This window comes from Peribacillus sp. AS_2 (assembly GCF_026891895.1).
GTDB lineage: Bacteria > Bacillota > Bacilli > Bacillales > DSM-1321 > Peribacillus > Peribacillus frigoritolerans.
The window spans coordinates 57,672-115,342 of the sequence record NZ_JAPTGA010000009.1; the positions used below are offsets into that span (position 1 = coordinate 57,672).

The following is a 57,671-nucleotide window of genomic DNA, read 5'->3' on the forward strand; positions in this document are numbered from 1 at the left end:
CAGACGGCTGGATGGGCATCATCATTGGTTGGATATTAAGCGTTGCTGCCAGTATTATTATGGTGAAAACGGCTGAGAAGTACCCAAATGACACGCTTTACGATCTTCTTATCCGATTTTTTGGAAAAACACTGGGTAAAGTGGCTATTTTTATTATTCTTGGATACACTTTAAGCTTTTCTTTGATTATATTTATTAACACTTTTCTTTATATAAAGGCATGGTTTCTTCCCAATACACCTGATTACTTAATTGTATTGTTATTTTCAATCCCGGTATTATTTATAGTCAGGAATGGTCTCCGTGTTATTGGAAGATATAATGAATTGATTTTCTATATGACGATGTGGCTCCCGGTAGTTCTTTTGTTTCCATTAAAAGATGGAAGTTTCTTGAATTTGCTTCCATTGTTTAAAGTTGGTTGGAAGTCAATTTCAGATACCCTGCCGCCGGTCATTTATTCGTTCCTAGGGTTTGAGCTTGTCTTTTTCTTTTATCCTTTCTTAAAGAAAAAGCAATATGCCATTCATGGAATTATTATTGCCAACACCTTATCGATGTTCTTTTATCTCTTTGTAACCATTAGCTGTTTTGTGTTCTTTAGTCCCGATAGCATTACCGATTTTAATCAGCCTGTCCTAAGTATGCTCAAAGTGATTGAATTCCCGTTTATTGAGCGTCTTGACGTGGTTATATTGAATATTTTGATTCTTTTTTCCTCAAGAGCCTGGATCTTGTACATGTACTGTACGGTCTTTAGTTTCAGTCAATTAATGAATAAGCAGGATCATAGTTTATATGTGCCCGTTTTGTTAGGTTTACTCGTCGTGGGCACATTTTTTGTTCAACCAACATGGATGCAAGTTACAATCTGGCAAAAATGGGCTTCGAATGGCGGGATTGCGGTAGCATATGTGTTTCCCGTTTTTTTATGGATTTACAGTTGGGGATATGAGAGATTTTCAGGGAGGAGATTTTCATGAGCCGAAAAATAGGATTGTGTCTTTTAATCCTTGTAATGATACTCTCTGGGTGTATGGATGCTACACCAATAGAGGAAGTTAGCGTCTCACTTATTTTAGGCCTCGATTTAGATGAAGAGGATAATTTATTAGTGTATATGTCAAGCCCGATATTTAGTAAAGAGGCAAAAGATAAGGAAGAAGTGTATGAAGTTAAATCATACACCCTCCGACATTCAAGAGAAAAATTTGATGCGAGGGTAATAGGATTAACATCAGGAAGTAAAACGCAAGTGTTTTTGGTGGGAAAACGACTGCTTAAAAAGAAGGATTGGTTTGACTATCTCGATCCTTTCTTTAGGGACCCTAAAAATACAGTAACCGCGCGTGTTGTCGCTGTAGATGGAACTGTTGCAGATGTTATTTTCAATAAACCAGCAGATAAACCGCGACTATCTCTATATTTAACAAGTTTAATTGATGCTGCCGCCAAGAGGAATATTGTGAAAGAAACGACCCTCCAGGATTTTCACAGACAAATGAAGGACAAAGGGAGAACGGCGTGGATCACCCAAATCAAAAAGGAAAAAAGAATCGAGCTAACAGGCTCCGCACTGCTAGCTCAGTCCGGCCAGTATAAAATAACAATATCACCTGAAGAAAATCAATTATTAAATGTTTTAGAAGGTAAACAAAAAGGTGATTATTCCATAACTATTCCGGTTTCTATGGAATCCGCCAGTAAGGGCAAACCGTACATCAGCTTCTCCATTTCAGATTTGAAAGTAAAGAAGAAAGTAAAGTTCAATGGACGCTTTGTATTTGATATAAATGTAGATTTACAAATCTCGCTATCCGAACAACTCTTTCCATTCGATGTCCGAAAAGATTATGCAAAGCTTGAAAAAAGCATTGCAAATGAGCTTGAGAATGAAACCAATCAATTAATTCAAAAAATACAAAAGTCTCAAATTGATCCATTAGGGCTTGGTCTGTATGCAAGAGCCTACTCTTATCAAGAGTGGAAAAAAGTACAAGAAGACTGGGGGAACACTCTGGCAAAATCAAAAATAAACATACATGTAAAAACAATAATTAAGGGCATGGGTTCAACGAATTATCAATAGGACAAAAGCTTTCATAATGGGGGTGCTGAGAACCGATCCCGGTTTCTACCCTTTTAGGGATTAAATTTGCAAGCTTTTTTTTGACAAAGGCCATGCTTGATTTAGAATGAGGTAGCAAAGACTGTAATAAGCCATTAAGTTTTGCAAGTCAAACGTTATTGATTGCACCTAAAGGGCAAAGAGGCTTACAAACGATTTCTTGTTTCGGAAGCTACAAAAACTTGCTTAATGAAGAAGATTATTTATATATAAAAAGATCAAAGAAGCTTAGGCTCTTCGATTTTTATTAATGTTTAAATACTTCATCGTAATACCAGACCAGACCCTTTAATTTGTCCTCGGCTTTTCCTCGTGTAATTTTAAAAAGATTATTGGTGATGAATTTTTAGAAAGTGTTTATATGATAAGATTTTTTAGCCCTGTTTTCTTCGATTATGATGTAATCATCGCCTAGAACCCTTGGTATGACTGGGTTTTGGAGTAAGATGAGAGTGGATTGCTAACATTTTGCTAACTTTCAGTTTCTGAAAAAACTTACTTTCACTATTTAGAAAAGACCTTCCATAAGTTCACTGAACTTATGGAAGGTCTTTTCTTCAATATTTTTTGTCATATGAGCGTAGATGTTAATTGTTGTATTTACGTCTGAATGTCCTAATCTCTCTTATATCTATTTTATCCCTGCACCAGCTTCAATGAGAGGAGATGTGTGGGTATGTCTAAAACTGTGTGGAGTGATGTGTTTTTTCAATCTTATATGCTTTAAGTGTCATTAAACCATTGGATTACTATTATCCTCCAAAAGAACTTTTAGAACAAATGATTGAAGATCAAGAAAAAGGTACAGTACAATCGGTTAAGTATACCCTTGCCTTACGGGATAAATATTGCCGGTAAATAATATGTAGAAGCAGGGGGGTTGTAAAAATTATTACTGCAGTACTTGCTATTGGGTTGATAGAGAGTCTCTTTTGATTGCCAACATTACTGTCACTTTGCTTTACGAATTCCGACACACGGTTATTTAATAAGTGTCGCCTGTCTTGTTATAGTAACGGATACGTAGTTCATTATGACATTAAAAAGCCCCTCTCAATTAAGAGAGGAGCTTTTTCTTATTCTGATTTTTGACTACTTCTGCACTTTTTCACTGATTCTTTATATACTTACGATGTTTCATCCTGCCGTGCGTTTTTTTGTAAAAGATCACGGATTTCCTTTAAGTATTGCTCGGATGCCGGTACCGCTTCCAATACCTCTTCCTCGGTCGCTTGTTTTTTTCTAATAAGAGAATTCGCTACCTTCATAAACATGAAAATCGCAAATGTAATGATCAAGAAATCAATCACAGCTTGGATAAATTGACCGTATTGAACATCTGCTTTTCCAACTGTGATAGATAATGAAGAAAAATTGACCCCACCTAATAAAATTCCTATTAGCGGTGTGATAATATTATCTACTAATGATGAAACGATCTTCCCAAAAGCAGCACCCATTACTACAGCTATCGCAAGATCGAGAACGTTTCCTTTGGTAATAAACTCCCTGAATTCCTTTATCATCGTAACTACACCTTTCTTTTGTCAATTGATAAAAGCATATCAGAAACATGGTGAAAATTAAATAGTGTAAGAGGCATCCTTAATACCAAAGATAGGACCATCCACATTTGAATCCGTTAATATAATGCCAATCACGACATTCCGATCAAAGGAGATAAAACGTTGGAAGGAAAGCGGGAACGACTATGGCGTCATTTTTCATTGTCACGCAAGGCCGTTTTCACCAACTTGAGGAAGGGGGTGAATATAAATGTATTCGTTTGGAGATAATTATATTATTGTACTACCCCCTAAGTGGTACTCCTCCATTGTTAAAAGCCCTTCTCTTAATAGAGAAGGGTTTTTTGTTTTGGGATTTGTTAAATGGTTTTTGTTAATAGGAGGTATTTGGACAGAACTTAGATCGAATTGGATTTTTTATACTTCTTTCCAACCAACAAAATCAGAGGGGAACCTATAATGCTTGGAAGAAACCAAAAAATTAATGGGTTCCATTCATTCAAGATAGTTATATTGGATACATTTACTACAAGAATTGCTGTACAAATAGCGATATAGGAACCGAGCATCCCGCTAATATGAGAGGCAATCCAGTTTTTCCATTTCTTCTTACCAGCTACATAGCCTATAAATGCGAAAGAATATGAAAATATTCCAATGAAAAATAAATATGCGCTGCTTTCCCAATTCAATATTGCCATAGTCAGGGATGTGACAAAGACTACAACATATGCACTGTGATAAATTTCACCACAAATTGTATGCATACCTCTTTTTTTCTTTGAAGACATAGCACCTATTCCACTAATAAGACATATTGCTCCAGCGCAAATGTGAATGAACAGAATGGTCTTAAAGATAAGCAACCTTCCCTTCGTTAAATAATCTTTATCAAAATGTAACAGATTAAATATTTATTTTATTATAATACAAATATTTACCAAAAATATGAATGTTAATTTTCAAAGAAAAAATCAATTCGGTTAGGGCGGATGAGTTTCCATACAATGAAGCATCCTTTGCAAAACGGTCAGGCGCTGTATTTGTTGCGGAAAATCGTCAGTGAATCTGGTTTTTATGTGTTAATTTCTATATTTGGAATAAAGGGTCAGTGCGGTACACAAAAGGGAATTGTGTATCTTCCTTTTTAGGGAAAAAGGAGGATTTTACGTTTCATTTGGAGAATGTTTTGACAAATGGGGGTGGAATGATTGCGACAGCATATTGAACAGGATTTATCTAAAGAGGATATTTTTAGGATGATTGTTAAGCACCTTGATGTATTTCCGTTGACTAGTATAGAGGCTATCAGAGAAGTGATCAGAAGTTCTTTAAATCAAAGAGGCTTGATAGGGGGGATAACCAAACAAACAGGAGCCGCTGCATATAACCGAAAAATATCAGACCAGGATATCCAATTAATAAATGAGTGTATTTGTGACCTTTTAAATAGCCGCGTTATCCAACCTGGTATTAATGAAGTCAATCAGGATTTACCATGGATTTCTGTTTCTGATAAAGAGAAACTTGAAACATTGGTGAACTCCCAATCTTAACTTTTTACATATCAAAGCCCTTCTCTATATCAAGAAGGGCCAATTTTATTTGAATATATTAATCCATAATAGCAATAATATAAAAACCTCTAATTAATTGTATGTTTCACCTGTAAGGTGGGATTCAAACATATCGATAATTTCAAGGAATCGTTCGGCCTCACGGAAAACGTGATCAGCCAAAAGTGGATGGATAATGCTCTTGATTTTGCATTCTTCGATTAAATCCCTGGCCGTTTTCTTAAAGTCTCGAAGTGATACGACGGAAACACGGTTCTGATCTAGAAATTGATCCAAAAGAGGGGCGGTTTGTGATTGCGGTTTCATGGACTCTAAGTCAACAGCTTGAAAGACTAATTGATCAAAATCATTACTGAAGTTTCGCGCCATATCCACCAGCTTTCTTTCTGATGGATCAAGGAGATGTCCGATGAATTTTGCATGATCCGCCATGATTCTTAAAAAGAAAACATTTTCTTTGATGATCGCATCTGCAAGAGGTTTCAATTTACCCTCATTTAATTCTTTTAATCGTTTTCTAAAATAATTGGCTTCCCTGCTTGTATGGTCAACTAATAGCGGGAAGTTGTTCGCACCAGGCAATTTACACGTGAGTATTAATCCCAATACTTTTCTTTTAAATAAAAATATGCCTGTAGCAGCTTGCTGCACCTCCGTGTTAAATCTCCTGATCTGTTCGGGATCAGCTTGATTTGTTAATGAATGGGATTGCTGTTCTATCCGTTCAAACAAATGATAAAATTGATTAGCTTCCTCAATTAACTGTGTATCTTCACATCTGAAACCCAGTCTTAGAAATAACGAGTGTTCCTTCATTATTCTTGACCAAAAACGAATCTCATCTAAAGAGCGTGCAACAAACATTCCAGAGTTATTCCTCATATTGGCTTCCTGTGTGTTCTCACTCATAACTAATGCCCCCTTTTAACAAATCCATCATTAAAAGCATATTAAGGAGGGGGTATTATTATTCTGTTAAAATTGCAAATCGTATCATTACCGATATCCTTTTAACACCTCAAACCAATGAGTTTTTTTGTTTTCTCTTGTAGGAAAAATACCGTGATTCATCCATGTTCTTGAAGAAAAGTAAGCGAGTATAAAGGAAGGGAAATGGATTTCGAACTGAGGGGTGTACAAAAATCCTGGACGATTTGAGTCTTATCTAAAGGCAGTTTTCACATACTTTGTTGCTATTTACCAGGTAGTGAGTTGTAGTTGATTTCCTCTCCAGATGCTCGCTTTCCGCGGGGCAGGCGGTAAGCCTCTGTGGGGTCTCACCTGTCCCGCTGCTCCCGCAGGACGCTCCAATCAACCTTAAATAGTTTCGTTTAAAAACAACAATCTTTACGAAAAGAGCCTATCTAAAAAACCCTTAGACTTAAATCATTCTAAGGGTTTCTACATTTAATTTATCCGTTTCAATAAGTTACAGTTGATAGTCATTTGTCAGCAAGTTCATTTATTTTTTTCGTAAGCTCATTAAATTTTTGGTCGAGTTCTGTGTACGCTTTATCGTTTGGAGTCATAAAGCTAAGCTTGCCTAAAACTTCTTGTCTTTCTGTTTCAAGCGTTAATCGCAGTTCTTCCAGATCATCTCTTTTTAAGGGTGATTCATACAATTGCTTTTGTATGCGATTATTTGAAATGACGAGTTTGCTGCTTGTCGTTTTTTCGAGAAAATATCGATCATGCGAAACGACGAGTAGTGTTCCGGTGTACTGTGCCAAGGTATCCTCAAGTTGTTCCCGTGAAGCTAAGTCCAGGTGATTTGTCGGTTCATCCAAAATGAGCACATCTTTTTCCTCTAATATATATTCCATTAACTTACATTTAACTCGCTCACCCATACTCATATTCTTAATGGGTTCTGTCCAATGAGATACCGTGAAGCCTAAATGCTTCATTAAAGTTTGAACGTGCCCTCTAGACTCGAAAGTTTCTTTATGAAATAGCTGGGCGGGTGTTAGTTCAAGTGGTAAATCAAACACTTCCTGCGTCAAATAGCCTGTTTTTGCAGATGGTGAAATCCATACATCGCCCGCATAAGTTTCATGTCCAAGGATTATTTTTAATAAGGTCGTCTTTCCGCTGCCATTGGGACCTATTATGGAAACCTTCTCACCATGTTGAATCGTGAAATTGACGTTTTTAAATAGTGTTCGACCGTTAAAAGACTTAGTTAAATTCTTAACTTCCAAAAAACGTTTTCCCATCTTGTTTTTTGCATGAATTGAAAAGCGTACAGTGTATTCTGGTTCAACAGGTTCAGTTTTTGCTTTTTCAAGCTCTTTTTCAAGACGCTTTTGTTTAGACTTTACCTGTGCATCCATGCGCTTTGCTTTTACGCGATAGTATTCCTTAATTCCTTCCTTTTTGGTCGATTGGGAATGGGCTTTTTTTGACCAAGAGTTGATTTCTTTCATTTGTCCCTCAATCCGTTCAACCATTTTTTGCTGTTTTTCATATTCACGTTGTTGTGTAAGTCTTTTCTGTTTGCGAACCTCCATATAACTGGAATAATTCCCTCTGTGCTCAATTAGCTTTTTATCTTCAATCGACCAAATTTTCGTTGCTACAGCATCCAAAAAATAACGATCGTGCGAAACAAAAATGATGGTACCTCCATAATTTTTAATTTGTCCTTTGAGGAATTCTAAACTTTCCTCATCAAGGTGGTTCGTCGGTTCATCTAATAGTAAAAGGTCAGCATCTTTAGAAAGTCCTTTTGCTAACCGGGCTTTCAGTTTTTCTCCCCCGCTTAATTGTCGGAAGTCATGGCTTGGTACATGCATTTTATCAAGTAATTTAACCTCTGAAGGCGTCTTATCTTCTGAAGAATGGGACTCGACTTCTTGTTCAACCATAAAAACTTTCAAGTCTTGCTGCAGCCATTGGATTTGTCCATGTGCAGGCTCTAAATCATTGTTAATTAATTGCAGCAACGTAGATTTACCGGCACCATTTTTGCCAATGATACCGAGGATTTCCCCTTGTTGAACACTAGCATTAACATTTTCAAAAATGTTATGGTCCAATACTTCAAAGCTGATATTGGTTAATTTTAATAGTTCTTTCATATAATTATCCCTCTCCTTAAAGGGAGAATAAAAAAAATCCTCCCAGTTCATATGGAAGGATTAGCCGTACCTGTGCATTATCAAATAAGAGCTATTTTCATGATAGCTCTACAATTTATAGAAAATGGGCAGACTAATCCTATTTCGTATGATTTGAAATATATGATTTCAAATTTTAAAAATAAGATTAGTTAATCATCGGCCACCCATCATCCCTTCTGATATTAATAAAATCAGTATAACATAAAATAATCTTTGAAAACAAAAGGAAGCTTTTCATTTATTGAAACAAATTATCTAGCCTTAATTACTGCTTTCTGAATGAATATTAGTGCCGGTTATCTTCTATAAGTAGTGGGGCCTTTTTTTATATCATTATCAACTAGTATTAAAACTTTTCCGGCCTTTATATCCGTTTCATAACTTTCTGCTTCTTTTTCTGAAATGCCTAATCCAATGAGAGTACCAGCCAATCCTCCAGTTCCTGCACCAACAGCCACTCCTGCCAGTGCTGAAACGATAGGTCCAGCAGCGAGCAGCGGTCCTATTCCTGGAATGGCCAATGCACCCGCGCCGGCAAGAAGGCCAGCCGTCCCGCCAATAACTCCACCTGTTGCAGCTCCAGTTGCTAATCCTTCTTCAGCCTTCGTACCCGTTTTTCTCTCGACCACTGTTGTTTCCTTTCGATCTTTGGCAACAACAGAAATTTCATCACGTTTATACCCTTGTATCAAAAGTTCTTCAACAATTTTTACCGCATCTTCACCGTTTTCATATATTCCAACCACTTGTTTACTCATTAAAGTCATCCTCCTTTAACTTCCATCTATTGTTCACCTCATAATATGAGTCATAAAAGGTTTATATTCGTTACGTTAAAATAACAATGTTAATAAGGATATTAGGCTTGGTGTCTCGATAGATTCAACACTTTTTTTTCGAATAAAAGGTTCAAAAGATGCAGTTAATATTTCTCCTGGGAGGGTATGGAGAGAGACATCATTTTTAAAAGTTAAATTGCTCTATCCTGAAGAGGTTTAGGGTTATTTAATCTACATAATCGATGCTTGAGCTTTAAAGTAAGCAGGCTATGTTAGATATAGGGAGCGGGGTATTGATATTGGAGAAAGAAAAATAAAATAAACAACACCCTGATACAAGTCGGATCAAAGATTTTTATAAAGAAGGAAAAAATATTAATGTTTTACTTGTATTATAACGGAAATAATATCCACAATTATAGTGTGGGCAATAGAACGGTATGTCTGCTAATTAGGTGTTTATAAAAACTGATACATAATGATAAAACATAGAAAAAAAGGAATATAATCATGTCCAATGGGTGAATCTTTTTTGAGAAAGGAGGAGGTCATTAATATGGAATATATAAAGGGAATCGATGTTTCACATTGGCAAGGTACTATAAATTGGGGGGAAGTTGCAAAGGCAGGTGTGAAGTTCGTTTTCATTAAAGCAACAGAGGGAACGAGTTATTCTAAGCTATCCTATTTCAAAGAAAATGCACCACTAGCATTGGCAGCGGGATTGAAAGTCGGGGCCTATCATTATGCAAAGTTTGCAACTGTTGCAGAAGCAAAGGCTGAGGCTGCTTATTTTTTAGATTCAATCAGCTCGTTTGCTTTAAATTACCCTGTTGTTCTTGATCTTGAGGAAAATAAAAAAAAGGCAAATAAAAAAACGCTGACAGATGCCGCAATCACTTTTTTAGCAGCCATTGAAAAAGCTGGATACACGGCTATGTTGTATACTGGTAAATACTTTCTCGAAAATGATTTAGATGAATCAAGGTTGAAGAATTACGCTTTTTGGATTGCCAGGTACAACAGGACGTTGGGACGCAGCACGGACATTTGGCAGCATTCTGATTCAGGTAAAGTAAGTGGGATCAGCACAAAGGTGGATTTGAATATAGCCTATAGGGATTTTACAAATACCACAAATACTTTTAGGACTGACGAACCACGTGCATTTAAAACTGAAACAATCTCAACTTATACTGTAACAAAAGGCGACACACTTAGCTTCATTGCCAAAAAACATAAAACAACTGTAAAATCGCTTGTCAGTCTAAACGGAATTAAAGACCCAGACAAAATTTATATCGGTCAAAAATTAAGGTTGAAATGAGATAAGGAACTTTTTAATACGAGGGGTATGGGTTCTTTCAAAAGGTCAAAACAAGTAAGGGGAGCGGGTGTGTGAGACTCCTGCGGGAAAAGCAAGTCCAGGGGGAGACCCCACAGGCGCAAAGGCGCCGAGGAGGCTTCCCGGAACGCCCGCGGAAAGCGAATGCCTGGAGAGTAGATCAACGTACAATTTGTAAAAATCCTTAATTTACTGTAGACAAACTGGCTCTTCTTATTAAAGAGGAGCTTATTTTAATGGATATTATATTTCTTTAAGTTCGTCTATTGCTACGTCTGATCTTTCCTCTAATGGGCCTCTTAGATGTACTGTAGCTGTTCTTCCATCTTCATTTAAATTATCAATCCAAACTGAAGTGCCATTATATCTAACCTCAATGTCAGATGAAGACGAAAGAATCTGCTTTACACGCTTAGCATCCATATAAATCCCTCCCTGTTAATTAGTCTTCCTATTATTTGGGAAGATCCTTGATTTTATTCATTTGATTAATGTTGCAACTAAATCATATAAGGAACAATGATGTTTACCTTTCCATGTTATCCTCCGTAGCTCTCTTTTTAATTAAGCTTGTATGAAAAATGGAAGTTATATCAAATGAAAGTGGCTATGTTTTTGTTACGAATATCTCCGTACAATTGCAGACGCCAGGAACATCATAAAAATATATTACATAGATATAAACCCTAACTTTTCCCAATTGGAATGAAGTCTAAGCATAAAAGAATATTATAGAGCTGACGGATGCTTTGCTTTAAATAGGGAGTAAGCTAATTGGACGGAAGGATTGAATAAGGAAGAAGAGAAGATGGGACAATATTGGAGGAGAAAGTGTTGTTGGGTTTGAAGTCATATACGCATTCTTTTACATGCTTTTAGGGGGGTATCATGGAACTATCGTTATTATTGGAATATGGCTGGGTGTTAATTATTCTAATTTTTTTAGAAGGTTTATTATCTGCTGATAATGCATTGGTTTTAGCCATAATGTCAAAGCATTTACCAAAAGAACAGCAAAAAAAAGCGATTAATATTGGATTGCTTTTGGCTTTTATATTTAGGATTGGTGCAATCTTCATCATTTCGTACCTTTTCCATGTTTGGCAAGTTCAAGCCATTGGGGCTGCATATCTGATTTTCATCTCATTAAAGCATTTATTAAAAAGGGATCACGGAGAAAAAGATAAAAAAGGGAAAAGCTACCGGATGACCGTTGCGCAAATTGCATTGGCTGATATTGCTTTTGCTATTGATTCCATTTTAGCTGCAGTCGCTCTAGTCATTGCCTTGCCAGATACGCCAATGGGGGATATAGGAGGAATGGATGGGGCAAAATTTATTGTTATTTTATTAGGGGCCATTGCAGGTTTAATCGTCATCCGGTTTGCGGCAGGATACTTCGTTAAGGTACTGACGGAGCGGCCTAGCCTCGAAACGGCAGCCATGTTAATCGTTGGTTGGGTAGGGGTTAAGTTATTGATGCATACCCTTGCACATCCAGCCGTGCACATTATCTCTCACGATTTTGTTGAAGGACCGGTTTGGAATATAATCTTTTGGTCAGTCATGCTTCTTATCGCTATAGGCGGATGGTTTTTATCTGGAAAAACAGAGAAAAAAAAGTGAAGATTGAAAATATTAAAAAAGATCGAAAAAAATTTTTCGGTCTTTTTTCGGTTCTTTATAGATTCGGTAATAATTTTACTACAATAGGCCTGACCGAAAACCATAAACCACTGCCTGTGTACGGTTCTTGGCTTTAAACTTGGTCATTAAACTGCTTACATAATCTCTAACGGTGTGCTCGCTTAGTTGCAGGAATTCGGCGATTTTTTTATTGTTATAACCCTCAGCCAGCAAATTTAAAATCATGGCTTCCCGTTCGGTCAATTGTATGTCGGTACCAATTGATACCTCATCATCCTTTCTTGATAAATATAAACCGAGCCGTTTTCCGACTTGTTCAAGTAAAGTCATTTCATCCATTGAATAATCGAATTCCTCTCCTAATTGATCAAAGGTCAGCCAGCCGAACACTTGCTGGTCATGAATAATCGGTACAAAAATGACAGATGAAAGATTAAATAGCTGTATATGTTCCTCTTTAATGTAAATATGGGGATTCTTTATAAATACCGGCTTTTTTGAATTGAATACCATGGATTGCTTGGAACTGACGTGTCCCCTCATACTCTGAACTTTTGGCAGCTCGGATCCAATGGTGCCGTGAAATTGATTGGACCAAGGAATATAAGCATAAAAAACACATCTTTTATAGTTAAAGAACTCCTCACATTTTTTTAGGATAAAAGCAAAATCCTTAAATCCTGCTGAGATAATTAAAAGTTCATCCAGTTGGTCCAGTAGCTGCAGTCTTTTAAGTTCTGTATGCTCTTGTTTGGTTTTGTGGTGTTGCTCCGGTTCGTCGCCTGTCCACTTGTTATAGCTATGGATGAGATGAGAGAAAATGGATAATAAGAACATAAGGATGGAAAGGGTTTGGGCATGTTTCAGGTTTACCAATGTGGTAACGATGGACTTTTCAAAGATCAATCGGAACATGCTGAAATGATTATCATTTAAAAGGGGTAAATGTGATTGTAGCCAAGTATCCATGTGCTCTTCGTATGTGTCTTTTACGTCCTCGATATTTGGAGCGGATAAAAATAGTAAAAATGATTCCAGTAATGTTTGTATCATCTTACGTTCAGGTTCTAATATGAAGGGTTCTAGATTCAAATGAATATTGATATTTTCTTCAATCCGTTTGTTATGACTTTTAATGAATAATATGAATTGCTGAAATGTTATTTCTTCATATGCATGAAAGGGATGAGCCATGTGAATTCATTCTCCTAAAAACAAAATACCCTATAAAAAGGGGGAACTAACCCTATTATTATACAGCACTTTATAGGATAGTAATTCAAATTGTAAGGAGTAAAATAAATGTATGAACACAGAATGAAGCTATTTGATGGCCATTTTATTTCAACATTGTCATCAGCTTTTTGTTTGTATAGGAATGGTCGTTAAGGGAGAACCTCTAGGGATGGTGATTTCTGGTGCTCAAGGGATCTGTAGGAAATAAGAAAAGGAGATCTGGTAATATGATGAGACTTGAAAACAAAGTGGCAATCATTACAGGCGGGGGTACAGGAATAGGGAAAGAAACAGCTTTGTTATTTGCTAGGGAGGGAGCAAAAATCGTCATCACTGACATCAACCAGGAATCCGGTGATCAAGCTGTGAAAGACATTCAGGCAATCGGCGGTGAGGCCCTGTTCATCCGTCATGATGTCAGCAATGAAGAAGATTGGAAAAGGGTTGCAAAGGAAACGATCGAAACTTTTGATAAGGTGGATGTTCTGTTCAACAATGCGGGTATTTATATCATTAAACCGGTTGCGGAGATTGAACTGGAGGAATGGAATCGCCTCATGTCGATAAACGTGACAGGTGTATTCTTGGGAATGAAACACATTATGCCACTGATGGCGAAACAAAATAAAGGTTCGGTCATAAACGCTTCCTCCATTGCAGGCTTGATTGGCGCCCCTGGTCATGTACTATACGGTGCAAGCAAGGGAGCGGTCCGGACAATGACTAAAGATGCTGCCATCGAGTATGCTTCAAAAGGGGTACGTGTAAACTCGATTCACCCAGGATATATCGATACCGGGATGGCGGACTATGCTTCTGAACAAACGGGCAGTTCAAAAGATGAATTGGGTAAAGAATTCCCGTTGGGACATCTGGGCAGTGTCAATAATGTGGCGAATACAGTGCTTTTCATTGCCTCGGACGAATCTTCCTATACGACGGGTACTGAATTTGTGATAGACGGCGGAGCGACTGCTCGCTAAAACCTGACTTTCTAGCGGATAGTAGTAACTAAAACAAAGGAGTGTTTAGATATGAGATTAGAAAATAAAGTGGCAATCGTAACAGGGGGAGCAAGCGGGATTGGAGCAAGTACGGCTCAATTATTTGCAGAAGAAGGAGCAAAGGTGGTCATTGCCGATTTTGCTGATCATGGACAAGCGGTGTCAGAAGAGTTAAATGGAAAAGGGTATGATACTCTTTTTGTTAAAACTGACGTGACGAATGAAAATGACGTAAAGAATATGATCGAAGAGACGGTTAACAAATATGGAAAACTGGATATCATGTTCGCAAACGCAGGAATTGCCAGAGACGGAAACATCCATGAGTTAAGCTACGAGCAATGGCAAAAAACGATTGATATTAATTTATCCGGTGTCTTCCTATCCGATAAATATGCGATAGAGCAAATGCAAAAACAATCTACTGGCGGCTCCATTGTCAATACAGGCTCCATCCATAGCCATGCAGGGAAACCGGGGGTAACAGCCTATTCTGCTGCTAAAGGCGGTGTCAAACTATTGACACAAACATTAGGTGCGACTTATGCGAAAGATGGCATTCGTGTCAATGCAGTTTGCCCTGGATATATTGATACACCACTTATTGCTGAAGCACAAGGTGAAATAAGACAAGGTTTGATCGATTTACATCCAATCGGCCGTTTAGGCAGAGCGGAAGAAGTGGCTAAAGCCGTTCTCTTCCTTGCAAGTGACGATGCATCATTTGTTACTGGCACTAGCCTAATTGTCGACGGCGGTTATACGGCAGTATAAAACCGTGTAAGGGTTAATAGCTGGTTCTATCAATCAGGAAAATCGTTAGATGTGATAATTGCGTGTGAAATGGAGCTTCTTCCGTAAGATGAGTGATTTAGATTACTCAACTCTGCTGGAGGGCTCTTTTTTTGCATAGTATAAAAAAATACCGGGGAATGCTAAATACATTTTTCTTGGAAGAAGAAACGATACAAGCAGTTGCAGGGGAGAGGGAATTCAGTAATTTTTTATGTTTATGGAGGAAACTTTTCTACTTTTTTGAATGTGCAGTGATAAATAAGGCCAAACGGATAATTTGATTGCGATCTAGATTGGTCGCTTTATACCGCCCGCGAAAAACGAGTGCCCTATGTTCCAAGCGACGTTCAAGGTTTTATAAAAATTGAGACAAACTTGTTCTTCAGCGAGTTCGTCTACAGTCTGATCTCAGTTCTTTTTTACTTTGGAACTGAGCTTTTTGTATTTCGCGTCAGATCGTTTTTATTGTTGATCCTATAATTAGCTTAATAGCGTATTTCGTAAAAGACACTTTTGCGAAGGAGCAATTTCTTACAAAATGGCCTTATATTAATATCGCAAAAGTATAAACAAAAGAGAAGGTTAGTTCAATGATGAAAGTGGAAGTGAATCCAATTAATAGTATTTTTATGTTAAAGTTATACAGTTGATAATTTATTACATAATTTCAATAGGAAGGAACAAAATCTGTATGATAAAGGAAGGGTCAAATGGCGAAAAGAATATTAGGTAGTATGGTGTTTTTATTACTAGGCATGGTTAGTTTTACTTTTTTATCTGGCTTAAAAGTTGAAGCAGCAGATCCAGTGCATACTGTATCCTCTCAAGAAACGGTAGAATCGATTGCAGCGTTCTATGATATATCGACAGAGCAATTGATGGATATGAATGGTTTACCGGACGGTAAGTTATATATTGGCCAGAAGTTAACCATTCAGACTGCCTATACTCCTTCGAACTATCAGTGGTCAGAGAGAGGGAAACAAATTGGGAATTATGCGAAAACTTTTACAGGATTTAAAAAAACGGCTGGACAAGAGACACCTAACAAAGGGTTTGATTCTAGCGGATTGATTCATTGGGTACTCTCCCGGCAAAAGGTGCCTATCGACCGTTTGTCAGTTGAAGGCTATTATAAGCAAGGAATGGATACAAATACTCCTAAGGCTGGAGATATTATATTTTTTCTGGAAAAGGGGAGTTCAAAAGTCGTGACCGCAGGGATCTATCTGGGGGGAAATCAGTTCGTTAATTCTGGATACGGAGCGGAGACAGTTCAGGTGAGATCTACCATGGAAAAATATTTTGCACAATACCAAGCCGAGTATAAAACGTATACACCAAAAGGAGAGCATGTCGTTCAAAATAATGAAACACTTAAAAGTATCTCGGATAATTACGGTGTATCGGTGGATACAATCAAAAAGCGTAACGCGTTACCAACTGATAGCTTGATGCAGGGACAGTATCTTCAAATATACAGCAGTCCCTTGTATCCATTTTATGCAAATCAAGAGGCTTCCTATGATAAAGCTTATGATGTCATAAAGTATGCTTATACTCTACGTGGATTTACCTATGTTTTCGGAGAATATGATCCGATGATTGGAATGGATTGCAGCGGTTTTATCTATTGGGCCATGAAGGAGCAGGGCATTTCCCTTAAACGGGGTTCGGCAGCGGACTACTATTCCTTGCTGCCGAAACTCAGAGATCCAAAGGCAGGGGACTTAGTATTTTTTAGCGATACAGACTTAAGTCAAGAGATAACCCACGTCGGTATTTATCTAGGGGATGGTCGTTTTATTCATACAACAAGGAATACTGGTGTTCATATATCTGACCTTACTTCAAGTGATTTTAATAAGAAGTTCGAAAGTTTTGGGCAAGTTCAAATCAATATGGACTAATATAGACACGAGAGAGTTAGACTACGTGGATTTTCTAGTCATAATTAAGGTAGGCAGTGTAACAAGGTCACGAACAAACGATGTTACAACTACTATCTAGAGGGGTTTTTAATGGCTTAAAAAGGGCAAAAGTTTTGTGGAATATACAAATGAAAAGAAAATGAAAGCTGTTAAGTTTTATTGGATATTAATAGGTGTTTTAACTGCAATAAGAATCGAAATTGTGGGTTAGAAAAAAGTTGTACTGTTTATAAAAAAGAAAAACCGAAATGACCTGATTTCGGTTTTTCTTAATGGGCTAATTGGGCAGTTAGTTCATTAAGAAAACTTTATTTAAATGATTGTGGAAAAAATTTCAAGTTAGTTTTAAGAAAATGCTATTTTTAGAAGGGACGACTATGATATTGGAAACGAATATTTAAAGATTAATTGAAAGATTTAAAAGTGTAAAAAGCCTTGGAGATAAAGCGGTAAATCAATTTCTATAGGAAAATACATGAGCTCATAATATCGAGTCTGTTGCAGTAATAGTAAAGCATTTGAGTGGAAATATGATTTCACAAGGTGGAATGACTTTTTAACTTTAGACGGAGAAAAGGGATATAGAAATCGTGATGAAGTATTTATAGAAGATATATCTTCAAAATCCGAGCTAACTATTGTTTGGGAAAAGGATGGAAAATCCTAATTGATATATACTTCAGAAAAAAACTATTTTCTTAACGGATGCCAGAGAATTTTATCTTGGTATAATCCATATGGATATTTTTATTTACTTTCATAATTTCTGCCACCAGCTTTTCTTGGTGAGATGATCTTAGATCCTTTTACTATATTCATCGATTTCGGTTAACATAGCAGCTGTTTTTCTTACTCTTCGATTTGTTGAGCCTAATACTTCCCGCAATCGAATGGCTTTGATCCTCTTGTCCCTATATCCTTAAACAATGCTTGTCTCGTTCTTTCCCTTACGTTATGAATGCTTATACTTCCAATTTTTGTGCGATTGATTGAATATTTAAAAAACATTTGTTAGTTTCTGTAGTTTTATATTAGATTCTGTGGTTCCTGTGATAAATTAAAGGTGTTTTTTTGTAAGAGAAAATACGAAACAATATATGTGTTTTGGGGTTTTATGGTATGCAAACTTTAAAGAAACGGTAGAAAGAAACTTTATAATTCTTGCAAATGGAAACAAACTTAAGAGGAGAAACCAATATGAATCATCTACAAAAGCAAATACTTTCTTTCCTTGAGGAATGCAATAGAGAAAGATGTGTAAGTAAAATTGCTGAAAAGTACGATAAAAATCTTGAAGTGGTAAGGGCTGAGTTAGTGATACTTGCGAACAAGAAGCTCATAGCTATCAAAAAGAGTACAACTGGGAAGATAAGCAGAGCAACGATTAGTCCAAAAGGTAAACAGTGCTTCAGGGAAGCTACTGCAATTAAGGGTTCAGTCCAAGAGCAAATCAATGAGTTGAAACAAAAGTTGTCAGCTCTGGAAGCCTCCTTCATACGTGCAAAAGAGAATCCAACTGGGGAGAATAAACAGTCACTATTGGATAATGCGAATACGGTTCAATCAGTGGCTTATGGATTAAACTCATTCTTTAAAGTTGGATTGGATACCTTAAAGTAAACAATAACCTCAGAGGATAATCTGGGAACTCTTGTACATCTACATCATCAGGGACAAAACAGGCTAGCTCATGGGTTTATTGTCGAGGTGAGCTAGTTAATGAGATCCACCAAAAAAGGTCCGAGCCTGGTTGTGTTGTTATCATCCATTATTTATTGTCAACCCCTTAAGGGAGCGACAGTCTGTGATGCACCGAGGCCGTTGGAGTCAGACTAACGAATGGGCTCTATTGGCACCATAGTTCATCGCCTTACTTACCCAGCCATAAAATGAGTATGGACGATTTTCCACGATTTTCATTCTCTGTGGTGGAGCGCTGATTTTTGCGCTTAATGGATATGGCTGACATATTTGCAAGCTCTTGTCCTAATTCAGTACCAGTAAAGGTTGCTACAGATAGTTGAGTGTCTATTTTTTTGCTGTTGATTGTTTTTTGACATAGTAGAAAATCTCATTTAGATAAATTATGGCTAAGGGGCAGAATAGCTTAATAAAAATAAGTAGATTAAGTGTGTTCATAAGGAATAGTTTGTGGAGTAATGAAAATAGAGAGTGTTATGTAGAAAAAAATGATGTATAAAATATAATAAACAAAAGAAAAAACCAGTTTTATTAGACTGGCTTTTTCATCTTAATATAACACTTTGTTAAATTCAGTTTTTGAGACTTACATACTCAATCATCCGCTTCATTGCCTGAATTTGCCCCATATGAGTCGCTTCATGCATTAATGTTAAACCTGCAAGTTCTCCAACAGTCTTACATCCTAGGAATGGTGTATCCAAATCTTGATCTAGCTGTTCAGGAGGAATTTGCTTTAAACGAGTTAATTGATCTTTCAACTGTACAACCAGCTGATCCATAGCAGGTATATTCCCTGTCCAATCGGCTGGTTTTGTGCCATTCCCAAACAACTTTATATAATTCGTGGGAAGATGGGTTGTTACATTCGGGAAACCAAACATAGTTTGTTCTGTAATTGTCAAAACGTGACCAGTATGCCAATGAATTGTGTTATTAAAGCCATCTGGCTGCACATCGCTTAGTTCCTTAGAAATGGACTCTACATTCTTGATGAAGTATTCTCTCGTCATCTCAAATTGCTTAAATACAAGTTGATTCATCTTTTCTCCCCTCTCACTAACAAAATCATCCATATTATACCAGTAAAACCCGGAAAAGAATATGGTTTGAATTTCCTGAAATTAGCTTTATTTCAACCGGTTCTTATTCCGCAATAGGGAGCAATCTTTTATAAAGAATCGCTTTACTTATAGAACGATATTATTAGCATTCTTAGTTTTTTGGGCTCAACTGAAAATTCGATAAATACAAGTTAAATGCTAAACGATAATTGTTATACAATTGTAAAATTATACAGGTTCATTTGGCGGTATAATGGAAATTATTAGAAATGTATTCTGGTATATGAATATTTACATATAGAGAGCTATTCATTCTTCAAATTCTAGAATTAAAAAGGATCCAAACAATTTCTGAATAAAGATACCCTCAAAAAAATTAACTATTAAAGTATTGTTTGAGGGTAAAGTGATTAAAAGGGAGGGGAATTGTTTTTGACTATAATAGATATTGACCAATTGCTTCTTTCTACTGAAGAACTTGCCGAAGAGTCAATTCCATTTCATCTCGATGCATTTGATATTGATCAATTATTAGATAAAACGGATAACTGGTAAAGAAAAGCATACGAGAAGTGAACTGCACCCTAATGGAGGTTGCAGTGGGGTAGTCAATTTAAAGATGCAAATGGCTGGCTTCATCGCTCCTTTAACGATTGGTTTTGTCATAGACGCTTTCGATGGATCGTTTAATGGAGCTGTTTGGTTATTGGTTTCATTCGGAGTCGTTTGTTTTATCGCTTTCATGACCTTGAAATCGGGTAAGGAAAATTTCATGACTGAACATCCACAAACAATTCCTGCTGTAAAAATAGTTTGAAATCAATGCAGGAAAAAGTGGGTATGATTTATAAATGTTTGTTCGAAATCATATATATATAGTGCAAAAACTCTACCGGTTAGATCTTGAAAGCCTGATGTTACTGAATTTCAGCTAACAGGGCTTTTTATTTTTTTATACGCCATTAGCAATAATATTAATCAAACAGTATGGCCTTGGCATTTTCCATGATGAATATATAACTTTTCTAATGTCTGCAATTAATCTAAATGGTGGGACCTGTCAAAGGGAAATGGATATACCATATCGTGCAGTAGAGTCCGAGGGAAGCACATGTATAACTTTGGTAAAATCAGATTGAAAATAACCAATGTTTTTAGGGAGGAAGCAAATGAAAGTAAATAAAATACATCATGTAGCAATAATTTGTTCCGATTATGAAAAGTCAAAGAACTTCTATGTAAATATTTTAGGGTGTGATATCGAGAAGGAAACATATCGGTCAGAAAGGAAATCGTATAAATTGGACTTAATCGTCGGAGGGGAATATCAGCTGGAATTGTTCTCTTTTCCTGATCCCCCGCATCGTCCTAGTTATCCTGAAGCTAGGGGGCTTAGACATCTTGCTTTTGAAGTTGAAGATATTAATCAAGCGATTGAAGATTTAGAAAAAGAAAACATTCCAGTCGAACCAATCCGTGTTGATGAGTTAACAGGAAAAAGGTTCACTTTTTTTAGTGATCCGGATGATTTGCCTCTTGAAATATATGAAAAATAGGATGAGGTTACCTCTATTTCTTAAGTTGATTTCAAAGATGAATACGATGATTTAAAGAGGTTGCTTATATCAATTAAACTATGAAGATTCCCTATGATATGTCGATACCATTAAGTTTGATCCACTTGTATTCCATATTTCGATGAGAGCTGAAATAATCACCGGCTATACTATCTGTAGATTGGTCATTTAAATATGTCAGGAGATAAAAAAATGAATGTTTACAAATTTACAGTGTTGATACTTTTAACGACATTTTTGATGGGTTCTTCTTTTGCAGTAGTTAAAATTGGTCTACCTTATTCATCCCCATTATTATTAGCAGCATTACGCTTCACACTTGCCGGACTCATAATGGCGATAATCGTAATCTTTTTAAAAAGACCGCACCCAAACTCTAAAGGGGATTGGATAAAAATGCTCATTATCGGCACTTTTCAAACAGCCGGAGTAATGGGGTGCATTTTCCTGAGTTTACGCACGATTACAGCAAGTGAATCCTCGATTCTTACATTCACGAACCCGTTGCTTGTTGTTGTTTTCGGTACGATCTTTTCACAAACACGCTATAAACTATATCAATGGATTGGTGTTTTATTAGGATTAGTCGGAGTAATTATTACGATGGGAGCGCAACTTGAATTTAAGGTTGGTATTCTTTTCGGCATTCTTTCTTCTGTTTTCTGGGCGATTTCCACTTTATTGGCGAAAAAATGGGGGGCGATTTCCGATACATGGGTATTATCTTCCTATCAGATGCTTTTTGGCGGTTTACTGCTTTTACTTGGCAGCTTTATTCTTGAAAAACCATTTTTCATACTGAATGGTAATTCGTTGTTCATTTTATTATGGTTAAGTATCATGTCTTCGATCGTGCAATTTGCTGTTTGGTATTACCTTTTACAAAAGAGTGATCCCGGAAAAACAAGTGCCTTTTTATTTTTGGCACCTTTCTTCGGTGTATTATCAGGGTGGGCACTATTAGGTGAACAGATATACACTTCACTCTTGATTGGCGGACTGTTTATCATCATTGGCATCTATCTTGTAAATAGCAATTTCCAAAAGGAAAATAAATTAGTTAAAAGAGCTTTATAGTAATCGTATGGATTGATTCTTACCGCTAAAGTCAGAAATTCCCTCATGGTGAAAAAGAACCTTTCTTTTTCATCATGAGGGATTATTAAATTATACCTCTATACAAAAAACTTCTTTAAATCCTTCTTTCCCTTTAGGTGTTACTTTTACTGCGCGAATAGATGGAACACGGACTATCCAGCCTAAATCAAAAAAATGGGTAAGCATCCCATTCCCTAAAGCTCCGCCAAGATGATGGTGACGTTCACTCCAGTCTAAACATGGGTGGGAAAATGAACGGCGTATTCTTCTTAAATCAAGTAAATCGATGCCGAATTCAGAAAAAAAATGATCTCCTTTGGGTGTAACTGTAAACTCCCGCTCTTCTTTTTTCAAATATCCGGCTTTCAACATCGATTCAGTTAATTGGACGCCTAGTTTTCCTGCCAAATGATCATAGCAAGTTCTGGCTTCCTGAAGCATTTTGACCTGACTTGATTGTTTTAACGACCGAACTTCAGGAGGTGGGGAAATGGCAAGAAACGATTCCAAAATGTGCGCAATTTCTCCATTTACTAGCTGATAATAGCGATGTCGTCCGTGTTTTTCAACTATAACAAGGTTTCCTTCCACTAACTTAGAAAGGTGAAAGCTGGCAGTTTGAGGGGTTATTGCAGCCATCAACGCTAATTCACCTGCCGTATGAAAACGCCCATCCAGCAGACTTGCAAGTATTGTTGCACGTGACGTTTCCCCAAGGAGGGAGGCTATCTCCACCATATTTGGATTTATACTCAAAATAGTTACCAACCTTTCTGCCGATAGATTAGTTAATAAGCTGAACGCCAATTAATCAGCATTAAAAATGAGTAAACTTATACTTCCATTATACAGTACCGCTGTCCCAGGATATTCGGTATATTCACGATGCCTGCTTTAAAAAAAGAATATTGGACCAACAATAAAATGGAAAGCGTTATTACGTTTTTTTTCTAAACATTACATCTTGAGTCGTTTCTACAAGGATTTTATTGATGAAATGAACGAGTTAAATTGGGGGCATCCGTTAAATTGGGTGCTTTTTTTATTAGGGAGAGATTATGAAATCAGGAGAGGCTAAAGGGAATACTGTAAAGAAGAAAGACTGTCTATCCTTTGGATAAGCGGTTTTTAATGAAGTATATTATTTGTAAACTAGGCATACATTGGTACATGTTCACTAACATAAACGTTCATAATAGTCTTGGAATAAATACCGGTGAATAGTCCCTTTTGTGAATTTAGTAGTCAAATAGGAGGGAATGCAGCGTATGAAAATGTCAGACGTTGGATTTAAAGGTCAAGTTTTTGGATTTATAAAGTTCACACCTTTTGTGGAAAGTTTTTTGTCTGGAGATTTATATATGAATAATTTCAAAAAGTATATTGATATAGAAAGTGCTTCAGGAGAAAAAGGTGTAGGAGACAAATTTGAAGCAACACATGTTTTTACGGAATTAACCATGAATTTTTTTACTCAAGATACCAATGAATTAATAATGTCGGGGCGAACTAAAAAATTGAATTTCAGAAAAAATATAAATGAAAAAAGACCATTATATTGTATGTTTGCAATTATTGGCGATATGTTAAAAGTGGTTAACGAGGATGAAAAATATTACTATACCAAATTTGATTTACCTAATGAACAAATCGATAAAATGATCAGGGAGTTCGGAGATAGCTTGATTTTTGTTACCCCATCGCAATTTATTGACAGAATTACTAGAACACTCAATGAAAAAGGTTATGCTTACAGAGGGGGCTTGGTAAAATATGATGATTATAACATCAATTCCTCAGCTAGGATGAGCTCTTATAAAAATCAAGGGACAGATATTTATTTTTGGAAAGATAAATACTTTGAAAATCAATATGAATATCGCATAGTTCTCACAGATCAAGAAGTTGATGAAGCCTTAATTGTGAACATAGGTGATATTTCAGACATTAGTACGATTTTTAATGCAAATGAATTTTTCAGTGATAAATTTGAAATAAGATTACGAAAGAAAGGAAATCTAAGCATCCATTAAATTGGGTGCTTTTTATATTTGCAGGATTAGGTGTGGGAATATCTGCAAATTTGGACTGCTTTTCATATCTTTAATTTTTAAACCATTTATGTTTTAAGTGACCGTCATTCAATAGAATCCAAAATACAGCAAAACTACCCTGAAAATGACGACTTTCTTCTATAATTATTTATAAAAAACAAAAAAGTATCATTCGCTATTAGATCATAGGGAATGTTTTAATGTTTACTGCAGCTATTTGATCAGCTCTTATAGGGGAGTGACTTTTGAAGGTACTTCCTTTCGTGTTTGGCTCAACAGCTACCCTTTGACTAGGCTAATACGCATCAATCGCAACCTGTTCTTCAAACGAAATCCCCTTTTAGTTGTAGGGGAAGTAATGATTTAATGCCGACTTTATTGCTTTTATTTTTAACAGCAAATTACTGGAAATCTGATGTGAATTCGTGTAATCTACAAAAGTATGTTTTTTTCCAAATCGTAAAGGGGGACCATAATTGAGTTCAACAAATCGTAAACAGACAACAATTGTTGCTCTTTTGCTTGCGGGTACATTTATTGCGATCTTGAATCAAACATTAATGATTACCGCCATTCCTCCTGTAATGGAGGAGATGAATGTTACGGCAAATAGTGCACAGTGGCTAACAACCGTTTTTATGCTGGTTAATGGGATCATGATCCCTGTTAGCGCGTTTTTACTGGAGCGCTTTACCACCAGACAGCTTTTTCTTTCCGCGATGGGGATATTTGCTATTGGTACATTGGTTGCTGGGCTGGCTCCTAATTTTGGAATGCTGCTGCTAGGAAGGATGATTCAGTCGAGCGGAGCAGGAATCATGCTCCCGTTAATGCAAACCGTCTTCCTAATGATTTTCCCTGTTCATAAACGGGGTGCAGCCATGGGACTGGTCGGGCTGGTCATTTCCTTCGCGCCGGCTATTGGTCCCGCTTTATCTGGCTGGGTTACGGAGACCTACTCATGGAGGGTGTTATTCTTTATCATTCTTCCAATTGCTATTATTGATATCATTGTTGCGTTCTTCGCTTTAAAAAATGTAACAGAAGTTACACGGCCAAAAGTGGATGTGCTTTCGATTGTTTTATCTTCCGCAGGTTTCGGTGGATTATTGTATGGTTTTACAGCTGCAGGTAATTATGGCTGGACAGACGGGAGTACCATCATATCTCTAGGCATTGGGACAATATCACTTGTTTGGTTCATCAACAGGCAATTGCGACTGAAGCATCCAATGCTGGAGTTCCGGGTGTTCACGTATTCATTATTCCCGATTGCTATCATTATTGGAGCCATTACCTTTATGGGTCTGATCGGCGCCGAAACGCTCATCCCGCTATTTATGCAAAACATGCGAGGATTTACTGCTTTTGAAGCTGGATTAGCCATACTCCCTGGAGCACTTATTACCGGAATAATGTCCCCGTTCATTGGACGTATTTTCGACCGGATTGGGGCCAGGTGGCTGGTTATTGGCGGATTACTCCTCATAACCGCTTCCTCCTTTACTTTTATGAATGTTGGTCCTTCGACAAGTTTTACATTTATTATGGTCATGTACAGTATTCGGATGTTCGGATTAGCCATGGTTATGATGCCTGTTTCAACGGCCGCCTTAAACCAGCTGCCTAAACGGTTAATCGCCCATGGTGCAGCAATGGATAATACGATGAAAATGATTGCCGCATCTGTAGGCACTGCAATACTTGTTACTGTGATGACATCAGCTACCGAAAATGCTCAGCAGCGTCCCGAGATAGTCCATCCTGATATGTATGGCGCGCAAATCTCATTTATTGTCATCGCTGTACTTTCATTAATTAGCTTCCTCATTTCTTTTAAAATAAAGGATCAAAAATCAGCAGGAAAAGAGTTCGGGGAGAAGAATTAAGGTTTGAATCTGAGCTTGAAAAGAATCACAATATAGATTTCATCTGTTTGTGATTCTTTTTAAACTATATCTCCTTTTTTCGTCGGCAGAGTAGAAACAAAACAGATAAAGTTAAAACAACGCATGCTATCGCTCAAATACTGTATAAACATTGAGAGAAATAAATCCAGTTATTTTTCGAACAAACAACAAAGCAGTGCATCCTAATTTTCGGGGTACACTGCTTTGTTGTTTTCATTTAGGTTTCCAAATAGGATTAAACCTCGGTTTTAAACATTTTATTTCAGCCAGATAGAATTGTACCTTATTTAGACACAATTGAAATTATGTTCAAAAATAAATAATGCGTTTTCATTTATCAGAAAATTACATATAATCTAAACATGAAATTAATTTTAATGAGTGAACATAATTTCTCGGAAGGGAGGATGGCATGTACTCAAATGAAGAAATGATTGTAGTAGCAAAGATGTATTATGAGATGAACCTTACACAAAAGGAAATAGCAGAAAAACTTAGCTATTCAAGACCAACGATTAGCCGGATTATTGATGCAGCATTTAAATCCGGCATTATTGATGTCAAAATAAATTACACACTTAATTCCGTTCAGGAACTAGCCAATAAAATTAAAGAAAAGTATAAGTTGAAAAAAGTGTTCGTTTTACCGGTTTATGTAGATGAAGTGCCACTCATCCAAAATGATATAGGGAAAGCGGTTGCAGGATATTTATATGAAATTTGTGAGAGTCACTCGATTTTAGGTGTTTCTTGGGGGACGTCCATGAGTTACGTTATTCCTCATTTAAGGGAAAAAAAATTACCCTTTATGAAAATTGTTCAATTAAATGGTGGAATAGCTAAGAGTAACTTTTCCACAGGATCAGGGGCTTTGCTAGAAAAGTTTTCGGAAGCGTTTTCAGCCGACCATTACCTATTACCCGTTCCATCAATTGTTGATACTCCGGATATAGCTGATTCAATTATGACAGATTCTAGTATTGAACAAGTATTAAATCTCGGTAAAAAAAGTAATATTGCGGTATTTGGAATTGGGAATGTGTCATTTGAATCGGTGCTCTATAAAGGCGGGTATTTTAAAGGGGATTCGTACGAAGCATTAATGAATCAAAAAGCAGTAGGTGATATTTGTTCAAGATATTTCTCGTTGGAAGGGGAAATTGTCGATAAAGACTTGAACAAACGAACCATTGGATTAGAGTTAGATGAATTACGAAATAAAGAGTTTTCCATCGCCTTGGCTGCAGGCAAGGCAAAAGCCCGGAGTGTAAAGGGTGCTTTAAATGGAGGGTATGTAAACGTTCTCTTTATTGATGAAGAATTAGCGAAAGAAATTGTGTAATTTAAATGGGGGGAACATCATGAAAGCAGTCAAATTGTACGAGCCAGGTAATTTACAGGTAGAGGAAGTAGAGTTACCTTCAATCTCAGAAACAGAAGTATTGATTAAAGTGAAGGCGATTGGAATTTGTGGATCTGATATTCCTAGAGCTCTAACAAAAGGTGCTTATTATAAAGGATTAACATTAGGACATGAATTTTCAGGACAAATAGTAGAATGTGGAACAAAAGCTACGGAATGGTCCGTCGGGGATCGTGTAACAATTGCTCCATTAGAACCTTGTATGAAGTGCGTTTATTGTAACCAAGGAAAATTTGGTTTATGCGATACATACAACTATTACGGTTCAAGAACAGATGGTGCAATGGCGAACTTCATAAAAGTAGGGAAAGCGAATATCCTGAAACTTGAAGATACCATTTCGTATGATGCAGGAGCGATGGTTGATCCAGCTGCCAATGCTGTTCATGGTCTTTGGAGAGGAAACTTAAAAAAAGGTGATACTGCTGTCGTTATGGGACTTGGAGCAATCGGGATGTTTGCGGTTCAATTCGCACGTGAAATGGGCGCGAAAGAAGTTATTGCTGTGGACATTTTCGAAGAAAAACTTGAAATTGCCAAAAAGCTAGGAGCAAATCGTGTAGTCAATTCGAAAAGGGAAAATATAGTAGAGGTATTAGGGGACACTCATGTGGACTTTGTTATTGATACATCAGGCTCAGCCATTGCACAAGATCAAGCGGTCTTGATTACTGGGAAAATGGGACGTGTTGTATTTCTTGGAATCTCTAATCAGCCATTAACTCTCTCTGCTAAAACAGTTGATCGTCTATTACGATATGAAATTGGTATTCACGGCTCTTGGAATTCTTTTTCCGATCCCTTCCCTGGTAAGGAATGGTCATATGTGATTGAGAGTATGGCACAAGGGAAGATCAAAACCGAAGAAATTGTGTCCCATCGTTTTGATTTAGACGAAACACCAGACGTGTTTAAAAAAATAAAAAACAAAGAAATCGTTTTTAATAAAATTTTGCTTTACCCCGGAGAATAATTATGAAAAACGATATCGTACTAGGTATTGATTTTGGAACACAGTCCTTAAAAGTTGGTGTCTACACGGTAGAAGGAAAGCATGTTTATACGGCAAGCGCTTCTTATCCAACATACCACAGAAAAAATGGGTATTCCGAACAAAATGCGAACGACTGGTGGGGAGCGCTGCAGAAGGCCATGCAATACGTTACTCGAGCGGTCGATTCAAAAATGATAAAAGGTATATCGCTTTGTGCTACATCTTCGACCGTTGTCTTAACAGACGAAAGCTTGAATCCGATAACCCCAGCACAATGCTGGATGGATCAGCGGGCTACAGCTGAAGAAGAAGAGATTAATAGTAATCAGCATTATCAAGTGGAAAATCATCTACTATTCTCTGGCAAAAAAACGTCAGTTGAGTGGATGACTACAAAATCCTTATGGTTGAAAAAGCATTATGACTTAACAGGAAAAAGAATCGTCGAACAAATTGATTGGATCAATTATCAATTGACAGGAAAGCTTGTGGCATCAAAATGTAACGCCAGCTGTAAATGGAATTATGTTGATCGACTAGAAGGATTTTCTGAATCCTTCTTCAAGGAGATTGGTCTTGAAGGCATTACTAAACACTGGCCTTCAACCGTTCTGAGTGTCGGTGATCAAGTGGGGAACATAACATCAAATGCAGCAGAGCATTTAGGCTTGGTTACAGGAATACCGGTTTTTCAAGGAGGCATCGATGCTCATATCGGTATGATTGGCTCAGGGGCTCTTGAGCCCGGTCAGCTCAGTATGATTACGGGTACAAGTTTTGTTCACTTAATGCATCACGATAAACCGGTTTTTAATGAATCACTTTGGGGTCCTTATGATTCACCGCTTCTTGAAGAACACTGGCTTCTTGAAGGTGGTCAATTATCATGCGGCTCTATCATTTCATGGTTTCTACAAGAGTTTTATGGACACCGGACGGACAAAAAAGAAATTTACAAAGAACTTGAAATGGAAATCAATAAGATTGATCCAGGTTGTGAAGGGTTGCTCGTTTTGGATAGTTGGAAAGGAAGTAGAACGCCATATAAGACGCCATATGCTACTGGTGCCTTTGTAGGTCTTACACTATCACATAACAAATATCACATTTATAGAGCCATTCTTGAAGCGATTGCGTTTGGTACAAAAAATGTAATCCGAACCATGAATCATTCTTCGATCCCAGTTGAAAGAATCATTGCAGGGGGTGGTGGAACACACAATGCTTGCTGGATGCAAATCATTAGTGATGTCATTGGACTTCCAATCTCGATTCCTAAAGATATTGAGACCGGTTCAAAAGGAGCAGCCATTATCGCTTCATACGGTCTAGGATTCCACCCCACCTTGAAGGATGCGTCGATAGCTATGGTAGAGATGGAAAAAAACTATTACCCAGATATGGAGAAAACAAAAAAATACGATAAGTTATTTGAAAACTATTTACATTTGAATCAGGTATTATTTCCTATTATGAAACGATTGAAAAATGGAGGGGGTGACCAGAGTGAGCAACATACTCGAAATGAAGCAAGTGTCTAAATCTTTTCCAGGTGTGAAAGCGGTACAGAATGTAAACTTCACTCTTAAAAAAGGAGAAGTGCATTGTCTAATTGGGGCGAATGGAGCTGGAAAATCTACTTTAATGAAGATTTTATCAGGTGTCTATACAAAAGATGAAGGCGAGATAAGGTTAGAAGGAAAGCCGGTAACGATTAAAACGCCTGTTGATAGTATGTCTCTTGGAATCTCAACTATTTATCAGGAGCTCTCCCTTGTAGAAGAATTGAGTTTAGCAGAAAATATTTTCCTTGGAAACTATCTAAAGCCAAATGGAGGCTTTGTAAAATGGAGAAAGATCAATGAAGAGGCAAAAAGACTATTTTCTATACTAGGATTATCTGTATCACCTACCATGGAAACATCTAAGGCCAGTATGGGTTTAAAACAAATGACGGAAATCGCAAAAGCCATAGCAGCAGAATGCAAAATAATAATCATGGATGAACCCTCAACGGCATTGTCCAATGATGAGGTGTTAAAACTATATGATGTTATAAAACTATTAAAAAAACAAGGATATACGATTGTTTATATTTCTCATAAACTCGAAGAATTATACGCTGTAGGAGACCGGGTAACCGTTCTTAGAAATGGAAAATGGGTTATCACAGATGAAATGAAGAATCTCGAACAGCCTGATTTAATACGCCACATTACGGGACGTTCTATTGAAAAAAGGGATAAGGTCCATATAGAAACAAATAGGGAAGAATTCTTAAAAGTGAAAGGGTTTACAAATCATAAAATACAAGACGTCTCTTTTTCAGTAAGTAAAGGAGAAATCGTTGGTTTATACGGACTGGTGGGTTCTGGAAGGACAGAATTACTAAGAGCGATATACGGAGCAGATCCGATACAAGCAGGGGAACTAATGATGGATGGGATGAAAGAGATTATATCCTCCCCACAAAAAGCAGTGGATGCTGGCATGGGACTTGTGCCGGAAAATAGAAAAACTGAAGGGGCTAACCTGGACTTATCCATTTTAGAAAATGCATTTCTGCCTTCCCTTCACACCTTTTCTAAGCGGAGTTTTGTAAAACAACAGCAAATGAAAATGGTTATGCAAGAGATGATAAAGAAATTAAATATTAAAACAAGCGGTAGTGATGTGCCCATGAGGAACCTAAGTGGGGGAAATCAGCAAAAAGTCATAATTTCCAGGTGGCTTATTAAGGAATCCAAACTACTACTATTCGATGAACCTACACAAGGTATCGATGTAGGAGCAAAAGACGAAATTTATAGCATTATGAAGGAACTTTCAAATCAGGGGACTAGCATAATAATGGCAACATCAGAAATTGAAGAATTACTCACCGTTTGTGACAGGGTACTGATAATGTTTGAAGGTAAGTTGATCAAGGAATTTTCGCATCCTTCCAATTATAAAAGCGAAATTATGAATATCGCCGTATCTGGTTAATACAAAAGGAGGCGTACCATGAATGCAAATATGGAAGTAACTCAAGTAAAGCAAACAAAATCCCTTTCAATTAAAAATATTTTAAAGAAGTATAATCTTTTCTTTATCTTTTTAGGTTTCATCCTGATAGGCAGCATACTATCTGATCAATTTCTTTCTGTACAAAATTTACTGAATCTTCTTCAACAGTCCTCTTTTGTAGGTATCGTTAGTATTGGAATGACGTTTGTCATTTTAGTTGCTGGTATTGATTTATCTGTTGGAGCAGTGTTAGCGCTAACAGGCATGTTAGTATCGATTTTGCTCGGTACAGGAATGACCCCTATACTAGCCATAGTCATTACACTTATAACAGGATCCTTCTTGGGCTTCGTAAATGGATATGTTTCCACTAAATTTAAAGTTCCGGCATTCATCGCAACTCTTGCCATGATGGTAAGTGCAAGAGGACTTGCCTTACTATCTACAAATGGAGAGCCAATATACGATCTTCCCGAAGGCTTTACAGCATTGGGCGGAAATGTTTTTGGAAAGATTCCATTCACCGCGATGGTTTGGATAACTTTAACGATTGTAGCCCTGGTGGTTTTAAAATACACAACATTCGGAAGAAAAATATATGCAGTTGGCGGAAATGAAGAATCATCCAGACTCTCGGGTATTCCAGTCGAGAAGTATGTTACATGGTGTTTCGTAATTGCAGGGTTGTTGGCAGCAGTGGCTGGTATTCTCATGAGCGCGTGGCTAACCGTCGGACAACCAACGGCTGGTACTGGTCTTGAGTTAGATGTTATCGCGGCAGTTGTCATAGGTGGAACAAGCCTTATGGGCGGAAAAGGCAGCATAGGTGGAACTTTCATTGGTGTGCTGATCATGAGCATGATCGTCAATATCTTCAACCTGCTAGGTTTATCATCTTACTACCAATCTATATTCATGGGCTTAATCATTGTACTAGCATTAATTATGAACCAATATATCATTAATAAAAAATAAGGGGTGTTTAATTTGAAGAAAAAGTGGATGACAGGTTTAGTGGCTATGGCACTTACGTTTACGTTAACGGCATGTGGAGGCGGGGCAGCAAAAGACTCTGGTTCAAGTACAAGTAAAGATGGAGGTGGTGAATCATTAGTGATCGGTTTCTCCCAAGCAACTCTTGAATCTCCTTTTTATACATCATTGGTTGATGGAGCCAAAGCGGAAGCTAAAAAAGAGAACGCCGAATTAATCGTAGTGGACGCTCAAAATGATATAGAAAAACAAAATACAGATGTACAATCACTCATTACAAAAGGAATCGATGTTTTGCTCATTAATCCGGTCAATCCATCAGCTGTAGCACCCGCTTTAAAAGCAGCAGAAAGAGCGGGTATACCAGTTATTACAGTGGATCGTCAAACAAAAGAAGACGTCGTTTCTTATATTGGCAGGGATAATATAGAAATGGGTCGTCTTGTTGGTGAAAAAGCTGTCGAGCTTCTAGGCGGTAAGGGAGCTACCGGTAAGGTTATTGAATTACAAGGGGACGCTGGTGGCACAGTTATGAAGGCTCGTCATGATGGATTTCATGAAGTTGTAGAGAAAGAAAAGGGAATTAAGATTATCGAAGGTCCTTACAGTGAGTATATACGTGCAAAAGCCGTTTCATCTATGCAGGATTTACTGCAGGCTCATCCGGATGTAAAACTGGTATACGCTCATAATGACGATATGGCACTGGGGGCAATGAAAGTATTAGAGCAGGCAGGGAAACTGAAAGATGTTAAAATTGTTGGAATCGATGGGTTAATGGAAGCCGTGAAAAAAATTGAAGCAGGCACGTTTCATGCAACAGTTATCAACGATCCAATTTCCCTTGGGACACTTGCTATCCAAACAGCAATCAAAACCGGGAATGGAGAAGACGTTGAAAAAGTAATGAATGCAGAGACAGGCTTAATTGATGAAAAGAATGTAACAAACTATGAAGATGATTCGAAAAAATTTGCGGAAGTAAAATAATGGAGGTAAATGAATTGAATGAAATAAAATTGATTGACCATACCTTACTTAAACCGGAAATAAAAAAAGAAGATATTATTAAGCTTTGTGAAGAAGCAAAAGAATTTGGATTTGCCTCCATATGTGTTAATCCAACTTGGGTAGCGAAGTCAGCCGAAATCTTACAAGATACAGATATAAAGATTTGTACGGTTATTGGTTTTCCATTAGGAGCGAATACTCCTGAAACAAAAGCATTTGAAACAAAAAATGCATTGGAGAATGGAGCAACAGAAATCGACATGGTCATAAATATTGGGGCTTTGAAAGATAAAAACGATGAACTCGTAGAGCATGATATCCGTTCTGTTGTAGAAGCTGTAAATAAAAAGACCATTGTAAAAGTCATTATAGAATCTTGCTTGTTAACAGATGAAGAGAAAGTGCGGGCTTGTGAAATATCGGTAAACGCTGGAGCCGACTATGTTAAGACTTCAACAGGATTTTCCTTACACGGAGCAACTGTTGAGGATGTAGCTTTAATGAGGAAATCTGTTGGGCCCAATATCGGAGTTAAGGCTTCAGGCGGTGTCAGAACCCTTCAAGATATAGAAGCTATGGTCGAGGCAGGGGCAACAAGAATAGGGTCTAGTTCAGGTGTCCAAATATTTACTGGAAAGGTAGCCACTCCTGACTATTAATTAATTAAGGAATAAAGAGCAGAGAAATTTTATAAATAGAAGCTACCTTCTAAAGAAGGTAGCTTCTACATTTTCATTATGATCCAAAGGTTTACTTTGAGGTTTTGGACCCGTAAGAATAGTAGTCTCCTATCTCACCAAGATAAAAAGGTTCTCATAAGGGCAGTTTCATGCTAGGCTTTGGATACAATAAGGATTATTCTAAAAAAGAGGGGGAACAAGTCATCCAGATGATTTGTTCTCCCTCTTTTATCTTTTTCTTTATAAAAAGAAGAAGGTAAGTAAACATACATGAATTAGATGTAGCCAGAGAACTTTGAACAAAAGCCACAGTGTAGGCTCCACGATGGTATTTGATCTCTCAGGTAGACCATGGCACTAGAAATTATGAGTGATTCAGATTTTGACTTACCAGGGGCATCAGGAGAGCCAATTGATAATTCAATTGAAGTAAAAGCAACACTGATTAAAGTGCGTGCAAGACCACAAAAAAAAGAAGTTGAAAAAATGGAGTTAAGAAAGATTTTGTTTTGGAGACACACCCACGCAAAATAAAACTATTAAGAATAACAAATTTAATTGGAATAACACACCAATTGAATTTCCAATAAAAATAATTTATTCTACTTTTGGTATATTAAGTAATAGTTTGTAAATTTTTAATAAGGGAATTAATATAACAGGCGAAGTAGTTTAGCTAGAAGTATATAAGCTTCAGTAAATAATTGGAGGAAAAATATATGCATCCTTCTGATGAGGAGATTAAAATTGTTGAAAAGATTAAGTTTTGGGAAGAGCAAGAAAAAATTAATGCCGTATTAGTGGAACGCTTACTACATTTAAATAAAGAAATGGCTATCATAATAGGTGAATGTGAACTAAATAAAAAACAGCTAGTAGAAATTGTATCTCGATTAGAAGAGTTTTCGAAAGAAAAAAATTTATTAAGACAAATGAGTTCCCAAAGTTTAGATAAAAATAGTGAGTTGGAAAAAAAATTAATCAGCATAAGCAAGTATATAGAAAGACAATCAAATCAAGAAAATTCACAGACCGGTGAAATAAAAAAGACTCAAGGTACAGGTATTAGAGCAATTCATATAACATTTATTTTATCTATATTGGCAATAGTCTTGAACGTGATTTCACTACTTTTATGATAGGGAGATTCCATGAAAATACCTAAACAATTAGAAGATTTGATTCAAGACGATGCAGTGCCTCAAGCGTTTTCTAATTTATCTGGTGCTGGAATAAAAAAGATGTTTCAACAAACGGATAAACTAAAAAAAATGAAATATCGAGAGTTTCTTGCTGAAAAGGTTTTTGGCTATGAGATATTTGGTCCGCAAGATATTAGAGAATTAGTATCACAATTTGTATATGATATGACAAATGATATAATAGAAGATTCAACTGATTTAATTGAACCAATTGGAAATATGATCGATCAAACTTTTATATATATTACCGGTTCAATGAACGAGGTTGCAAATGTCATGGAACAAATGGGGATCGATCTTCCAGAAGGGCTAGACCTGCTACCTGGTGCTTCAGAATTAATATTGGGAGTACGGTTGTTGTTAGATATTAAAACGGTAAATAATGAATTCGTAGGAATTTCGACAGATAAAAAAGTGAATATAGCTGCAGCTAAAGCATTGGTTACAATGTCTAAATTCGGTGTTACCTTAACACTTACAGCCCTGGGTACAGCGGCTGGTGGAGCCGGTGGTGGTATGGTAGGTGGAGTTGGTGCAATTGTCGGTGCGCCTTTAGGAGCATTAACTGGAGGTGTTACTGCAGGATATATTAATAAGAAAATAGCACCTCATGCTCAAGAGATTTCCTATAAACTTTTAAAACTTCAAAAAGAAGACTTGTTTTATTACAAAAACAAAGTAAGAATCGATGAGATAGGTGATAGGTTATTAAATTATCGGAGAAATATAGAGGCATTAAAATTTAACTAAATATAATGTTTTTGGAAGTTTAAAATCATTATCAACCATGTAACCACCCCTTTAATCTAAATTCGTTTTTGTCCTAATTTTACCATCTCACTTTGAAACTCTTAGAATACGCACTCTATAAATTAACCAAATTATCTCCATCAAAAGACCATGAATGCATGAACCCATAAAAAAGTCGATTCACGAACAAAAGTAACACGCTCTGCACCTCAAAAGGCAGCCTCTGTTTCTGCTCTGTTCTTAACAACTGAAGCTGTTACCGCTGACAAGCCAGAAGAAGGCGCCGGCATGATGTAATAGGGTTTTAAATCCTTATAAGGGTTTTGATCTTGCTACTGTATAAATGCTCATATAGAAAAATCATTTCAAAAAAGGCCTTTCATCAGTTTGTTAAACTGGTGAAAGGCCTTTTTTCTTTTTATTTGGCTATTGATTGAGAGTGAAAAATTCATAGTTGTGTTAATGTCTGTATGCCCTAAACGCTGCTGAATCTCCTTTACCCCAATACCGTTTAAGAGTGATGTAAGAGTTTTTGTTCATTTAAGCATGGAAGGAGGCTAGTTTTAATTTTAAATGCTAATAGATAATGTTAAAAATATACAGAAAAGTGTCTAAAACTAAAAGAAATTTAGGATTATTAATGTATAATAATGGTATTGAAATTCCTTAACCATTTAATGAGTTATTTGAAGAGAAAGGATTACTAGATATGACAATGAAAAACTTATTAAAAGCTTGGTATTTATTAGAGGCAATCGCCCCTGGCCACATACAGGGAATGGGTAATGAAATCGAAGGCAACAAGTTTACAGATGGAAAAAAAAGATTGAAAATCAATTCACTTTCATTGGGGGAGTGCCCGTGGGGTACAATTATACCCTCTAATTCGAATGAATATATGGCCGTTTTTCGTTATTATATCGACTGTTATCCTCAGTATAAGTTAGTAAAAGCCTTTAGAGAGTATTTTAAAAGCGATGAAGAAATTATAAATAAAGAACATACACGCTACTTTAGCTTCACTTTTGAAGTGAATAATGAGGGGAAATATGTTGGAGGATCATTATTTATCCCTTATTTACACTTCATCTTAAAGGTAATGGAATCACAAATAAAAATTAATTACGATGAGTTATTAGAAGAATATAGGCTTCTTATTGAAGACATGGAGCTAAATGCTCAAGCTCTTTTTAAAGATGGTGTGGATAAAGATGCTATAGAAAATTTTAAAATTAAGTTTCATAAAAATTTTAAGACACCGTCAACAAAAGTAACAAACTATTTCGAAACAATACTTCAGAATAAAAAAGAAGAATCTGAAAAGCTTAGCAGGGTTAGTTTCTATTTAGATGATATAAAGGAGATTTTAGTTAAGGGTCCAAATTCTACCTTAAAGCAGTTTATTGAAGGAAAAGAAATGAAGCTCCAAGTGGATGAAAACCAAGAAGTAATTGAAGAGATATTACAACCCGAAAATTTGCCTCTAGGGAGATGGCCATCTCCTGTTTCACACCGTTTATCATTGATGCAACAAGTTGCAGTTAACCAAATAATAAATGGAAATGAGAAAATCACTTCAGTCAATGGTCCGCCTGGTACCGGTAAAACGACACTATTAAAAGATGTCTTTGCTGAATTATTGGTGGAACGTGCAATAGTTATGACGAAATATAGTAATCCAAAAGAGGCATTTAACACTATTGGTAAAGTCTCAATTCCGGGTAAAGAAGAGAAGGTATATACGTACAATGTCCATGAAATAGCACATGATTTAGCACAATTCTCAATGGTAGTGGCCTCAAGTAATAATGGGGCGGTTGAAAATATTTCGAAAGATTTACCGAAGCTTTCAGAGGTAATTAGACAAAATGATGATAAATATGATCAAGTTTATAAAAAAGAGGCAGAAGAATTAAGATACTATACAGAGATTTCGAGAAATGTTATTCAAACCGAGGAACCCACTTGGGGATTGTTTTCGGCTGCTTTAGGTCGAACAAGTAATATTATTAGTGTAAGTAAAGCTTTTAATGGTATTGGTAAACAAAAAATTAATGAATCATTAAACTCAAAATCTCTATCCCTTATTGATTACTTGAATCAAGATGCCCAAGATATAGATGATAATTCTTGGGCAGAAGCCGTAAAAGAATTTAATAAATTGCATGAACAAATTGAGCAGAAAAAAGAAAAACTTCAAAGATATGCGATACTAGCAAAAAACTTTGATAAATCTCTCTCAAAAAAGGCGGAACTAACTAAGAGATTGAATAAACTTAATATAAAAAACGAACAGTTAATCATTAAAATTGAATTTATTGAAAGACAACACCTATCAACAAACGAACAATTAAACAGATTAAAGCCTTCAATATTCCGTCGGATACTCAAATATATATTTGGTTTTTCTAATAAAGAAGAAGAAGCCCTTCGTAAACAACTTAAACAACTTAAAAAGAAACAAGAAGCACTAGAAAAACAAAAACTACAATTAAACACTGAGAAAGGAAATTTAACAAAAGATCTTAATAAACTCCAAAGTGAATATGAGCAATTTGAAAAAGAAAAGTCATTCTATCAAGAACAAAAATTAGTCTTACCAACAAAAGAGTATTGGCAAAAGGATAATTATAATAGCCGCCAACAAGATGTCTTTTGGCAAACAGATGAACTAAATTTTGAAAGGGGATTATTATTTTTAAAGGCAGTAAAACTACATAAGTTGTTTTTAATTTGTAATTCCAAATCAATTAAATCTGCGCTAGTTGTGTTTTCGAATCGCCGGATATTGAATTTAAATGAAAAAAAAGACCGACAGTATTTACGTAACATGTGGAATATTATCCATTTAATTACACCAGTAACTAGCACGACATTTGCAAGTTTTTCATCAATGTATCGAGGGATTGGTGAAGACTTTATTTCGTATTTGTTTATAGATGAGGCAGGGCAAGCTGGTCCACAACAAGCAGTTGGAGCGTTATGGAGATCGAAGAAGGCTATTGTAGTTGGAGACCCTATACAAATTGAGCCTGTTGTGACATTAGATTCAACAATATTGTATGATATTCGTCAAGCATTCGAAATTGATGAAAAATATATCGGGTTAAGTGCATCTGTTCAAAATTTGGCCGACTTAGCGAATCCTATTGGTACAATAAAAGGTGAAGATGAAAATCAACGGATTGGTATACCTTTATGGGTTCATCGTCGCTGTAGAAATCCAATGTTTACAGTTGCAAATAATATTGCATATGATGAAAAAATGGTCTTGGCAAAAGAAAAAACGAAAGAAGGTACTGGTTATTGGTACAATTGCACAGGAATCGCGGTACAAAACCAGTATGTTGAAGAACAAGGGAGATTTGTCGCTTCAAAGCTAGTTGAGTTATATGAAAAAAAGGGAGAATTGTCAAATGTATTTGTCATTACGCCGTTTACAGCTATAAGAAGAGGAGTCAAGGAGGAAGTAAGAGCGGCATTAATGCCTTATAAAATACCTAAATTAAATGAATGGATTGATAAATCTATTGGTACTGTCCATACCTTTCAAGGAAGGGAAGCTGACATTGTTTACTTTGTAGTTGGAACAGATTTAGATACAGATGGAGCCGCAAATTGGTCTTGTTCTAAACCTAATTTATTAAATGTTGCCGCCACTAGAGCAAAGGAAGAGTTTTATGTCATTGGGGATTTAGAGCGCTTTAGCCGCAAAAATTACTATAACGAAATTGTCCGTAGCTTCAGTTCGTTTGCAAAGATAAATAACTAAGAAATTTACAAGTGTAAAATTAAATCGCTTAAATTTTTTGACTACCTTCTAACCACCAACATATTATAAAGATAATTAATCTATTTCTTTCTAAGCATAAAAAAACCTGATAAATCAGGCTTAATGTAAATCAATATTTATCTTACTTTATCCATATTATATGGATAAATAAAAGAACGTAATAAACTTGCCCTTCTTATCCGAGAGGGGCTTATATTATAGGCTTTGTTAAACAATGATGTTGATTTCCTTGTTGAACTAAAGGATCAGGATAGTTGAAGAAGAGATTGTAAAAAACCGCTCTTTTTGTTGCACACCCAGGGACAGGTAATTTAATGTTGGGCGGGTAAGAAGTGAGTGAACAAGTAAATGATTTTGCGGAAACATTTACAGAGATCATTAAAATAAATTGAATTTTGCTTTAGTTAATATTCAACTAACAGGGTGCGTTTCTACAATTGTAATCGCTACATATCACCACAGTAAGTTGTATGAAAAATAGTATGAAATTATTACTATCCAAATCCGTTACCATTTACTCAATTTTAAAGTATAATTTATCTAACTAAATTTTACTACAAAACCGTTTTAATGAAAGAAGTGATACAAATGAAAGCTCATCTAATACATATGCGTGATAAGCTAAACAACATAAACAAACAAAATCGTTCCATTCGTCTATTGAAGGTCTATCAGAAATGGAGCTTTGACCTTACAAATATAGATTCTATAGAAGGAAAAGAAGACGCAAAGTCGATTATAAAGAAGATAGTTGAGCAGAAAATGAAAGGGAAGGTAACGTTATTGCATCCTTCCCTTGATGATGAGAAATCAATGAATTTGTCAAAAAAATTAACTGACCTCTATCGTCAAATAAAAGCAATGGAAGATGAAACAGGTGTACATGATCTTTACTTAGGTTATCCTTTTCTTTCTGGTGTTCTCCTCGATGGAACCTTTGTTCAAGCCCCTCTTTTCTTGTATCCAATTCGGTTGGAAAAGGATAATATTGAGATGCAAAAATGGGTATTACAAGTGGAGGAAGGTGGACCACAGTTAAATCGGACGCTCTTTTTGGCAATGAAGAAATTAAATAAGTTCGGCTACTCAGAGGAAATATTTGAAGAGGCTGTTTCAGTAGCAAGTTCCATGGACTTTACGAAAATTATGGCCTTTTTAGAGAAGCATCAGTTAAAGGTTCAATTTACTGAAACTGGTCTCAGTCGATTAAAGGAATATAAGGTAAGTGATATTCCAGAGGTTGCTAATATGACATTGCTTGAAAATGCGGTTATTGGTGATTTTCCACAAGGTGGTTCTTCTATTGTTCGTGATTATGACGAGTTGATTAACCTATCAGAAAACAGCTCTCTTTCGTTAGTTGGAGAGTTGATTAATTCTGAGGATAATCAATCAATTCAAGCAGGTGTGTTACCTAGTGGTGTCGAGAAAAACGAGCAGACCAGTGAAAAAGAAGATATTCTGAATCTATTACAAACAGACGGTTCACAAGAAGAAATTTTGCGAGAGGCTCGTCATCAAAAGGGGTTAGTCGTACATGGACCTCCGGGTTCAGGGAAATCGCAAGTCATTGTAAATCTCATAACGGACGCCCTTCATCGAAAGAAAAAGATCCTTGTTGTCTGTCAGAAACGTGCCGCGCTAGATGTTGTGTATCAACGGATGTATAGTTTGGGGCTTAGTGATCATGTTGCCCTTGTGCATGATGAGAAAGTGGACCGAAAAGCACTTTACCAAAAGATTTCAACAGTTTTAGAACTTAACGAGTTGCGGTTTGCGGAAGCGGTTGAAAAGCTGATTAACGTGACTTCTCGGTTAGATAACCAAGAACAGTTACTAAACACGATTGCCAAAGCGCTTTATGAAACTCAGCCATACGGGTATAAATTATACGAGCTTTACGGTGCATCTAAACCGATAACTGATTCAAACAAGATTATCTCTTTAATCAGTATGATCGACCGATTGACGAGAGAATCTTTACGAGATATGGCGGAAGCAGTATATTCGTATGGAGAGTGGTACGAGCAGTTTGGGCAAGAGTCGTATCCTTTAAGACACCGAAAGAGCTTTGCTGCATTTGACATGAAAGCGAAGTTAGAAGCGATTGAAACGTTAGAGGCACTAATCCAGAAAGCGAAAAAAGCAATCGACTATATCGAAGCGCTGGATATCGAAAAGATAACACCTGCTTATACATGGGAAGTACAACATCGATTAGAAAAAATCTATCCAGATCTAGATGATAGCCAAAAACGAACGCTTCAAGGTTTGCGCATTTTTTGGTGGACGACTATTACAGGAAAATCCATTATTGAAGAGATTACAAACGGAGAGAAGTTCAAAGGAACAAGTTCTACAGAGTGGATTAAGGTGAAACAGTCGTTAAAGATTATGCACGATCTAGGGGAAGTTACGAAAGCCATGGCAGATGACATGAAGGCGCTGTTTACTTTGATGCAAGAGGAACAAGTGAAGAAATTACAGGATCGCGTGGCAGAAGGGGATATTCCGTTAAAAGAGTTAGACTTGTTATTAGAGTATATCCATCGTGACTTTGATGACCTTAAATTAATGGATTCATTCTGGAGACAGGCAAGTGACGATACAAAGAGTGTTATTACTGCCCTGCAGGAAAAAGAGCATAACACAGAACGATCACTGTCAGAATTTTGGGTAGACACCTTTAAAAATTCAGCATATATCCACTGGATTGATCAGCTTGAAGCAAAGTATCCAGATGTGCAGAAGATATCTACAAACGAGTTTGGCAGACTACGCGAATCGTTCGCTAATCTTTTGGAAGAAAAGAGAAAAGTAGCTGCAGAGTATTTGGTCCACGAACTGAAGAACGAGGTAAAGTCCGTTCAACAAGTACAAGGGAAGTCGACGAAAGAGCTGAAACATCAGACAGGTAAAAAGAGAATGATCTGGCCACTTCGTAAACTAGTAAACGACTTTGCAGACAAAGGACTAGTGGATATTTTACCAGTATGGCTAGCTTCACCAGAAATGGTGTCGTCCATTTTCCCATTAACAGAAGGACTGTTTGACATTGTTATATTCGATGAAGCTTCCCAGCTAACAGTAGAAAGCGGTATGCCGTCTGTATATCGTGGTAAACAAATTATCGTTGCGGGGGATGAAAAGCAGCTCCAACCTTCCAATTTGTTTCGAGCGGGATACGCGGATGAAGAAGACGAGGAAGAAGCGAAGTTTGATACCGATGAGTCCGTTAGCTTACTTAACTTAGCGAAACGACGTTTTCCGGCGAAGATTTTGCATTGGCATTATCGTTCTAAGTATGAAGAGCTCATTAATTTTTCTAACCATGCCTTCTATAACGGCTATGTCCAAATTGCTCCAAACGTTACTCCATATAGAGAGCCTCCTGGCATAGTGTGGAAACGTGTAGAGGGTAGATGGCTTAACCAGTCGAACGAAGTGGAAGCACTGGAAATCGTCACGCAGTTAAAGCGTACGCTGCAAGAACAACCTGGTAAGACGGTCGGGATCATCACTTTTAATGCGAAACAACAGTCAAAAGTACAAGATGTGATTGAAGCTGTAGCAACAGAAGATGAAGAATTTAGAACCCTTTATAATGAATTAATGGCACGTGATCTAGATGAACGGCTATTTGTCAAAAACATTGAAAACGTACAAGGAGACGAGCGAGATATCATTATTTTCTCCATTGGCTATGCAAAAAATGAAGAAGGCAAAGTGTACAACCGTTTCGGTTCGCTTAACCAAAGAGGCGGAGAAAATCGATTAAACGTAGCGGTTACCCGTGCAAAAGAAGGAATCATCGTGGTCTCTAGTATCGAACCAGAAGACCTAAATATAGCCAACACGTCCGAACGCGGGCCGAAGTTATTAAAGTCTTACTTAAAATATGCAAGAGCCGTTTTTGGTGGGAAGTTAGAAGATATCCATGCAGTGATCAAAGAGATTAACGAAGCAGTAAACACTCACGTTGTTCAACAAACTCTTCATTTCGATTCCCCATTTGAAGAGCAAGTATACCAACAACTTCGTAATATAGGATATGAAATTACCACACAAGTAGGAATGTCAGGCTATCGAATCGACATGGCAGTCGTCCATCCAAAAGATCGTTCCAGATACATCCTTGGAGTAGAATGTGACGGGGCCATGTATCACAGTTCTCCAAGCGCTAGAGAACGAGATGTTTATCGCCAAAGATATTTGGAATCAAGAGGCTGGAAAATCGAACGAATCTGGAGCAGGAATTGGTGGAGGAATCCTGTAAATGAGATAGAGCGTATAGATCGCCGAATTAAAGAGTTAGTTCGGGATGAAGAAGTCCGGGAAGTGTTGGAAGTGCGATAAGTCAGGCAACGCCCTGAATTATCTGCCTGTTCAGTGTTGCTATTTTTTTGGGAGTATTGGAAAATGAGTTCTCATTGCATCTATTTTCTTAAATAGGAGCGATTTTTGTGGTGAACTGTATCTTATAATTTAAAAAGAAGTAGATGTAGTTAGCATACCTTTATTGAACATCCATGTAAGAACGTAATTTTTTACATTCTCTGTAGTAGAGCAGAGCTTCATGGATGGTTAACGGGTGTTTTTGTTGAATAATGCATCCACATTTATTAAATAAGGATATGAAAAAAGGTGGTACCAGCTTTAGGCTAATTACCACCTTTTTATATCCACGTTTTGGTCAAGAAACATATAGAACGTTATATTATTTTATTTTTCTTACTGTTAATAAAAAACGGCTAAACATTAATTTAACAAAGATTGTTTTATTTCATGTTTCTTCGTATTATATGCACATATAAAAGAACGTAAAAAATACGGTCATACAAATTAAGATACTATACCCATATAGTGGGTTTAAGTTTTAACTTATTTAATAAAAATAACATTGGTACAAAGTAAAAGTCTAAATATCAAATACAGAGTAGCAACCTATGCTAGTACACAGGTACTGTACAATCTCTAATTGGTATAGAAAATCCACTATATAAAACGTTACAAGCTTAACACCTTAATCAGGTGCTTTTTTATGTGCTACCATATAACTGGATTTTTCCATTTAAATATTTAAAGATAAAAACCAACTTCTTAACTAAATTAAAGGTTCTGTACTTTAAGTTCGATACTGGGGCAGTTAGTTGAAGAAGACCATCGCAATGATTTTCTATTTTTCATGTATTTAATATCCATTATTGTTTAACGAAACCAATTATGTGGTAACTAATCTGTAATGCAATATCCACCAATTTGGAAATTGCTCAAATATGTTATTATTCTTCCCTGCCAATCTCCCTGAGAATTTTTCTTTAATTAAGTTCAGGCAATTTTTCCGATTTTTGTAGTATTATATATTTTTTGCTATTAGAAAGTAACGGCTTCCGCTACATAAAAAATAGCCTTTATTAAAAACGGAGGTGATTGTGTTGAGTTTTTTTAAAAAACTTTTAGGGCAAGAGTACGTTTCACCAGAAGAAAAAGAAAAGGCACTTTTAATCAAAGAGGAGAAACGTCAACAAAGAGAAGCGGTATATCAGATCGCCCAACAACAAAAAAAAGAAAAGCAAGCTGCTGACATGCAATTAATGGAGAAATATTTCGGAAAGAGTGCTGGTTTTTTCAATAAAGTAGGTTTTTCTCTCTATAAAAGTACAGTTATCCATTTTGAAAAATATATTAAATCCCCTGATGAGGAAGTTTTAATAGCTATACCGGCTGAGTATGATAAAACGAAAAAAAGAGAAATCAAGGGCATGCTTATTGCAACCAGCCACAGACTTATATTTGTTACTAATGGAATAGGTCACGGTGAGTTCACCGAAGCTTTCGATTATCGAAAAATGAATGGCATTTCACTAGCTCCGGATGGGTTTGCTCAAAAAGAGTTATTAATCGATTATGGACGAACCCGCAAAATCTTTGACGACATATTAAACGACGATCAATTCAAACGGTTTCTCACCGTTGTTCGAAGTAAAATGAACGAGTCAAAACGGGTTACTGGAATAAGCAAAGCTAAAAATAAAGCAGCCGCACATTCAGATGATAAGTATGAGAAGCTTGCTCAAATTGCTAAATTACGTGATCAAGGCGTGCTAACTGAAGAAGAATTTCAAATAGAAAAACAAAAGATTTTAAAATCATGAGGTGAAAGATTTGAAGTTTATTAAATGGTTTATGATTGCTATTGCACTATTATTAATTTTATCTACTATTATAATTACCCCTTTTGCTTGGATAGGTCTAATAATTTTCTTGTTTGGTATTTACCAAATGATTCAACATAGTAAAGGAAGAGTGACGTTTTCAAAACCTGGATGGATAGTTGTAGCAGGATTCTTACTTAGTTTCATACTAGCTATGATTTTTGTAGAACCAGTAAAAGAAACTGTACCTAAAGAAAAGAAAGAAATTACTCATAAGCAAGAGCAAAAAGAAGCTGAACGTTTGGCGGAAGAACAAAAGAAAAAGGAAGAAGCAGCTCGATTAGCTGAGGAACAAAAGAAAAAGGAAGAAGCAGCTCGATTAGCTGAGGAACAAAAGAAAAAGGAAGAAGCGGCTCGATTAGCTGAGGAACAAAAGAAAAAGGAAGAAGCAGCTCGATTAGCTGAGGAACAAAAGAAAAAGGAAGAAGCAGCTCGATTAGCTGAGGAACAAAAGAAAAAAGAAGAAGCAGCTCGATTAGCTGAAGAAAAAAAGGAAAAGGAAGAAGCAGCTCGATTAGCTGAAGAAAAAAGGGAACAAGAGGCGGTCAACAGTGTTTATTATAAGAACTGTGATGCCGTACGATCCGCCGGTGCAGCGCCCGTATATGAAGGACAACCTGGTTACAGCAAGCATCTAGACCGTGATGGCGATGGAATTGGTTGTGATAAGTAAAGTAATCTTGAGAGGACTAGTAGATAGTCCTCTTCATTTATTAAAAGGAACTGTTAAAGATTAATGTTGATTTTCTTATTAACTAAAGTGGCAGGATAGTTGAAGAAGGAATTGGGTTGGGAGAGAAATTATTTAGGTATATATAACTTGGTAAAACTAAGCTGTGATGTGGGTCGTCTTAGTTGTTAATGTATAAGTTTTTGCTAATAAAAGTTTTTTATAAACCATCAAATTTTAGACAATTTAACTCTCTATTAATTTTTATAAGCAAGTATTAAATTCTAATAAAAATAAAATGTTGAATACTACATCTCATTATATGGTTTAATACTACTACACATTTAGACTGGCAAATAAAATATCTAATTATCTTTATTAAGAAAGAAGCAGCGACCAAATTGTCGTTGCTTCTTTAAATTGTTATCTATTTTTTTATAAGTACTAATTATTCTGTAATTATTAGAAAAATATTTGATACAATGATTTTGGATATAATTTCTATATTAATAGGTAAATGAAGGGGAAGGAATTGTTGATATTAAAAATTTTAAGCAAAAAAGATTTAGCATAATAGGATAGAAGAATGAGGTGATAGAGTGGCAAAAAAGACAAAAAAGAATGAGGATAAAAAAATTAAAAAAAGAAAATCAAAAGTTGAGATAGAAGAAGGCAGAACCGGTGGACAAATAGCTTTAATGGGGTATGATTATCAACTAGTCTATTCTTGCTATAGAGCTTTGGAATTTTTGGATAAGGACAATAAAAGCTTAAAATTAGAAGGCATTGAGGATGTGGATACTTTTAGCTCAATGCTAGACGATAATATAACTGTTGACCATGTTCAATTAAAACATTCAAAAGAAAAGCAAGATGCCAGTTTTTTTGATAGTATTCTTTCTAATTTTTTAGAGGTATATTTAACAGATAAACAAAATACTAATAGATATTTTATATTAGTATATGACATGGAGATTGCAAAAGGTAACTTTTCTAAGTTAATAGCTAACAAGTTAGATAAAGTAGTTATCCAATTTTGGACGAATAAAATTGATAAAATTAAAGAAGAAAATCTCCATTGGGATTGGAACAATTTCGATTTCCAAACTTTTAGTAAGCAATTAAAATTCGAAAAATTAACACAGAATGAATTAGAACAAAAGATTATTAGTCTTATGATTGACAAATTCGACATACACACAGGTAATGAAAAGCTTTTTATTGACTCCTTATTTTATAGTATATTCCAAGCAGCAAAGAATAGAAGAAAGATAACTTATACAACATTAATTCAAATGGTTCAAAATGTAAAAGATGATATAGCAAAAGATATTCAAAATCCAGCCTTTCATTGGTTTGAAAAAATAGACTTTAAAAAATTTAAAACAACAAAAGAAAATACGGAGTTTTACGAGGGTAAAAAGGCAACTCCTGCTGATATAGTAAACGGTTTACCTATTAGAAGAGAGAATTTAGAAAAAGAAATAGAAAAATCAATAAGTGAAAATAAAATCACAGTAATAAAATCTTCAAGCGGTCAAGGGAAAACCACGTTAGCTTGGCAAGTAGCATTTAATTTATCTAAAGAATTCACAGTCTATAAATTAAATTGGTGTAAGGATACTAAAGAAATTGATAATATAATTGAATATATAAATTCAAGGTCAAAACTAGGAGAGAAAACTTTAATTGTTTTGGACAATTTGGACGTTGATTTAAAGGAATGGAATAAACTTGCACAGTTATTAGAAGATAGGATTACACTGAACTATCGTTTATTAATTACTTCAAGAGAAGATGATTGGTACACATTCGCGGGTGATCAAAGTAATTTAGTTAAATTGAAAATTATAAATATAAATTTAAATAGAGAACAAGCGAAAAAAATTTATGACAACCTAAAAGAAAAAAATAAAATTCATAACTCTATTTTAAATTGGCAATCCGCTTGGGAAAAAGTGGAAAAGAAACAAATTTTAATTGAATTTGTCTATTTGTTAACACATGGAGAAATGTTAGAAGACCGTCTTTCTCAACAATTGAAGACCATTAATTCCGTTAAAGATTCCTTTATTAAAATAGATTTTTTAAGATTGATTTCCCTAGCAGATGTTATAGGAATTCAATTAAGGAGTGAAAAGCTAATTCAAGAAATAACTAATGAAGTAGGCTTTAATTACGATATAAATGGGATACTTGAAAGCTTAGAAAATGAATTTTTCTTAAAAACGGAAAAAGGTTCTTATGTTGAAGGTTTGCACCCTGTGCGCTCAAAACACATATCAGATAAACTGCACTTGTTTTTTCCGGTTGCAAGGACACTGACGAAATTAATAAGTATAGTAGATGAAAAGTACATAGCAAAACTTTTTTCGCAAATCCCCCTCCATATCGATATAGAACAAGATGAGTTTTACTCTGTTTTATCTAAGAAAATATCATTAAATTCTTATGCATTTATTGTAAATACGTTAGAGGGGTTATTTTCAGGTTCAGTTTTGAAATATTTCAGAGAGAATCAAACCTACTTTGACAGAGCAAATGAACGTGGGGGATTAATGCTCTTTTTATTGGAGATTGGACCGTGGAATGCTATAAAAGACATGGGTAATAAAGTAAAAACGTTAAGCGAATTCCATGAGATAATGCCTGAAAATGAAAATATAAACTATATATTGACTTTGACTGAAGAAATTAAAGATTTCGATATAGAATCATCTGATATTTATATTTATGCATATTATTTATTCAATGAGTTAAATGATAAAAAGTTAAAAAGGGATATAAATAGTTATAGTATCTTAGCAAGTTGGTTAGCTCGATTGAATAAGGAGTTTGACATTGTAACTTCGCTAGATTTTGATGAAATTTGGGACAAGAGACAATTATGGAAATTTGAAGAATTATCATTGTTAATGTATGAATATCACGCACTTAAACCTTACGAATACAATCAGTTTATTAATCAGAATATAGAATCGGCATACAAATATTTAAAAGTAAATACAGACTCTATCAATATATATGAATCAGGAGAAGACATTTATATTGAATATCTATTACTTCCTCAAGAAGTGGGGGAAGCTAATACTAAAAGTGTAAGTCGTATTAAAGCAGTGTGTCGGTTCTTACCTATATATAAGAAATACATTACTAATGGTATTAAACCAAAACTAGAATTATTTAATGGTTTAAATTTACTTGATGAATCCTATAAAGCTATGCCTATTGAGAATATAAAATTAAGTTTCAACACAGATCTGACTATACTATGGAAAAATAGTATATTGTCCCATTTTGAATATTCATCTATTTATGAGTGGCAAGAATATTGGATAAATATCCGTTCAAATCTAATTAAATTTATAAAATTAAATATCAGGGTTTTAGAATATGTTCTCAAGCAAACTAAGTTAACTCCAGAAGTCAGCGTAATAGATGAAGTCAGAATGCAGTTAGGTAAATCATTAATAAAAGAAAAATTGTTTCCACGAGAGAATAGACCTTTTGAGGAACCTACAATTCTAAAGGATGAAATCTCTAAAATAAAGCATGGCTTTTTTTCTTCCATCAGGAACTATATAGACAATTATTTAAATATTGTAATGAAAAAATCGGAAAATAATGCAAGTGGCCTTGCAATGTATAATTTAAGGGATGCAAGAGACAAATTAAGTGAAATGCAATTAGGTTTTCGCAATATTTGCGAACGTACAGCATATAATTTTGAATTAGATGAAATTGAGAAGCAAGAAATTTTATGGTTAGATAGATTGATAACTCTAAATGAGTTTTATTTAAATCATATACCAAGAAAAGGAGGATATTCTCGCTCAAGCATTAATGAATGGCAAAAGGAAAAGGAACAAACCAAAATGCGATTTATTAAAGATAAAATAAATATGATATCTAATGAGAGCGGTTTTAGTTTTGTCAATCCAAAAAATGTTTATTGTGAAAAAAATCTAACTTATCTGCCTATCGGTGTGAAAACCGTGGATGTTACAAATGAAAATGAAATGGGAAGGCTTATTTTTGCTATTATTTATTTAAATGAAATTGACGTGAACTATATTGAGTTGCTGTTTTTAAACAATAAGCTTGAGGTTATTGGAAATGGACTGAGAATTTCTAATTACTATTTACAAAAACTTCAGGAAAGCGTTGAGGGGGGAAGTGAAATTACCGGAGATAATATATTTCCACCTCTTCCAGTGGTAATTACTCAGAAACATTTAGAATGTTTTGAGGAAAAAATAAAGATTCCGACTCATAAAAGTAAATATTCATTTAAGGATATTGATATATTTTTAACGCTTTTATGGAAATATTATCAATATCAACTTAAGTTTGCCGTGTCAGATTCTATTGAAAAAGAACATTTATTATCTAAGAATAAAGAAATGGTGTTAGGGATAAATACACTTTTATTGGAACTTCAGGAAAATTGCTCATTAATATTATTTGCTAGGTTGAGCAAACTTAAAAATGATGTAATTAACAAAAAAGTTAAATTTACTGATAATGAATTAAATGATTGGATAGATGAAATAAGTTTATAAAGCTCGTCCAACAAGATCTGCTCGATGAAACAATTTCCGGGAGATTTACATAATAGTAGGTTTTTTTTCGAGGTCCTCATTGTGAGGGCTTTTTTTGTTGCAAATATAAATACCCAATTAATTCCAGATATTTTGGGAGTAATGATGGAACAAAAAAACTCCTTTGTTTATTAAAAGCAAAGGAGTTTTAATAAAGTGATAGGTAAATATTGTCATACTTTCCTGTTCTATAGATACATTTCGAATGCTATGATCCCCATGATCTCATTTCTATTAATCCAGTTCTATTGATTAATGAGATGTAGAAGCCCCAAACCCTCCAGAAACAACTTTCTCAAATGGCTGGCTCAAGAATATCTATAACACTAGGAGCATATCTTTTAGAGACAGCTTGCACCTTACCCCAAAGAGAGAAAGTCTCCTCAAAATTTACTTGTGATACGCTTCTCCGTGATAAAGCTAAATGATAAAAAGTTTACTTAGCTTCACAAGATTTAGCATAAAAATTAAATTTATTCATTGCATCTGATAAAGAACCCAAAGCATAATACCCTTCTTTAGAACGCCCTATGCATCCAATAAAAGGTGATGATAAAAATTTTAACATCTCTGAAATCTCATCTAATTGTGGAGGCGTACTAAAAATATCATTATTTCTTAAGCTTCTATATATATCTCTTTCTTGTAATAGCCCTTCTGTAATTAGATCAAAGCTTTCTTCAATTAGACAATCCATTATCGCTTGTATCAATTGTCCAGATCTTTCGATTAAACGTCTATCTTCTTTCAAAACGCTTATATCTACTTTACCCACTTGTGAAAATATCTTTTTATATGCATCTGCTTGTAAAGGAATTTCGTAATGAAACTTAATTAATTTTTCAAGAGAATCTACATCTACTAAAATCACCTTATGATCAATTGCTCTTTGAATTAATCTTTCTGATTGAAACGAAAAACCTACAACCGCTACATAATCCGCAGAATGAAGTTTTTTATGTTCTTTCAATGTAACAAAATCTATTTGTCCTTCTGACACAACTCCTGATAATGTAGATTTAGCATCTATAATAACTGTATATGAATATTTAGGTATACTTGGAGAATTTAAAAATACATCTGTCTTTCCAGACCCACCTAACCATGTAGCATTGAAACCTAATAAAGCAAATGCCGTTTTGATGGCTCTTTCAAATCTCGATGGATTGGATGAATCTTTTGCCGCTAAACGAAGTTCCATTAAGCATTCATCAATCATTGAGTTATTAATTGAGTTATTAGATGTTATATTTCCATTTTTCTTAGTTAAATCTTCTGACTCTGTAATTTGCTTTTGTTGGATAGTAACTACATTTAAAACTTTTTTCCCTCGTTCTGTTAAAGAAAACTTACCTGGCGTTTCTTCTTGAATTAATAAAGCTAACTTAAAAATATTGATTCTTTTTCTTATTTCTTCTATTCTTTCCGTTTCAAAACCGTAAGATACTTTTGCAATCACTGCCAACTCTTTAACATCTAATGGTTCTATTTCTAACTCTTTTAATAATTCAAATACAAACAAAACCTTTGAATGTATACAGTAAACTAAATCTAATGCTGATTTAGAAGTTAACCAGGTTTTTGCTAACTCTGAAGATTCATATAAAGCTATAGATTTTCTTTCAATATAATCTATATTTGTCAATGTGGTAATAAAACTACTAGCTGAAGAAACAGCTATATTAAATGTTTCTTTTGAATAATTAAGAAAAGCTTCTTTAGTAATTGGTGAATACATTAATTGAATATAGCCACTCAACGTTTCACAAATCTCTGGGATATCTCCTGGAATATATCCAATTGAGGGTTTTCTTTTTCTTAGTTGTTCTTGTGTTAATTCACATAAATCAACAGCCCAAACTGAGACTGGAATCTCTTTTTCCTCTTCAGTGATATCGCCAACTATTTTAATTTCTTCTGGCGTTACATAATCAATTTTTGAAATAAAATCTAAACCTTTTTTTGTTAGAAAATAAGTATGTTTAAAATCATTAAATTCTACTATTTTTAATTGTCTAAACCAAGTTAATCTATTATTAATTTCTGATTTTGTTTTCCAAGACAATTTATATTCTTCTTGTGCAATCTCTAGTAAATCCATTATTGTTTTAGGTGTATATAGTTTTACTAATAGTTCACCAATAAATCTTACATTTGCACAAAATATTGCTGTTAAATATAAATCATCATTAGATTCTAACCATTTCAAGCTTTCATCCGAAATTTTCCAAACTCCGCTTTCTTTATGAACCATTCCAATTGGTCTCAACCATCTACATAAGTGTTCTAATGTTGCTTCACTTTGACTACCAGAAAATTTAATTTTTGTGTTATAAGGAACTTTATTAATTACAGCATTAAGAATCTGTCTTAATACCGCTGGTTGCCCTTCATCTCCACGAGGTATTTTAGGTAAAGAAAAAACTTTTGCTTCCCATTCTCTGTGTTTTGGATATTCAGTACTATTAAACTCTTCCATTTTCATACTCCCATTATATTGTTTAATTCATCTTTATAAACCACTTCATCTTTGCTGCGATTCTATTCTATAGTAAGTTGCTCGGTACCAAAAGAATAGAGTCAAATGCAAGATGTAAGTCTATACTAACAATAGCACAGTTCAAAAGATATAGTGGACCGTCACTAAATAAAATAAACTGCACCGTTAGGTCCATAAGAAAAAGGTCCTCAGTAATGATATTCTAGTACCCTACTGAGTAGTTATCCTCAAAAACTCCAGAATCCAATTCAGTAAGATGAGGATTATTAAGATACAGCCGGGGAGTGAACTAGGTAGTTTTCCGTCTCATATACAGCTATTTTTTATTTATTTTTCTTTCTAGGGACCTACTAAGGATGGTTATAAGGTTAATTCTTCCACGCAGTCATGTCCATTTGAGCACGGATTTCTTCGTTTGAACATTCATCTGGGCACTTTTATTTTTCCCCTTGCATATATCCTTTACAAATTCTAGAACAAACGACCTAATTTATACTATAATTGAATTAAATAATATTTTTGACTTTGCGTTGTTTTTTGGATGATAGACACCATGTATTCGGTTATATGGTTTAACCGATTTTACATATAAAAACAATTGAAAAGCTGCCTGACAATTATAGTTTTTGATTTTAGTAGATGGAGCTATATGTAATTAATGAACCTTTGATTGGAGTGAATCGTCTCGTTTTTTATAGCAAATTATTCGGACAAAAAGAATTTGTTTTACATTAATATTAAAGAATAAATTTTATTTCTATTTTTTTCTGTCATAAATAGGGAATTAGCTATCCAATAGTATTACATCTTAACAATGATCTTTTATAATATATAGTATATAAAATGATGGAGTGTTCTCATGAAACATAAATATTTAATTGACCGAGTGAATATAGAGTGGATTTATCAAATTTTCACCTTACTATCTGGTAAAATGTCGGTGGAAGAGATTGTCGAGATGGCAAGAGAAGAAGGAGTAGAGTTTGGGGAACGCCGTGATGTCTTTAATCGGCTCGTGGATCTAGGTATTTTGAGCAAACAACGAGAAAAAAACGGTATATTTGTGGAATTCACTCCTTTTGGCGAGTCCGTACAGCTTCTTTATATCAAGAATCCTGACAAAATTCCATTCCTTTTACACATGCTACATATATTAAAATCATTTGAAAACAATAGCCCTAGATATTTTACCACCTATCGTTTTGTCATTGATACGGTTTTAGAAGAAAAGAATGTGGCGTCCGATCAATACAATCGGGTTGTAAAAATGCTTGAAGAAACCTATAACGATGACGAATCTATTACAGGAATGGATTCGACAACCATTGGTAAAGGCGTTGTATTCATCCAAGAAATTGTCAATGGAAAATTTGATCTGCTTGAATTTGTCGATCCGAATCTATTTACATATGGACTGCAAAAGTATATTGAAAAGAAAACAAGACAAGAAAATGGAAGCCTGCTAATTACAGATAAAGAAAAACAGGAGTTATCCATTTTATTTTTATTAGAAAAAGCGAAAATCGAAGAAATGGTGAATAAATCAATTCGATATAAAAAAGCGTTTACGATTCGCTATGCACCAAGAGGGATGGTTCTGCAAGCGATAAAAACTGTTCCATTACAATAGCAACGAGGGGGAATCATGAATGTCTGCCATTATCAATGAACTAGGGGAATTAGAGAAAATCCTAAAAAAAGATCCGATTATCAGTACGGCTACTTGGGAAGAGTTGACGGCATCACCTGAAAGCGTTGAAAGAAACTATCGCAAGCATGCGATGACTCATATGTCTTTAGGGGATGCACAGGACTACGAAAGTAAAATGGTGAAACGTATTGTCGATCAGCATAAAGTGTTTTCCGGACTAGTTACGGGAGATTTTGGTCTGGGAAAAACGAGTATGCTTGTTTATCTCTGGCATAAAGCCGAGGAAAAAGGAATGATCGCGGTTCCTCCATTTAGCTGGAGAAGCTTGGACGAGCTGTTTTCTGGAATCCATGCATGGGTGTCATACATATTAGAGAAGAAAAATCTTTCTGAAAAAGAAGAATTTGAGGAAATTTGCTCCCAATTTCAGAAGCGTGGTATGAAGAGTGAAATCAAACTGTTAATCTCCAGCGGGATGACGGAAGAAAATGCCCAAGCCTTTATTGAGAAAAAAATCAAGGAAGGGAACTATCGTTTAGAACGTACTATCGCAGAGTTTCTTCAATATTGTGATAAGATCACGAAATTCTTAGTCAATGAATGCGGCTATTCTGGATTAATGGTCTTCACCGATGAGCTGCAAATTACGTTGAATGAACTAGCTCCGGAAAAAGTGTTCCAATATTTATTTGAACTTTCCAACAGTACTTTGAATCGTGAAGGCCGTTACGGAATTATGATCGGTTTGCCGTTGAACTCGTTTGTCCAAATGCAACAGGTAAAATCAGACGCACTCGACCGATTCCAAGCACAAAAAATGCTGATCGATTTATCAAAGATTTATACGTCTGAATTTGCGGTACAACTGTGGGATCGTTATGCCTCTTACTTTGGTTTTGAAGCGTATAAGGATCAAATTATCGATGCCTATGCAATCAAAGCACTTGGACAGCTGACCGACAGCTCACGGAAGGATATCGGAAATGGACCACGTTCTGTAATCTCTGCTTTCAATGCGATTGTGAAGCATTATCAAGAAACGAAGCAAACATACACAGTCCTCGATCTCGTCGAAAATTGTATGAACGAAGATATCTTACTAGGAGAGCGTTCTCATTTTATTGCGACCGTTCAATCCCTGATCGAAAAGGTCGGAAGGGATGAGTACTATGTAAAGCTCATTTATGCACTAGCTGCCTTTCCGCAAGGATGTAAGCCGGAGGTATTGTCGGACTATCAATTGCTGAATGAAAAAGCGGAAACCCTGTTAAAAGAATGGATTGGCGTGGAAATCCGTCAAAGTTTGATTGAAGGGTATAAATTAGTCGCTCTAGATCAAGTGCAAACGGCTCCACAAAGCTTTCTTGATCAGGCTATCAAAGACTTTTTGCGTTATTATCAGGCGAATGACAAGGATTCGCAAGAAAATGCCGTTCAGTCCTTTAATCAGGTTATTGTACCTGAGTTATTAACCGATCGGAATGAACTAGACTGGATATGTATGTTTGATCAAATAACCGAAGACCCTATTGAGTTTAAACCATATGCACGCGGTGTTTTTACCACGGATATTGGCGGTACGTACTATAAGGTGAAGAATCGTTTCCCAAATCGCCATCTGCAAATTGTAACGACGAGCCGCCTTTCTGAAAAAAAACTGCCAAAATCGTTGGAATACAAACCTG

Annotated in this window: 43 protein-coding genes and 3 pseudogenes (2 of these 46 cut by a window edge); 34 read left to right on the forward strand and 12 right to left on the reverse strand. The window is 35.7% G+C overall.

What is annotated here, in order from left to right; all coding sequences use genetic code 11:
* Nucleotides 1–983, forward strand: the 3' portion of a protein-coding gene (locus tag OTG27_RS16850; RefSeq protein ID WP_268937490.1) for a GerAB/ArcD/ProY family transporter. 118 nt of this gene lie to the left of the window's left edge; only the last 983 of its 1,101 coding nucleotides appear in the window; its start codon lies off the left edge, out of view; its stop codon occupies nucleotides 981–983.
* The gene (locus OTG27_RS16855) at nucleotides 980–2,089 is read left to right on the forward strand and encodes a Ger(x)C family spore germination protein (protein WP_268937491.1); all 1,110 of its coding nucleotides are present in this window, start codon (nucleotides 980–982) and stop codon (nucleotides 2,087–2,089) included. Before OTG27_RS16850 ends, OTG27_RS16855 begins: the two co-directional genes overlap by 4 nt.
* A 547-nt stretch (nucleotides 2,090–2,636) precedes the next feature.
* Here OTG27_RS16855 and OTG27_RS26520 read toward each other — a convergent pair.
* From OTG27_RS26520 to OTG27_RS16865, 3 genes and pseudogenes are all read right to left on the reverse strand, one after another.
* Nucleotides 2,637–2,834, reverse strand: a pseudogene (locus OTG27_RS26520) (tyrosine-type recombinase/integrase); the annotation flags it as partial.
* A gap of 421 nt (nucleotides 2,835–3,255) precedes the next feature.
* The gene (mscL, locus tag OTG27_RS16860) at nucleotides 3,256–3,654 is read right to left on the reverse strand and encodes a large conductance mechanosensitive channel protein MscL (protein ID WP_268937492.1); all 399 of its coding nucleotides are present in this window, start codon (nucleotides 3,652–3,654) and stop codon (nucleotides 3,256–3,258) included.
* Between the two features lie 398 nt (nucleotides 3,655–4,052).
* Nucleotides 4,053–4,520: a DUF2306 domain-containing protein gene (locus OTG27_RS16865; protein WP_095679504.1), complete on the reverse strand. Its 468-nt coding sequence runs from the start codon at nucleotides 4,518–4,520 to the stop codon at nucleotides 4,053–4,055.
* 345 nt (nucleotides 4,521–4,865) lie between these two features.
* Here OTG27_RS16865 and OTG27_RS16870 point away from each other — a divergent pair, with 345 nt between their 5' ends.
* Nucleotides 4,866–5,210, forward strand: a complete 345-nt coding sequence (locus OTG27_RS16870; protein WP_057276208.1) for a hypothetical protein — start codon at nucleotides 4,866–4,868, stop codon at nucleotides 5,208–5,210.
* Nucleotides 5,211–5,303: 93 nt separating this feature from the next.
* Here OTG27_RS16870 and OTG27_RS16875 read toward each other — a convergent pair whose 3' ends face one another.
* The 3 genes from OTG27_RS16875 to OTG27_RS16885 all read right to left on the reverse strand — a co-directional run bounded on the left by OTG27_RS16875 (nucleotide 5,304) and on the right by OTG27_RS16885 (nucleotide 9,111).
* The gene (locus OTG27_RS16875; RefSeq protein ID WP_106028409.1) at nucleotides 5,304–6,140 is read right to left on the reverse strand and encodes a DUF2935 domain-containing protein; all 837 of its coding nucleotides are present in this window, start codon (nucleotides 6,138–6,140) and stop codon (nucleotides 5,304–5,306) included.
* Nucleotides 6,141–6,673: 533 nt separating this feature from the next.
* Nucleotides 6,674–8,311, reverse strand: a complete 1,638-nt coding sequence (gene abc-f, locus OTG27_RS16880) for a ribosomal protection-like ABC-F family protein (RefSeq protein ID WP_268937493.1) — start codon at nucleotides 8,309–8,311, stop codon at nucleotides 6,674–6,676.
* Between the two features lie 338 nt (nucleotides 8,312–8,649).
* Entirely contained in the window at nucleotides 8,650–9,111 is a 462-nt protein-coding gene (locus OTG27_RS16885) for a general stress protein (RefSeq protein WP_268937494.1), read from the reverse strand.
* Between the two features lie 577 nt (nucleotides 9,112–9,688).
* Here OTG27_RS16885 and OTG27_RS16890 point away from each other — a divergent pair.
* Nucleotides 9,689–10,459, forward strand: a complete 771-nt coding sequence (locus OTG27_RS16890; RefSeq protein WP_268937495.1) for a GH25 family lysozyme — start codon at nucleotides 9,689–9,691, stop codon at nucleotides 10,457–10,459.
* A 261-nt stretch (nucleotides 10,460–10,720) separates the two neighbouring features.
* Here the strand turns inward: OTG27_RS16890 and OTG27_RS16895 are convergent, their stop codons facing one another.
* Nucleotides 10,721–10,900 carry an H-type small acid-soluble spore protein gene (locus OTG27_RS16895; protein WP_034313120.1) on the reverse strand — a complete coding sequence of 60 codons (180 nt, stop codon included), beginning with the start codon at nucleotides 10,898–10,900 and terminating at the stop codon, nucleotides 10,721–10,723.
* A 465-nt stretch (nucleotides 10,901–11,365) separates the two neighbouring features.
* On the opposite strand from OTG27_RS16895, the gene OTG27_RS16900 reads away from it, so the two are divergent.
* Nucleotides 11,366–12,103, forward strand: coding sequence for a TerC family protein (locus OTG27_RS16900; protein ID WP_268937496.1), 738 nt, complete (start codon nucleotides 11,366–11,368; stop codon nucleotides 12,101–12,103).
* A 78-nt stretch (nucleotides 12,104–12,181) separates the two neighbouring features.
* Here OTG27_RS16900 and OTG27_RS16905 read toward each other — a convergent pair whose 3' ends face one another.
* Complete coding sequence (locus tag OTG27_RS16905) at nucleotides 12,182–13,318, reverse strand: LuxR C-terminal-related transcriptional regulator (protein ID WP_268937497.1); 1,137 nt, start codon at nucleotides 13,316–13,318, stop codon at nucleotides 12,182–12,184.
* Between the two features lie 272 nt (nucleotides 13,319–13,590).
* On the opposite strand from OTG27_RS16905, the gene OTG27_RS16910 reads away from it, so the two are divergent.
* The 6 genes and pseudogenes from OTG27_RS16910 to OTG27_RS16935 all read left to right on the forward strand — a co-directional run bounded on the left by OTG27_RS16910 (nucleotide 13,591) and on the right by OTG27_RS16935 (nucleotide 18,710).
* Nucleotides 13,591–14,343 (forward strand): SDR family NAD(P)-dependent oxidoreductase, encoded by a 753-nt coding sequence (locus OTG27_RS16910; RefSeq protein WP_156325042.1) that lies wholly within the window; start codon nucleotides 13,591–13,593, stop codon nucleotides 14,341–14,343.
* A gap of 51 nt (nucleotides 14,344–14,394) precedes the next feature.
* The gene (locus OTG27_RS16915) at nucleotides 14,395–15,138 is read left to right on the forward strand and encodes an SDR family NAD(P)-dependent oxidoreductase (protein WP_268937498.1); all 744 of its coding nucleotides are present in this window, start codon (nucleotides 14,395–14,397) and stop codon (nucleotides 15,136–15,138) included.
* Nucleotides 15,139–15,869: 731 nt separating this feature from the next.
* Nucleotides 15,870–17,069 carry a C40 family peptidase gene (locus tag OTG27_RS16920; protein WP_268937499.1) on the forward strand — a complete coding sequence of 400 codons (1,200 nt, stop codon included), beginning with the start codon at nucleotides 15,870–15,872 and terminating at the stop codon, nucleotides 17,067–17,069.
* 527 nt (nucleotides 17,070–17,596) lie between these two features.
* Nucleotides 17,597–17,650 carry a hypothetical protein gene (locus tag OTG27_RS16925; protein WP_268937592.1) on the forward strand — a complete coding sequence of 18 codons (54 nt, stop codon included), beginning with the start codon at nucleotides 17,597–17,599 and terminating at the stop codon, nucleotides 17,648–17,650.
* Nucleotides 17,651–17,682: 32 nt separating this feature from the next.
* Nucleotides 17,683–17,757 (forward strand): annotated as a pseudogene (locus OTG27_RS16930) (hypothetical protein); the annotation flags it as partial.
* A gap of 530 nt (nucleotides 17,758–18,287) precedes the next feature.
* The gene (locus OTG27_RS16935) at nucleotides 18,288–18,710 is read left to right on the forward strand and encodes a hypothetical protein (RefSeq protein WP_034313108.1); all 423 of its coding nucleotides are present in this window, start codon (nucleotides 18,288–18,290) and stop codon (nucleotides 18,708–18,710) included.
* 653 nt (nucleotides 18,711–19,363) lie between these two features.
* On the opposite strand, the gene OTG27_RS16940 is transcribed toward OTG27_RS16935, so the two are convergent.
* Nucleotides 19,364–19,834, reverse strand: coding sequence for a DinB family protein (locus tag OTG27_RS16940; protein ID WP_268937500.1), 471 nt, complete (start codon nucleotides 19,832–19,834; stop codon nucleotides 19,364–19,366).
* 453 nt (nucleotides 19,835–20,287) lie between these two features.
* On the opposite strand from OTG27_RS16940, the gene OTG27_RS16945 reads away from it, so the two are divergent.
* On the forward strand, nucleotides 20,288–20,410 hold the full coding sequence (locus tag OTG27_RS16945; protein WP_268937501.1) for a hypothetical protein: 123 nt from the start codon (nucleotides 20,288–20,290) through the stop codon (nucleotides 20,408–20,410).
* On the opposite strand, the gene OTG27_RS16950 is transcribed toward OTG27_RS16945, so the two are convergent.
* Nucleotides 20,387–20,629 carry a hypothetical protein gene (locus OTG27_RS16950; RefSeq protein ID WP_268937502.1) on the reverse strand — a complete coding sequence of 81 codons (243 nt, stop codon included), beginning with the start codon at nucleotides 20,627–20,629 and terminating at the stop codon, nucleotides 20,387–20,389. The two genes, OTG27_RS16945 and OTG27_RS16950, sit on opposite strands and share 24 nt — an antisense overlap.
* Before the next feature lie 395 nt (nucleotides 20,630–21,024).
* Between OTG27_RS16950 and gloA2 the strand changes: the two genes are divergently transcribed.
* Both gloA2 and OTG27_RS16960 read left to right on the forward strand, forming a co-directional pair.
* Entirely contained in the window at nucleotides 21,025–21,411 is a 387-nt protein-coding gene (gene gloA2 / locus OTG27_RS16955; RefSeq protein ID WP_063576747.1) for an SMU1112c/YaeR family gloxylase I-like metalloprotein, read from the forward strand.
* 213 nt (nucleotides 21,412–21,624) lie between these two features.
* Entirely contained in the window at nucleotides 21,625–22,509 is an 885-nt protein-coding gene (locus tag OTG27_RS16960) for a DMT family transporter (protein WP_268937503.1), read from the forward strand.
* Nucleotides 22,510–22,599: 90 nt separating this feature from the next.
* On the opposite strand, the gene OTG27_RS16965 is transcribed toward OTG27_RS16960, so the two are convergent.
* Nucleotides 22,600–23,286 carry an ArsR/SmtB family transcription factor gene (locus OTG27_RS16965; RefSeq protein ID WP_268937504.1) on the reverse strand — a complete coding sequence of 229 codons (687 nt, stop codon included), beginning with the start codon at nucleotides 23,284–23,286 and terminating at the stop codon, nucleotides 22,600–22,602.
* Nucleotides 23,287–23,798: 512 nt separating this feature from the next.
* Between OTG27_RS16965 and OTG27_RS16970 the strand changes: the two genes are divergently transcribed.
* The 18 genes and pseudogenes from OTG27_RS16970 to OTG27_RS17055 all read left to right on the forward strand — a co-directional run bounded on the left by OTG27_RS16970 (nucleotide 23,799) and on the right by OTG27_RS17055 (nucleotide 51,796).
* A complete protein-coding gene (locus tag OTG27_RS16970; protein ID WP_063576744.1) occupies nucleotides 23,799–24,563 on the forward strand; it encodes a hypothetical protein in 765 nt (254 codons plus the stop codon).
* A 497-nt stretch (nucleotides 24,564–25,060) separates the two neighbouring features.
* Complete coding sequence (locus OTG27_RS16975; protein WP_106028421.1) at nucleotides 25,061–26,473, forward strand: DHA2 family efflux MFS transporter permease subunit; 1,413 nt, start codon at nucleotides 25,061–25,063, stop codon at nucleotides 26,471–26,473.
* Between the two features lie 433 nt (nucleotides 26,474–26,906).
* Nucleotides 26,907–27,836: a sugar-binding transcriptional regulator gene (locus tag OTG27_RS16980; protein ID WP_268937505.1), complete on the forward strand. Its 930-nt coding sequence runs from the start codon at nucleotides 26,907–26,909 to the stop codon at nucleotides 27,834–27,836.
* 19 nt (nucleotides 27,837–27,855) lie between these two features.
* Nucleotides 27,856–28,890 carry a galactitol-1-phosphate 5-dehydrogenase gene (locus OTG27_RS16985; RefSeq protein WP_268937506.1) on the forward strand — a complete coding sequence of 345 codons (1,035 nt, stop codon included), beginning with the start codon at nucleotides 27,856–27,858 and terminating at the stop codon, nucleotides 28,888–28,890.
* Between the two features lie 2 nt (nucleotides 28,891–28,892).
* A complete protein-coding gene (locus OTG27_RS16990) occupies nucleotides 28,893–30,452 on the forward strand; it encodes an FGGY-family carbohydrate kinase (RefSeq protein ID WP_268937507.1) in 1,560 nt (519 codons plus the stop codon).
* The gene (locus tag OTG27_RS16995) at nucleotides 30,445–31,899 is read left to right on the forward strand and encodes a sugar ABC transporter ATP-binding protein (RefSeq protein ID WP_268937508.1); all 1,455 of its coding nucleotides are present in this window, start codon (nucleotides 30,445–30,447) and stop codon (nucleotides 31,897–31,899) included. The genes OTG27_RS16990 and OTG27_RS16995 overlap by 8 nt, the downstream gene beginning before the upstream one ends.
* Before the next feature lie 18 nt (nucleotides 31,900–31,917).
* Nucleotides 31,918–32,895 (forward strand): ABC transporter permease, encoded by a 978-nt coding sequence (locus tag OTG27_RS17000; protein WP_268937509.1) that lies wholly within the window; start codon nucleotides 31,918–31,920, stop codon nucleotides 32,893–32,895.
* 12 nt (nucleotides 32,896–32,907) lie between these two features.
* Nucleotides 32,908–33,903, forward strand: coding sequence for a substrate-binding domain-containing protein (locus OTG27_RS17005; protein WP_268937510.1), 996 nt, complete (start codon nucleotides 32,908–32,910; stop codon nucleotides 33,901–33,903).
* A complete protein-coding gene (gene deoC / locus OTG27_RS17010; protein WP_268937511.1) occupies nucleotides 33,903–34,583 on the forward strand; it encodes a deoxyribose-phosphate aldolase in 681 nt (226 codons plus the stop codon). The genes OTG27_RS17005 and deoC overlap by 1 nt, the downstream gene beginning before the upstream one ends.
* Nucleotides 34,584–34,955: 372 nt before the next feature.
* Nucleotides 34,956–35,138 carry a hypothetical protein gene (locus OTG27_RS17015; RefSeq protein ID WP_268937512.1) on the forward strand — a complete coding sequence of 61 codons (183 nt, stop codon included), beginning with the start codon at nucleotides 34,956–34,958 and terminating at the stop codon, nucleotides 35,136–35,138.
* 185 nt (nucleotides 35,139–35,323) lie between these two features.
* Nucleotides 35,324–35,743, forward strand: coding sequence for a hypothetical protein (locus OTG27_RS17020; RefSeq protein WP_268937513.1), 420 nt, complete (start codon nucleotides 35,324–35,326; stop codon nucleotides 35,741–35,743).
* Between the two features lie 12 nt (nucleotides 35,744–35,755).
* Complete coding sequence (locus OTG27_RS17025; RefSeq protein ID WP_268937514.1) at nucleotides 35,756–36,556, forward strand: hypothetical protein; 801 nt, start codon at nucleotides 35,756–35,758, stop codon at nucleotides 36,554–36,556.
* Between the two features lie 183 nt (nucleotides 36,557–36,739).
* Nucleotides 36,740–36,853 (forward strand): annotated as a pseudogene (locus OTG27_RS17030) (hypothetical protein); the annotation flags it as partial.
* A 412-nt stretch (nucleotides 36,854–37,265) separates the two neighbouring features.
* Nucleotides 37,266–40,328 carry a DEAD/DEAH box helicase gene (locus OTG27_RS17035; RefSeq protein ID WP_268937515.1) on the forward strand — a complete coding sequence of 1,021 codons (3,063 nt, stop codon included), beginning with the start codon at nucleotides 37,266–37,268 and terminating at the stop codon, nucleotides 40,326–40,328.
* Between the two features lie 609 nt (nucleotides 40,329–40,937).
* Complete coding sequence (locus tag OTG27_RS17040; RefSeq protein ID WP_268937516.1) at nucleotides 40,938–44,705, forward strand: AAA domain-containing protein; 3,768 nt, start codon at nucleotides 40,938–40,940, stop codon at nucleotides 44,703–44,705.
* 1,079 nt (nucleotides 44,706–45,784) lie between these two features.
* Entirely contained in the window at nucleotides 45,785–46,504 is a 720-nt protein-coding gene (locus OTG27_RS17045; RefSeq protein WP_268937517.1) for an SHOCT domain-containing protein, read from the forward strand.
* A gap of 10 nt (nucleotides 46,505–46,514) precedes the next feature.
* On the forward strand, nucleotides 46,515–47,237 hold the full coding sequence (locus tag OTG27_RS17050) for an excalibur calcium-binding domain-containing protein (RefSeq protein ID WP_268937518.1): 723 nt from the start codon (nucleotides 46,515–46,517) through the stop codon (nucleotides 47,235–47,237).
* A gap of 596 nt (nucleotides 47,238–47,833) precedes the next feature.
* Nucleotides 47,834–51,796 carry a P-loop NTPase gene (locus OTG27_RS17055; protein ID WP_268937519.1) on the forward strand — a complete coding sequence of 1,321 codons (3,963 nt, stop codon included), beginning with the start codon at nucleotides 47,834–47,836 and terminating at the stop codon, nucleotides 51,794–51,796.
* A 475-nt stretch (nucleotides 51,797–52,271) separates the two neighbouring features.
* On the opposite strand, the gene OTG27_RS17060 is transcribed toward OTG27_RS17055, so the two are convergent.
* Nucleotides 52,272–54,314 (reverse strand): hypothetical protein, encoded by a 2,043-nt coding sequence (locus tag OTG27_RS17060; RefSeq protein WP_268937520.1) that lies wholly within the window; start codon nucleotides 54,312–54,314, stop codon nucleotides 52,272–52,274.
* Between the two features lie 880 nt (nucleotides 54,315–55,194).
* Between OTG27_RS17060 and OTG27_RS17065 the strand changes: the two genes are divergently transcribed.
* Entirely contained in the window at nucleotides 55,195–55,965 is a 771-nt protein-coding gene (locus OTG27_RS17065) for a hypothetical protein (protein ID WP_268937521.1), read from the forward strand.
* 19 nt (nucleotides 55,966–55,984) lie between these two features.
* A protein-coding gene (locus OTG27_RS17070; protein ID WP_268937522.1) for a hypothetical protein crosses the window boundary here: on the forward strand, nucleotides 55,985–57,671 show its start. The gene runs 2,249 nt beyond the window's last position; the window shows 1,687 of its 3,936 coding nt (coding positions 1–1,687); its start codon is at nucleotides 55,985–55,987; its stop codon lies beyond the right edge, outside the window.

Bases quoted from the DNA above. Each gene is read 5' to 3' on its own strand.
- OTG27_RS16970 (WP_063576744.1), top strand. From the start codon at position 23,799: ATGAAAATGTCAGACGTTGGATTTAAAGGTCAAGTTTTTGGATTTATA.
- OTG27_RS16935 (WP_034313108.1), top strand. From the start codon at position 18,288: ATGAATCATCTACAAAAGCAAATACTTTCTTTCCTTGAGGAATGCAAT.
- OTG27_RS16940 (WP_268937500.1), bottom strand. From the start codon at position 19,834: ATGAATCAACTTGTATTTAAGCAATTTGAGATGACGAGAGAATACTTC.
- OTG27_RS16950 (WP_268937502.1), bottom strand. From the start codon at position 20,629: ATGAAATTTTCCTTACCCGATTTCAAGGTCATGAAAGCGATAAAACAA.
- OTG27_RS16910 (WP_156325042.1), top strand. From the start codon at position 13,591: ATGAGACTTGAAAACAAAGTGGCAATCATTACAGGCGGGGGTACAGGA.
- OTG27_RS17000 (WP_268937509.1), top strand. From the start codon at position 31,918: ATGAATGCAAATATGGAAGTAACTCAAGTAAAGCAAACAAAATCCCTT.
- OTG27_RS16990 (WP_268937507.1), top strand. From the start codon at position 28,893: ATGAAAAACGATATCGTACTAGGTATTGATTTTGGAACACAGTCCTTA.
- OTG27_RS17015 (WP_268937512.1), top strand. From the start codon at position 34,956: ATGGCACTAGAAATTATGAGTGATTCAGATTTTGACTTACCAGGGGCA.
- mscL (WP_268937492.1), bottom strand. From the start codon at position 3,654: ATGATAAAGGAATTCAGGGAGTTTATTACCAAAGGAAACGTTCTCGAT.
- OTG27_RS17060 (WP_268937520.1), bottom strand. From the start codon at position 54,314: ATGGAAGAGTTTAATAGTACTGAATATCCAAAACACAGAGAATGGGAA.
- OTG27_RS16960 (WP_268937503.1), top strand. From the start codon at position 21,625: ATGAATGTTTACAAATTTACAGTGTTGATACTTTTAACGACATTTTTG.
- OTG27_RS16875 (WP_106028409.1), bottom strand. From the start codon at position 6,140: ATGAGTGAGAACACACAGGAAGCCAATATGAGGAATAACTCTGGAATG.
- OTG27_RS16890 (WP_268937495.1), top strand. From the start codon at position 9,689: ATGGAATATATAAAGGGAATCGATGTTTCACATTGGCAAGGTACTATA.
- OTG27_RS17040 (WP_268937516.1), top strand. From the start codon at position 40,938: ATGAAAGCTCATCTAATACATATGCGTGATAAGCTAAACAACATAAAC.
- gloA2 (WP_063576747.1), top strand. From the start codon at position 21,025: ATGAAAGTAAATAAAATACATCATGTAGCAATAATTTGTTCCGATTAT.
- OTG27_RS16905 (WP_268937497.1), bottom strand. From the start codon at position 13,318: ATGGCTCATCCCTTTCATGCATATGAAGAAATAACATTTCAGCAATTC.
- OTG27_RS17025 (WP_268937514.1), top strand. From the start codon at position 35,756: ATGAAAATACCTAAACAATTAGAAGATTTGATTCAAGACGATGCAGTG.
- OTG27_RS16855 (WP_268937491.1), top strand. From the start codon at position 980: ATGAGCCGAAAAATAGGATTGTGTCTTTTAATCCTTGTAATGATACTC.
- abc-f (WP_268937493.1), bottom strand. From the start codon at position 8,311: ATGAAAGAACTATTAAAATTAACCAATATCAGCTTTGAAGTATTGGAC.
- deoC (WP_268937511.1), top strand. From the start codon at position 33,903: ATGGAGGTAAATGAATTGAATGAAATAAAATTGATTGACCATACCTTA.
- OTG27_RS16980 (WP_268937505.1), top strand. From the start codon at position 26,907: ATGTACTCAAATGAAGAAATGATTGTAGTAGCAAAGATGTATTATGAG.
- OTG27_RS17020 (WP_268937513.1), top strand. From the start codon at position 35,324: ATGCATCCTTCTGATGAGGAGATTAAAATTGTTGAAAAGATTAAGTTT.
- OTG27_RS16885 (WP_268937494.1), bottom strand. From the start codon at position 9,111: ATGAGTAAACAAGTGGTTGGAATATATGAAAACGGTGAAGATGCGGTA.
- OTG27_RS16915 (WP_268937498.1), top strand. From the start codon at position 14,395: ATGAGATTAGAAAATAAAGTGGCAATCGTAACAGGGGGAGCAAGCGGG.
- OTG27_RS16985 (WP_268937506.1), top strand. From the start codon at position 27,856: ATGAAAGCAGTCAAATTGTACGAGCCAGGTAATTTACAGGTAGAGGAA.
- OTG27_RS16900 (WP_268937496.1), top strand. From the start codon at position 11,366: ATGGAACTATCGTTATTATTGGAATATGGCTGGGTGTTAATTATTCTA.
- OTG27_RS16920 (WP_268937499.1), top strand. From the start codon at position 15,870: ATGGCGAAAAGAATATTAGGTAGTATGGTGTTTTTATTACTAGGCATG.
- OTG27_RS17035 (WP_268937515.1), top strand. From the start codon at position 37,266: ATGACAATGAAAAACTTATTAAAAGCTTGGTATTTATTAGAGGCAATC.
- OTG27_RS16895 (WP_034313120.1), bottom strand. From the start codon at position 10,900: ATGGATGCTAAGCGTGTAAAGCAGATTCTTTCGTCTTCATCTGACATT.
- OTG27_RS17065 (WP_268937521.1), top strand. From the start codon at position 55,195: ATGAAACATAAATATTTAATTGACCGAGTGAATATAGAGTGGATTTAT.